The organism is Aeromonas sp. 5HA1, assembly GCF_029237245.1.
In the GTDB taxonomy this organism is placed as follows: domain Bacteria; phylum Pseudomonadota; class Gammaproteobacteria; order Enterobacterales; family Aeromonadaceae; genus Aeromonas; species Aeromonas salmonicida.
Genome location: NZ_JAACFW010000014.1, coordinates 54,286 through 110,871 on the forward strand (window position 1 = coordinate 54,286; position 56,586 = coordinate 110,871).

A 56,586-nucleotide genomic window follows, 5' to 3' on the forward strand; every position below is an offset into this window, starting at 1 on the left:
CGCGCGCAGACCATCCTCGAGCTGGGCCGTCAGCACAATATCCAGTTGCCAGCCTTTGAGCTGGAAGCACTGCGCCCCCACGTGCAGATCGTCGAGAATGAGCCGAGTCTGGTCGCCTTCCTGAAGAAACTGGACTGGGGCGTGGCCGTGCTGGCCGATTACGATGCCTGCCGCCGTGTTGCTTACGAGAACGTGGAGGATCTGCTGCGTGCCGGTATCGACTATGCCGAGCTGCGCTTCAGTCCCGCCTACATGGCCATGACCCACAAACTGCATCCACAAGGTGTGGTGGAAGCCATCATTGACGGCGTTGCAGCTGGCAGCCGCGACTTCGGCATCAAGACCAACCTCATCGGCATCATGAGCCGCACCTTCGGCACCGAACAGTGCCGCAAGGAGCTGGACGCCTGTCTGGCCCATCGCGACAAACTGGTTGCCGTCGATCTGGCCGGTGACGAACTGGGCTTCCCGGGCGAGCTGTTCACCGAGCATTTTCGCAAGGTCCGTGATGCGGGCATGCGCGTCACAGTACACGCAGGCGAAGCGGCGGGCCCCGAAAGCATGTGGCAAGCCATTCGCGATCTCGGCGCCGAGCGCATCGGCCACGGCGTCAAGGCGATTGCGGATCCTGCCCTGATGGCCTATCTGGCGGAGCACCGCATCGGCATCGAATCCTGCCTCACCTCCAACATACAGACCACCACGGTCGTGAACCTGACCGAGCACCCAATCCGCCAGTTCCTGGCTGCCGGTGTGCTGGCCTGTCTCAACACCGACGATCCTGCGGTCGAAGGGATAGACCTGCCCCACGAATATGACGTGGCTGCCCCGGCCGCCGGCATGACCGCCAGCGAGATCCGCACCGCCCAGCAAAACGGTTTGACCCTCGCCTTCCTGAGCGATGGCGAGAAAGCCGAGCTGAGCGCCCGCGCCGCCCGCCGCTAAACCTTGAACCGTTTGCTTACCCCATAAAAAAACCGCCGAAAATGAAGTGAACCCCATTTATTGGACACGTTAGCTGGCGGATGACATGGTCTGAGTTCGGTACTGTACCGGGCTCAGGCCGTTTAGTTTTACTTTGATCCGTTCATGGTTGTAGTAGTGGATGTATTCATCTACTGCATGCTTCAATTTCTCTGTATCTTCGTACTCTTCGTTAAACCAGCATTCGCTCTTCAGCAGCCCGAAAAAGTTCTCTACCACCGCATTGTCCAGGCAGTTCCCCTTGCGTGACATGCTTTGCTTCACGTCCCTTGACGATAGCCTCGCTTGATAGCTCGCCATCTGATATTGCCAACCTTGATCCGAGTGCAGCACCGGCGCATCTCCTGGCTGTAATGTCGCCAGGGCTTCATCCAGCATCTTGTCCACCAACAGCATTCCTTGGTGCGTTGCCATGTGCCAGGCGATGACCTCGCTGTTATACAAGTCCAACACGGGCGACAGATACAGCTTCTGCCCTTTGAGAGTGAACTCCGTCACATCGGTGACCCATTTCTGGTTAGGGGCATCGGCGTGAAAATCGCGCTGCAAGAGGTTCGGTGCGATATGGCCGTATGTCCCCTTGTACGAGCGATATCTCTTACGGCGCAGGTTGGAGGCAAGGTCCTGTTTTCGCATGAGCTTACGCACGGTTTTATGGTTGAGAGGGTACCCCTCATTGCGCAACGCCAGGGTGATCCGCCGATAACCATAGCGCCCCTTGTGGTGATGAAACAGCGCCTTGACCCGTTGCGCTTCATGCTCATAGGTCACTGTTCTGGTACCCGATTTCACCTGCCAATAGAAGGTGCTGCGTGGCAACCCTGCGATATGCAGCAGAATGGCCAGCTTATGGTCCTGCCTTAGCCCGGAAATGACGTTTGCTTTTTCTGCTGCTTTTCCCGAGCCAAGGCATGCAGTTTTTTTAGATAGGCGTTCTCCGCACGCAGGTATTCGAGTTCTTCCTCGGCACTGTGGAACGTGGGATAGGGGGCGGTGAGCGGTTTGCCGGGTGGCGTCTTCCCTGAAGTCATGGCGCGTTCTCTGCGTTTATCACGAAGGGCCATGATACCGCCTTCACGATAAAGACGCGCCCACCGGCTGACGGTGCAGGCCGCGGCGACCTTGAACGTTGCGGCTGCCTTGCGAGAAGAAGCGTTATTTTCCTTCATCCAAAGCAGCACCTTCAGTTTGAATGGTGCGCAATAGGCTTTGGTTGTGATGGTCAAGCCATGGTCGCCACTGGCTTTCCAGTGCTCGGTCCAGCGACGAACGGCGCCATGATCGACGCCAAACAGTGCTGCCGTTTTTTTGGCACCGTCATGGCCGTTGAGATAATGGAGAACAACCTGACGTTTAAAGTCGGTCGAGTATTTTTGCTTTCCCATATAAACGAAAACCCCTACTCGTTGGGTGTCCAACTTTCGGGGTTCACTTCAGAAAGGCGGTTTTTTTATCTTCAGTGCAGGGCTGCCTGTTCAGATCACCCGGGAGAACTGCTGCTGGCGCGCCTTGTTGCGCAGGTAGACATCGAAACACATGCAGATATTGCGAATGAGCAGCTGACCGGTGGAGACCACTTCCAGCCCATCGTCGGTCATGCGCACCAGACCGTCGTCGATAAAGGTCTGCAACAGCTTGAGATCATCGGCAAAATACGCCTTGAAGACCAGACCATAAGCCTGCTCGACGGCGGCGAAGTTCAGGCTGAAATCGCAGATGAGACGTTTGATCACCTCGCGGCGGATCAAGTCGTCCTGATTGAGGGAGCACCCCTTCCACTGGGCATGCCCCAGCTCTTCAACCTGGGCGTAGTAAGCTTTGAGCTCTTTTTGGTTCTGGGAATAGGCATCGCCAATCATGCTGATGGAGGAGACCCCCAATCCAAGCAGATCACAATCTCCCTGGGTGGTGTAGCCCTGGAAGTTGCGGTGCAACTTGCCTTCACGCTGCGCCACTGCCAGCTCGTCATCAGGTTTGGCGAAGTGATCCATGCCGATGAACTGGTAGCCCTGACCGGTGAGGAAGGCGATGGTGTCTTGCAACATGGCCAGCTTCTCCCTCGGGGCCGGCATGTCTTCCTCTTTCAGCTTGTGCTGGGCGGCAAAGCGGCTCGGCAGATGAGCGTAGTTGAATATGGAGAGGCGGGCCGGATCCGTCTTGAGCACTTCCTCCAGGGTGTGGTGGAAGCTCTCCCTGTTCTGGTGTGGCAGGCCGTAAATAAGATCGAGATTGGTGGAGCGAAAACCCAGTGCGCGGGCGCGCTCCAGCATGGCGCGGATGAAGTCGTTATCCTGCTCGCGGTTGACCGCAACCTGGACCGCCTTGTTGAAGTCCTGCACGCCGAGACTGATGCGGTTGAACCCCACCTCTCGCAGCACATCCAGCATGGTGAGTTCGATTTCACGCGGGTCCACCTCTATGCTGATTTCCCCTTCCTCCGCAAACTGGAAGTGCTCGCGCAACATGGCCATCAGGCGACGGGTCTGGGCTTCGTTCAGATAGGTAGGCGTACCACCACCCCAATGCAGCTGGGTCACCAGCCGATGCTTGAACAGAGGGGCCTGCGCCTTGATCTCCTGTTCGAGGTAGTCGAGGTATTGATCGGCCTTGTGCTGGTGACGTGTGATCACCTTGTTGCAGCCGCAGTAATAGCAGAGCTTGTGACAGAAGGGGATGTGTACGTAAAGCGACAGGTTGCGCGCCGGGTACTGGCCTGCGGCGCGGACCAGGTCCGGATAGCCGAAGCTTTCGTTGAACTCCAGCGCGGTGGGATAGGAAGTGTAGCGCGGGCCGCTGTAGTTATATTTTTCGATCAGGGCCTGATCCCACACAATCTGTTCTGCTTGCACGCTTGCTTCCTCTTTTTTGTTATCCAGGGCTCAGCGGCTTAACTGAAAATCCTTCAGTTGGGCCACATCCTTGAGGATCTGTGCCTCCAGCTCGGCCTCATAGCCACTGCGTTCGAGATCCATCTTCATCACTTCATTGCGCTTGAGGGCACGTCTCGCCTCATGAGTCGGCATCTCTTTCACCTTCTCATAGAGACTGTACAGACCCGGAAATTCGCTGGCAAAAACGCGCCCTTCCTTGATCTGCAAGGCATCCAGCAAATTGGTCAGCCGAATGGCACCTTCGGAATAGTCGCACTGACCATCCCGCACCGCATGGGCGATCACCCGTACGCTGTCGAGAATGCGTTCATTGCGCGCAGCTATGGCCTGCTGCTGCATATCGCGCTGGCGCTTGAGACGAGCCAGCAGGGTACCGGCATACACCGCCAGCCCCAGCAAAATCAGGCCGCCCAACGAGGCGGCCAGCATCCATCCACTCATCACTTTTTCTTCGGCTCTGGCTTGGGCTCAGGCTGATAGTCGACCTGAGTGAAACGATCCCACAGCTCCTCTTCGGAGGCGGGCTGGGTCGGTGCCTCATAACTGGCATCGTCGAATGAGCCGTCGTCTTCTTCGTCATCATCGTTGTCTATGATGCCAAGCTCATCCATCAATTCCTGATAACGATCGACACGCTGGTCAACCCAGGCCTGCTCGGTCGCTTCCAGGGTCTCGCCAGCATCGAGGCGATCCAGCAGGTCATTCAGGCGATCATCATTCTCGATGGCAGCCAGCTCCTGCTCCGGCGTCATCACCAGCTTCTTCTCTTTCGCAGGCTTGGGCGCAACTGGCTTGGCACCCTTCTCGTCTACGATCAAGGCGACCGGCTTGCGGGAACCGATACGCGGATCCTTGGCCTGCTTGCCATTGTTGTTCTTGCTGGATTGCTCTGCCTGCTGGCGGGAACCCGCCTTCAAGCCCTTACGCTTGGCAGCGCGTTTGCGCTCACGGCCGTCCAGGGCACTGGCATCTGATTCTTTGCGCTTACCGGTTGGCTTGCGATTGGGTTGTTTAGCCGACATGAATGACTGACTCCGACAAATAACTGGATTGAAGCCCGCACCCGGGATGAGAATCATCCGGGGAAGATACAGACACGGGGAACAGTGGATTAGAAACAAGAGTGGGATCCCGCACCAATCCGGCCATTGCAGGCCTCTGAACACCGCAGGATCGGTATCCTCTGGGCATGTTGCTGGTATTTTGACACAGAATGGCTAATCGGGTTAATGACCCAAAAGAAAAAAGGCAGCCGAAGCTGCCTTGATATGTTTATGCGAGTCCCATCCCTGGCTGCAAATCACCCTGTCCGTGGTGATACCTCTGCGCATCATATCTTTGTATGTGGTCATCCTGACCTTAATTGGTCGATCCTGAATGTGCGTGTGCTTGCTTTGACCCATGGGGACGACATCCGGTCATCACTCTGGGGTGGTTGCATCCCGCAGCCCGGCTCTTCCTGAGCAGTCACCATCCTGGTATTTCAATCCTTTGCCTGTCATTTGCGTGGTTCTGTGGCATCCCGCCAAATCGACATCCTGTCTTCACAACATCCCGGTCGTGAATGGCCCTGTGGGCCGCTCCATATATCCACTGTATCAACTTAATAAAGCGGCTCAATCCACCGATAACGTTTTCAAACGGAGATAAACCTATCACTCTTATTTAACATATTGAAATTAATGAATTATTAAACATAATTTGAAAAATGTTTAAGCCTTGGCCAGGCCGATGAATGGGGGATCTCTTACAGCAATGCGAGAAAAACTGGCCAAATGGAGTTAAAGGTCAAAAAGAAACGAGGAGCCAGTGGCTCCTCGTTCATATCAATGGGGTACATCATCAGACATGATCAGTGCAAACCGGCCACATATTTGGAAAGCGCTTCGATGTCCTGATCAGTCAGCTTCTTGGCAACATCCTGCATCATGCCATTCGGATCATTATCACGGGCAGCCGCACGAAAGGCGGTGAGCTGAGCCTTGATATAGGCAGGGTGCTGGCCGGACAGACTTGGATATTTCGCCTGTTCTATACCTGACCCACGCGGACCATGACAGGCAGTGCAGGCAGCCAGACCACGGCTCATGTCCCCCCCCATATAGAGCGCTTTACCCGCTGCTACAGCATCATCAGGCACCGCTATCGGTGTTACCTTCTGGCTGGAGAAGTAGGCAGCAAGGTCTTCCATGTCCTGTTCAGACAAGGGGAGAGCCATAGGCCCCATGATAGGTGCGACTCGACCAATTTGGCCAGAAGCTGCAGCCTTCAGTTCAACTAATTGCTTTTTGATATATGATGCGTGCTGACCAGCAATCTTGGGATACATATCAACAAGGCTGTTTCCGTCCGGTCCATGACAAGCCGCACACACGGCAGCCTTGGATTGTCCCGCAGCGGCATCGCCCTTGGCTTGTGCCATCCCCGTTACGCCAACCATCAGAGCAAGAGTAATGACTAGGTTCTTCATGGCGTTCCAACTTCTCGTTATTAGGCTTCCAGATCCCATGCCGCTGAAGGCATGTTAAAATAAACGCGTTTAAGCGACGTCATTTTACACGATTTCACAAAAAAGTAACTCTATAACCCTCTATCTCTATGGGGAATTTACGTTGGATACACAAACTCTGAATTTCAATAAGGTGCATTTTGTGACCAGCGCACCCGACATCCGCCACCTGCCAAATGATGGGGGTGTCGAGATTGCGTTTGCCGGCCGTTCCAATGCCGGTAAGTCATCTGCATTGAACACCTTAACGAAACACAAGAACCTGGCTCGCACCAGTAAAACACCGGGTCGCACCCAGTTGATCAACCTTTTTGAACTGGAGCCGGGCAAGCGTCTGGTCGATTTGCCAGGCTATGGTTATGCGCAAGTTCCGCTGGAAATGAAGCTCAAGTGGCAAAAGTCACTGGCAGAGTACCTGCAGTGCCGCGAGTCATTGAAAGGCCTGGTGATCCTGATGGACATCCGCCACCCGCTCAAAGATACCGACATGAACATGCTGGAGTGGAGCTCACACCGTGAATTGCCGGTCATGCTGCTGCTGACCAAGGCTGACAAGTTGAGCCCTGGTCCCCGCAACAATCAGGTCATCAAGGTACGCCAGGCCATTGCCGACCTAGGCCCGCAGATCCAGGTGGAAGCCTTCTCCTCCCTTAACAACATAGGGGTGGAAAAATTGGCCCAGACTCTGTCTGGCTGGTACTTGGCGGGTGCTGATGAAATTGCCGATAACGATGAGCAAGAGCAGGTTGAGGAATAATACATTCCTCCATCTTCCTGCTGCTTCTCTCTTGCAATTAGCGGAGCTGACCCTCCGCTGATTGAAAGACTTTCAGTTCAACTGCTTCCTGCCAACGCTCAATCCCCACCGATATGCCCTTCTAGCAATCCTAGTAAAATCATTATCAATCAATAGGATATGAAGTTAATTTCAATTAATAATTAACTTCATATCCACATGATAACGGTTTCATGTTTTTGCTATCAAACGGCAAACACATCACGCAAGAAGTACCAAAATGAAATTTAATTACACTTCGAGGTATGGAAGGGATAAAGAAGGGATAAAGAAGGGATAAAAATGAAGCCAGTACCACTGGTGCAGTACCGGCCTGAAACAATCAGTTCAAAAATTGGGAAGAAGCTAAATCTTGAGAACAAAGGCGACTGGTTTTCCTCAAGAAGCCCTTTCATTCTAGCAAATACTTGCCAAAACTAAAGCATTTACTCTAACCGTGGCGCATAAAAAAACACCCCGACGAATACTCATCGGGGCAGCTATTCAGCCACATTCAATTACGTGAAATAAAAGGTCTGAAAGATAGAACATCTTACCTCTGTACCCTACGTCGCTAACTGTATAGCAAAGCAGCAAAAAGTGAAAGTAATTTATGTAATTAAGTTTCACGAAAGAAGGCTTGGTAAAAATCACTTACTTTTCATGTAGATAAAAAAATCCCCAGTACGAATACCGGGGAGTTATAAAGGTGACTAGCTAGCACTTCCTCAACTATCTAGTTAGTCAGCGGTATTTCTCACAAGTTCCGCCGCTTTGAGAAAAAACTTGTAACGCTCAGAGGTAGATGGCTCCATCCTCTGCAAATTCTTGTTCTTCAATGAGTTTCTCAGCAATATCTTCAATGTCAAAACGAACGCTCTCGAAAGCACGCAGTATGTCCTCCTCCTTGACGAGGGAGAGTCCGGTCATTTTTTCCAGGCGCCGACGACTGATGTAACAATTGATCAATGCCCCCATCTGCTGGGCTGGAAAATGTATCCTCTGTTCGTCCGGCTGCCAGGCCGCCAGTTCGGGAAACAGGATGCCTTGATTCATAGAGTCCCCAGATTTCGTTTCAGCTCTCTCAATACCTGTTTAGTTCCTGGGCGGATTCCTCGCCACACTGTGAATGCCTCCGCCGCCTGTTCAACCAGCATACCCAGCCCATCCATGGCCTGACGGGCACCGTACTGTTTGGCCCAGCTGATAAAAGGGGTATCCATGGATCCATACATCATGTCGTAGATGGCAATATCCGCGTGGATCAGTGCAGGGGAGAGGGGCGGCAGATCCCCTTGCAGGCTGGCGGAGGTGGAGTTGATGATGAGATCAAACGTCCCCCCCAGTTGCTCGTAGGTCAGAGCCGTCACCACCCCCAGATCATGAAACTCGGCCGCCAGTTGCTCCGCCTTGGCGTGGGTGCGGTTGGCAATCACCAGTTCTGTCGGATGCTCGGCCAGCAGCGGAGCCAAAGCACCACGGGCGGCTCCCCCGGCACCCAGCAGCAAGATCCGGCTCCCGGCCAGAGTCACACCATGAGACTTCAGGTCCGCCACCAGACCAGCACCATCGGTATTGTCTCCCAGCAGTACACCGTCATCGGTCAGCTTGATGGTGTTGACGGCACCCGCCCGTTTGGCTCGGGGGCTCAAACTGTCAACCAACGCAAACGCCTGCTCCTTGAACGGCACAGTGACATTGCACCCCTTGCCTCCTTGCGCAAAGAAAGCCTGCAGGGTCATAGCAAACTCATCGACGGCAGGTTCAGCCAGACCATACTCCAGCTCTTGCTGAGTTTGTCTGGCAAACAGGGTATGAATGAAGGGGGACTTGCTGTGGCGCACCGGGTGGCCAAAAACCAGATAACGATCCATCAAAGAGTTCCATCAGAGGGCAATATTCCGATTTAACGGGTTTTCGCACTCAGGAACAAGCCGAATATCAGCCAATAAAGAGGGGCCGCCATGGCCCCCGGGTCACAGCCACTCTCGCGGCGTGAGGTAGTCAGTGTAGAGCAAGGCCTCCGTGCTGCCTGCTTCCGGCTGCCAGTCATACTCCCAGCGTGCCAGCGGTGGCATCGACATCAGGATCGACTCGGTGCGTCCGCCCGTCTGCAACCCGAACAGGGTGCCCCGGTCGTACACCAGATTGAACTCGACATAACGACCGCGGCGATAGAGCTGAAACTCCCGCTCCCGCTCACCATAGGGCTGCGCCTTGCGTCGCTCGATGATCGGCAGATAGGCATCAAGATAACCCCGGCCTACCGCCTGCATAAAGGCGAAGCAGTCAGCAAAGGGCCAACGATTCAGGTCGTCGAAGAAGAGGCCACCCACCCCCCGAGTCTCGTTGCGATGCTTGAGGAAGAAGTAGCGATCGCACCAGGATTTGAACTCGGGGTAAATATCTTCGCCAAAGGGTTGGCAGAGATCGCGTGACACTCGATGCCAGTGCTGCACATCCTCGGCAAAGGGATAAAACGGCGTCAAATCGAAACCACCACCGAACCACCAGATGGGCTCCTCGCCCTCTTTCTCGGCAATGAAAAAACGGACATTGGCATGGCTGGTCGGCACATAGGGATTGTGCGGATGGATCACCAGCGACACCCCCATGGCCTCAAACTTGCGACCGGCCAGCTCGGGCCTATGAGCCGTCGCCGAGGCTGGCATGGCATCACCATAGACATGGGAAAAGTTGACCCCACCCTGCTCAATCATGTCGCCGTGGCGCATTACGCGGGTTCGACCACCGCCACCGCCCTCACGGGCCCAGGCATCCTCAACAAAGCGCCCAACGCCGTCGGCCTGCTCCAGGCTTCGGCAGATTTCGTCCTGCAACTGCAACAGGAAGGCCTTGACCTGGGCCACATCCGGTTTGCTCATCTTGTCTCCAGTCAGGCAGGATCTTGAACGCCCTGTCCATTTTATTGTGATGTCACGCCATGAGCTCCACGCCCATCGGCATTACTGCAAAAAGAGTCTGTCCGCTCAGGAGGGACGAATGACGGCGCCGGTACGGGCGTCCTTGATCTCGGATGGGTTAGCTTGCCCACCCACTTCACCGGGCAGGATATAGGCAAGCTTGCTTGCCAGCAGCTCACCGATATCGGCGACCCGACGGGCGGGCTCTTCACCGGTCAGATTGGCACTGGTGGAAACCAGGGGCTTGCCGAAGGCGCGGCACAAGGCCTGCACCTGTGGGTGTGCGGTGACTCGCACAGCCAGCGTATCAAACTGGCCGGTTAGCCAGGTGGGTGTCGTGGCGCGAGCGGGCATGATCCAGGTAAAAGGACCGGGCCAGCTGGCTTCAACCCGAGCCAGTTGTTCACCGCTAAGCTGGCTCAGATCGATGTAATCCTGCAATTGCGCCACGTCGGCAGCAATCAGGATCAACCCCTTCTCTACCGGACGCTGTTTGATGGCCAACAATCGCTGCACCGCCACTTCGGAGTCGGGATCACAACCCAGACCAAACACGGCCTCGGTTGCATACGCGATCACCCCTTCGCCGTGAAGGGCGGCAACCGCTTGTTCAAATTCAGTAGACATAGGAAAAATGCGGCAGCCTGGCTGCCACCTCACTACTTGGTTGAGTTAAGCCTGCAAGGCGACAACCGCACCATATACAGCGGGCTGTCACCTCATCACTTACTTGAGTTGAGCCTGCAAGGCGGCATCCTTGGCCATCACCTCTTCGGCATTCTTTTGGCGTTCGGCCCGAACCTTGGCTGCCAGTTCATCATCAGCCACCGCCAGCATCTGGGCTGCCAGGTAACCTGCGTTCTTGGCACCGGCCTTGCCGATCGCCACGGTTGCCACCGGCACGCCACCCGGCATCTGCACGGTGGAGAGCAGTGCATCCAGTCCCTTGAGCGGACCACCATCGATGGGCACCCCAATCACGGGACGGGTGGTGATGCCGGCAACGGCACCCGCCAGGTGAGCCGCCAAACCGGCAGCACAGATAAAGACCTTGCAACCACGGGACTCGGCATCGGTCACATACTGATGGGTCGCAGCCGGAGTACGGTGCGCAGAGGTTACTTTCACTTCCACTGCGATATCAAACGACTTGAGGATCTCAAGGGTGGATTGCATCACGGGAAAATCAGAGTCAGAGCCCATCAATACGGCAACAAAAGGTTTATTCATGGTGGGAATTTCCTTACTCCAAGTGGGGGGTTGAAGTGCGCCGAAAACGTTTCAATTTGGTTACGGCGGCGGGATTATACCTGCTCACTGTGATGGCCGCATTTCTTTTGCGGACAGATCCACTTCAGATTTCCCCTCACTTTTTTCTCCACCATGATGCCCCAGCCACATTCGGGACAAGGCATGGGGATCGGCTTGTCATTCACCACATATTTACAATGGGGATACCCATCACAGGAGTAAAACTGCTTGCCGTAACGGGAGGTACGGCTCACCAGATGACCCTTGCCACACTCGGGGCAGAGGATCTGGGTATCATCGCTCTCCTGCAGAGACTCAATATGCTGACAGGCCGGATACTGGGTACACCCTACAAACAAGCCGTAACGACCCTTCTTGATTGCCAGCGGCTGGCCACAATCCGGGCAAGCTGACCCCTCAAGCACTTTCTCGATGTCACGACCGGACGGTGTCAGAGAACGGATGTAATCACAGGATGGGTAGGCGGAGCAGCCAAGAAAAGGGCCATGCTTGCCTTGGCGGATCACCAGCTCGGCACCACACTGCGGGCACGGCTCTCGCTCGAACCCATGCTCGTGAGCAGAAAAGAGATGATGATCGATTTTGGACATGTGCCGCGCCTTGAAATTCAGATGGCCTGAATTCTACCAGCGCGACACCAGACTGTCAGTGAATGACGCCATCGGACTCATCAAACACCAACTCTTCCATCTGCTGGTAGGCATTTTCACTGCCCGGCACATTGAACAGCACCATCATGACAACCCACTTCAGGTCATCCAGCTCGATATCCGGTTTATCCAGCTCGAGCAGTCGCTCGATACAGATTTCGCGGGTTTCGGCATTCAGCACCTGGGCTTGTTCCAGAAAGAGCAGGAAACCGCGGCACTCGGTACCAAGGCGGGCCAGCTCCTGCGGGGCATAGATACGCATCGAGCCTTGCGCGCTGGCGGCGACATACACCTCCCGCTCGCTATCATGCAGATTGGCCAGCCTTTCCAGCCAGTTGAGCGCCTTCTCGATCTCGTCCTTGTCGAAACCGGCCCGGCTCAGTTCGTCGGTGAGTTCATTTTGTTCGACCATCACATCTGCATCGCTGTGGATGTAGGTCTCGAAAAGGTACATCAGTACATCAAACATGATTCGCCCTCCTCGCTCTGACGTATCCACCGGCTACCGCTATCACTGCGCCTGCCAGTTCCAGCTCTACCAACCTGCCCAATACCACTTCGACAGGAAGCTGGGACCGTTCGGCGACGGTATCCACGCTCGTGGTCTCATAATCTACGTTATCCAACAAATCGGCATAAGGCAATTCGCTATTATGCTCTTGCTCAAGCAATCCAGCCTCTTTGCGCACCAGACTGACCAATCCGGGAAGCTCTTCCACTATATCGGCCGCACTCAACACAAGTTTGGCCCCCTGCTGGATTAATTTATTGCAACCCAGCGCCTGCCCATTTTGTGGCGCTCCCGGCACGGCAAACACTTCGCGCCCCTGTTCCAGTGCGTAACGCGCCGTGATGAGCGACCCGCTCTGCTCGGCAGCCTCCACCACCAGTGTACCCAGCGACAGGCCACTGATGATGCGGTTGCGACGGGGAAAATGTTCGGCCAGCGGCCCCTTGTCCGGCGCCAACTCTGAGATGAGCAAGCCGCCGCTCTCCAGGATCTGGCCAGCCAGCCCCTGATGACGCTTGGGATAGAGACAATCCAGGCCGGAGCCCAACACCGCAAGCGTGATACCGCCCGCAGCAAGCGCCCGCTGATGGCAGACACCATCTATGCCGAGCGCCAGCCCCGAGGTAATCGCCAGTCCACACCCTACCAGCTCGCTACACAAACGCGCGGCATTGTCCTTGCCGGCATAGGTGGGATGCCGCGTCCCTACCATAGCCAATTGCGGCAACGACAAGGCTGCGACATTTCCGCGACAATAGAGCAGCAAGGGGGCAGCAGGGATCTCTTTCAGCAGGTCGGGATAGGTGGGATCATCGGGACAAATCAGGTGATTGCCGGGCATAGCAGCCCAGTTCAGCCCCAGCTCTACCACCGGCAGCGGCCATCTGAGCTGCTGTATCTGGGACGAGTGCAGACCCAGCGCCCGCAAACCGCCATCATCGCACTCAAACAGGGCTTTTATGTCACCATCGAAGCGGGCAAGCAGGCGTGAGGCAGTGACCGGGCCTATGCCAGTAACGGCATCCAGCGTCAGCCACAGTGAAAGCCGCCCGGATGGAAATGGCACGTTAGAAGTTACTGACCTGATAGCCGGAGCTGACCATGCCCTGGCTCTGCATGATGAGGCCGTAGCTCAGCTTGTCGTACACCTTGAACAGCATGACGCGCGCCACCGCCTCCGACGGCAGGGAGGGCTTGCCGGCAGAATAGAACGCCTTGTCATAGACGGAAGAGTACTCTTTGTAAGATACCTTGCCGTTCTTGCTCACCAGCTGGGCGCCAGGTCGCCGCACCTCCAGTACATCGCCGGGGGAAACCTGATCGCGCAGCCCCTTATTGATGAGCACAACGTCAAACTTGCCGCCACCACGAGCCTTGCTCGGCAGATCTATGATGTAACCCGGCGAAATAACGGGCGCGGCTTTAGGAGTGAATACGGCGAAGAGACTCTCTTGCGGCGGGAAGGGCATCAGCTTGTCTCCCTGGTATACCTCCCGCTGGCTGTGGCTGAGCGTGACTCGGGTGCGATCATTCGCCAGCCGCTCCTCTGCTCTGGCAGTGCCGACAAACACAGCTTCCTGCCCCAGCAACTCACCTGTCTCCTTGTCCTTGTACAAGCTCCCCGGGTGGTAGATGCCGTAGTCCTGACCCGGGGTCAGCGATCCCTGTACATACAGGGTATCTCCCTCCAGCATGCCGATATGCGCCTCATCGTTGCCGAGCACATAAGGCAGCTGTTTCGCCTGCTGGCTGTCGGCCAGGATATGGTCGGTACGCAGGAAGGGACCTATCTCGCTGAGCGGCAACGTCGGGATCGGATTGGCCTTGTTCTCGTAACGGCTCTTGGGAGAGAGGTGAACCACCGGCTTGCCCCCCTGCATCGCTTTGCCGAGGCGAGGCTCGCCATTGACCCAGCTCAGATGCAGCACGTCACCGGGATAGATCCAGTGCGGGTTGGCAATCTGGGGATTGATGTTCCAGAGACGGGGCCAGAGCCAGGGTTGAGCCAGATACCGGCCTGAAATATCCCAGAGGGTGTCACCCTTTTGCACGACATAGCGCTCGGGATAACCCGCTTTCAGTGTCAACTGGTCGGCCATGGCAGCCTGGCTCAGAGTGGCCAGCAGGCAAGCGAGGATGGTTTGCTTCAGATACATAACACTCCCTGTTACTTCTGCGCGCAAAGTGTTGCTGTTTTTTGTCGGCGTAAATGACTAGAATTACGCCAATATTGACTGCATTTATACGAAACTAAAGAAAAAACTATGGCCATTCTAGATGTATTGCGTTTTCCCGATGAACGTCTGCGCACAGTTGCAGCCCCTGTCGAGACCTTTACACCCGAGTTACAACACATTGTAGATGATATGTTCGAAACCATGTACGCGGAGGAAGGCATAGGCCTGGCCGCCACTCAGGTCGACATTCATCAGCGCATCATAGTGATCGATGTCTCCGAGAACCGTGAAGATCCTCTGGTATTGATCAACCCCGAGATCCTCGAGCAAGCGGGCAGCACAGGCATCGAAGAGGGCTGCCTCTCGGTGCCCGACCACAGAGCTCTGGTGCCACGCGCCGAGTGGGTCAAGGTACGTGCGCTGGATCGCAACGGCCAGCCGTTCGAGCTGGAAGCGGACGATCTGCTCGCTATCTGCATACAGCATGAGATGGATCATCTGATCGGCAAGCTGTTTGTGGATTACTTGTCTCCGCTCAAGCGCCAGCGCATTCGCCAGAAGCTGGAAAAGATGGCCCGTGAAGATCGCAAAGCCCTCTGAGGATCTGCCCCATTGAATAAGCTGAAACTGATTTTTGCCGGTACTCCCGACTTCGCCGCCCGTCACCTGGCGGCGTTGTTGTCTTCCGACCACGAGGTCGTTGCCGTTTATACCCAGCCGGACAAGCCTGCTGGCCGTGGTCAGAAGCTCACCGCCAGCCCGGTCAAGGAGCTGGCTCTGACCCACAATCTGCCGGTTTACCAACCAGCTTCTCTGCGCAAGGAAGAGGCGCAAGCCGAGCTGGCGTCTCTGGACGCCGACTTGATGGTGGTAGTGGCCTACGGCTTGATCCTGCCCAAGGTGGTGCTCGATACCCCGCGTCTGGGCTGTATCAACGTGCATGGCTCTCTGCTGCCGCGCTGGCGCGGTGCAGCCCCGATCCAGCGCTCCATCTGGGCGGGTGATACCGAAACCGGCGTGACCATAATGCAGATGGATGTCGGGCTGGATACTGGCGCCATGATCAGAAAAGTGACCTGTCCCATCGCCGCCGACGAAACCTCCACCAGCCTGTATGACAAGCTGGCCGAGCTGGGCCCGCAGGCACTGGTCGAGACTCTCAATGCCATGGCCGCCGGTGAAACCGCAGCCGAGGCGCAAGACGATGCGCTGGCCAACTATGCCGAGAAGCTCTCCAAAGAGGAGGCCCGCATCGACTGGTCGATGGAAGCCGTCGCCATAGAGCGCTGCATCCGCGCCTTCAATCCCTGGCCCATCAGCTGGTTTGAGGTGGCGGGACAAACTATCAAGGTGTGGCAGGCCGAGGTCATCAGCAGCGACCATGGCCAACCTACCGGCACCCTGCTCAAGGCCGACAAGCAGGGGATCGACATCGCTACCGGCCTGGGTGTCCTGCGCCTGCTGACCCTGCAACCACCCGGCAAGAAGGCCATGTCCGTTTCGGATCTGCTCAACTCTCGCCGCGACTGGTTTAAACCCGGCACGCAATTGAATTGAAACAAGCGGGGCCCAGGCCCCGACTTGCGCATCTAAGGTAACACTATGAAAACACGTGCACAGGCCGCTCTCGTTATTCAACAGGTGCTGGATCAGGGTCAATCCCTTTCCGCTGTTCTGCCTGCTGCCCAGGAGAAGGTTGCGCCCCGCGATCGCGCCCTCCTGCAAGAACTCTGCTATGGCACCCTGCGCTGGCTGCCCCGCCTCGACGCTGCGGTGGGCGAGATGATGGACAAACCGCTCAAGAACAAGAGCCGCATCTTCCACTATCTGATCCTGGTCGGTCTCTATCAGCTCATCTATACACGCATTCCGGCTCACGCCGCTGTGGCCGAGACAGTCAACGCCGTCAAGCTGCTCAAGGGTACCTCCTTGCGCGGCCTCATCAACGGCGTGTTGCGCAACTTCCAGCGCAGCGCCGAAGTCATATTGCTGCGCATCGACCGTGTCCCCAGCATTCGCCTCGGTCACCCTGAGTGGCTCACCAAGCGCCTGCGTCAGGCCTATCCCGAAGATTGGGAATTCATCATGGAGGCCAATAATCAGCGCCCCCCCATGTGGATCCGCAACAATAGCCAGCGCCAGGGCCGCGAGCAGATGCTGGCTCGCATGGCCGAGGTCGGCATCAATGCGGTTGCCGGTCAGGAGGGCGAAGATTGCATTCTGCTGGAACGCCCCTGCGACGTGACCAAGCTGCCCGGTTTCGAGACAGGTGACTGCTCGGTGCAGGATGGCGCTGCCCAACAGGCCGCCCGACTGCTCGATCCGCAGCCGGGCGAGTGGGTGCTGGATGCCTGCGCCGCTCCCGGTGGCAAGACGGCTCACCTGCTTGAGCGTCAACCCGCACTGGCTGGTGTAGTGGCCGTGGATGCCGACGAGAACCGCCTCAAGCGGGTGCAGGAGAACCTGGATCGTATCGGCCTCCAGGCCCGGGTGATCCATGGCGATGCCAGCACCCCTGAGCTGTGGTGGCCAGAAGGCCAGTTCGACCGCATCCTGCTGGACGCCCCCTGCTCCGCCACCGGTGTCATCCGTCGTCACCCCGATATCAAGTGGTTGCGTCGGGATCAGGACATCCGCGAGCTGGCCGAGTTGCAGCGCCGTATTCTGATCGCCCTCTGGTCGAAACTGAAAAGCGGCGGTACTCTGCTCTACGCTACCTGCTCAGTGCTGCCGGAAGAGAACCGCGAACAGATCCGCGCCTTCCTGGCCGCCACGCCGGATGCAACCCTGGTGCCACTGCACGCGCAGGACACACCAGATTGTCCGGGCCGCCAGTTCCTGCCAGGGGAAGCCGAGATGGATGGCTTCTATTACGCCAAGCTGATCAAGCAATAGGCAGAGCAGTGGCCATGATCATGAGGGGGGCTGGTTGACAGCCCCCCATTACTGCGCAACATCGAGCACGTTTTCCCTATGAAGATCACCATGTTGATGACTGATCCCTGCCATATTGCCAGCGGTAACAACCCATCCTCGTCCCATGAGGGGTCCCTATGAAGATCATCATTCTGGGCGCAGGTCAGGTCGGTGGCACCCTGGCCGAGAACCTGGCCGGAGAGAACAACGACATCACCATAGTCGATACCGACAGCGACCGTCTGCGGGAGCTGCAGGACAAGTTCGACCTGCGGGTGGTGAATGGTCACGGCGCCCATCCCAGGGTACTGCGCGAGGCGGGTGCACAGGATGCGGACATGCTGGTGGCGGTCACCAACAGCGACGAAACCAACATGATCGCCTGCCAGGTGGCCTACTCCCTGTTCAATACCCCGAACAAGGTGGCGCGCATTCGCTCCCCGGCTTATCTGACCGAGCGGGACCGGCTGTTTTTACCGGAATCCGTGCCGGTGGATCACCTGATAGCGCCGGAACAGCTGGTCACCGACTATGTTCGCCGACTGATCGAATATCCCGGCGCCTTGCAAGTGGTGGACTTTGCCGGTGGCAAGGTGGGTCTGGTGGCAGTCAAGGCCTACTATGGTGGCCCCCTGGTGGGCAATGCTCTCTCCACTCTGCGGGATCACATGCCCAACATAGAGACACGGGTAGCGGCCATCTTCCGCCAGGGCCGCTCCATCCGTCCGCAAGGCACCACCATCATAGAAGCAGATGACGAAGTGTTCTTCGTCGCTGCCGCCGGTCATATCCGGGCCGTCATGTCCGAGCTGCAGCGGCTCGAGAGCCCCTATCGCCGCATCATGATTGTCGGGGGTGGCAACATAGGGGCCGGTCTCGCCCGTCAACTGGAGAAGCGCTACAGCGTCAAGCTCATAGAGCGCAACCAGAAGCGGGCCGAACAACTCTCGGAACAGCTGGAGAACACCATCGTCTTCTGTGGTGATGCAGCAGATCAGGAGTTGCTGGCCGAGGAACACATTGATCAGATCGATGTCTTCATCGCGGTCACCAACGAGGATGAGGCCAACATAATGTCGGCCCTGCTTGCCAAGAAGATGGGTGCCAAGAAGACAATGGTGCTTATCCAGCGCAGCGCCTACGTGGACCTGGTGCAAGGCGGCTCCATCGACATCGCCATCTCGCCACAGCAGGCCACCATTTCGGCCCTGCTGACCCACGTGCGTCGGGCCGATATCGCCAACGTATACAGCCTGCGCCGCGGGGCGGCCGAAGCCATTGAAGCCATCGCCCACGGTGACGAGAACACCTCCAAGGTGGTGGGCAAGACGGTGGGTGAGCTCAAGCTGCCGCCCGGCACCACCATAGGTGCCGTTGTTCGTGGTGATGAGGTGCTGATCGCCCACGATCGCACCCAGATCCAGCAGGATGACCATGTGGTGATGTTCCTGGTGGACAAGAAGTACATACCGGAAGTGGAACGGCTGTTCCAGCCAAGCCCTTTCTTCCTGTAACCGACCCATGCCTCAAGTCAGCACAACCCAGATCCGGCGTCGCCTCCCGAAGGGGATGTCCGGATCTCTCGTCACTCAACGATCAGGTTATTCTGCATGATCAAGCTGCGTCCTATCATCTTCACTCAAGGGCTGGTGCTCTCCAAGCTGGCTCTGTTCATGTGGTTGCCAACCCTGCTGGCCCTGTTCACCGGCTCGGAGGGATTTGTCGAGTTTCTTCAATCCGTGCTGATCACCCACGGCGCCGCTCTGCTCTGCCTCCACTACGGCCGCAAGGCAGAATTTCACCTCGGGGTGCGGGAGATGTTTCTGCTCACCACCTCTGTCTGGCTGGTTGCCTGCATCTTCGGGGCCCTGCCCTTCGTCTTCATCAATCACATCGGCTTTGTCGATGCCTATTTCGAGACAATGTCTGGGGTGACCACCACGGGATCCACAGTGCTCTCAGGGCTGGATGGCATGGCTCACAGCATACTGTTGTGGCGCTCCACCCTGCAGTGGCTGGGTGGCGTTGGCTTTATCGTGATGGCGGTGGCGGTACTGCCCTACCTCAACGTGGGCGGCATGAAATTGTTCCAGACCGAGAGCTCGGATTGGTCTGACAAGAGTGCCCCCCGCGCCAAGACAGTGGCCAACAACATAGTGGTGGTCTATCTGGTGCTCTCCATGTGCTGCTTCCTCGCCTACTGGGTGAGCGGCATGACACTGTTCGAGGCGGTCAACCACGCCATGACCACGCTCAGTACAGGCGGGTATTCCACCTCGGACCAATCCATGTCCCATTTCTCCAACTCGGCACACTGGATCGGTACCCTCTTCATGTTTCTGGGGGGGCTGCCCTTCCTGCTCTATGTACAGAGCCTGAGCCGACGTGACCACAGCCTGCTCAAGGATGCCCAGGTACAGGGCTTCTTCTGGCTGGTGGTCTGGATCACAGTCGTCGTCACCTTCTATCTGTGGATCAGAGACATTTACGGCTTCATGGATGCCCTGCGCATCAGCAGCTTCAATATCGTCTCCGTGATCACCACCACCGGCTATGGCCTCGGCGATTTCGGCACCTGGGGACCCCTCACCAGCGTGCTGTTTATCTTTATCATGCTGCTCGGTGCCTGCTCCGGCTCCACCTCCGGCGGCCTCAAGATCTTCCGGGTACAGGTGGCGTTCGCCCTGTTCAGAAAGCAGATGCGCCAGCTGATGCATCCCTCCGCCGTCTTCCCGCAGAAGTACAATGGCCGCCAGGTCAACGACGCCATCATTCGCTCCATGATCTCCTTCGTGCTGGCCTACTTCGCCATCATATTGCTGATCGCCGCCCTGCTCGCCACCATAGGTCTGGACCCCCTGACCGCCATCTCGGGCTCCATCACAGCGGTGGCCAACGTGGGCCCGGGCATGGGCCCCGTCATAGGCCCCAGTGCCAACTTTTCCACCCTGCCGGACTCGGCCAAGTGGATATTGTCGTTCGGCATGCTGCTGGGGCGCCTCGAGATCCTGACAGTGGCCGTGATCTTCTTCCCCTCGTTCTGGAAGCAGTAATTCCTGCCAGGATAGCGAGAACACAGAAAACAGAAGGGCAGCCCTGCGGCTGCCCTTCTCCATCTCATGACGCTGACAAGACTCGCCGCTATTCGGTCGGGTCTTCCCGTTCCAGCGCGCGGTTGACCAGCGCCTCGGGCAGAGGTTTGGTCACCTCCACCCCCAGCTCACGGAAACGCTCGACCTGGGCGATCAAGTTGCCACGGCCGTTGACCAGCCGCCCCATCGCCTTGTCATAGCTCTCCTGCGCCTTGTGAAGACTGCCCCCCATCTGCTGCATCTCTTCCACAAACAGCCGCAGCTTCTCGTAGAGGCGTCCGGCTCGCTCGGCAATCTGGCGGGCATTCTGGTTCTGCCGCTCGTAGCGCCACAGGTTCTCTATGGTCCGCAGCGCCACCATCAGGTTGGTGGGGCTCACCAGCAAGATGTTGTTGTCGAGCCCATAGCGTACCAGGGAAGGGTCGGCCTCCAGCGCGGTGAGGAAGGCAGGCTCCACCGCCACAAACATCAGCACATAGTCGAGGGTGCGCACCCCGGGCAGCTGCTGGTAATCCTTGCGGCCCAGCTCGCGGATATGGTTGCGCACCGAGGCGACGTGCTCCTTGAGGGCTACCGCTTTTTCCAGCGCGTCATCGGCGTTGTACCAGCGCTCGTAGGCGGTCAGCGATACCTTGGCGTCGATGATGATGTCTTTCTCTTGCGGCAGGTGGACGATCACGTCGGGCTGATAGCGCTTGCCCTTGTCCAGCTCGATATTGACCTGGGTGTGGTACTCGTGGCCCTCACGCAGACCGCATTCACTGAGGATACGGGCCAGCACCACCTCCCCCCAGTTACCCTGCTGCTTGCTGTCCCCCTTGAGGGCACGGGTCAGGGCAGCCGCCTCTTCGGTCATGCGGGCGTTGAGTTCGGCCAGACGCTCCAGTTCGAACTTGAGGCTGTGACGCTGGGCCGTCTCCTGGGCATGGGTTTCTCCCACCTGGCGACGGAAGCCTTCCAGCTGCTCTTTCAGCGGGGTCAGCAGCAGATCCAGACTGTTCTGGTTCAGGTCACGAAAGTTACCCGAGTTCTGCTCGAAAATACGATTGGCGAGGTTTTCAAACTGCTGGCTGAGACGCTGTTCCCCATCCCGCTGCAGTTGCAGCTTCTCGGCTGCGGCCAGTCGCTCGCTGCGCAGGGTAGCTTCGGCATCCTTGAGGCGGGCAGTGAGCTTGATGAGCAGGGTCTGCTGCTGATCCAGCTTCTGCTGACCCTGCATCCGCTCATCCTGCAATTCGTCGAAGCGATCCTGCAGCGCCTGATGGCGCTCCTGGGTCAGCAGCAACTCCTGCTCCTGGGCGCTGGCAAAGCGGCGCCCTGCCAACCAGCCGACACAGAGGGCGAGCAGGGCTGCCAGCAGCGCCGGCCCCCAGGTCGCCAGCGCGATCATTTGCGACTCCGCTGACGCAGGAAGAGCTCAAGGTAACGGTTGAGCAGCAACCAGAGCAGCACGTAGAGGAGGTAGGCGGCCAGCACAACCCACTTGTGACTGTTAACCCCGGTATCGAGCTCGGCGAATTCGATACCCTTGATGCGACAGTAAGCCCACATCAGCAGAGGGAAGATATACAACAGAGAAGCACGCCACAAAAATAACCACATGAGTTCATTCAATCCCGCAAAAAGACCCGCCTAGCTTACACAAGGGCAACCCGGCTTGCGATCCTGCCCGCCGCTATTCTCTGGCTTGCCAGCAGAAACTTGGATAAAATTAACCCCTAATAGGTATCAGGGGTGAGCATGACTCATTATTTCCTCCGTTGGCTGACGCAAGGTTGGCAAGCTTCTCGCCCCACCCCCGTGGTTTGCCATGAAGCTCGCCCGCCATGGGCCATCGAAGAGTCCCAGTACCTCTCCCTCTGCACCCGTTGCGGCGAGTGCCTCAAGGCCTGCCCCAACGGCCTGCTCAAACCGGCCAGTCAACCCGAATACGAGGGTACAGCCATCGCCGGCACCCCTGTGCTGGATCTCGCCTGCGGCCAGTGCAGCTATTGTGGCAGCTGTGCCAGAGCCTGCCCGACCGGCGCCCTCGATCTGCAATGGGGGCGCCAGGTGCAGACCCGGGTACAGATTGAGGCGAGTTGTCAGGCCAGGCAGGGCTTCTACTGCCTGCTGTGTGAAGATGCCTGTCCCCAGCAGGCGATCAAGGCCACCAGCGATGGGGTTAGCGTCAACATGGCGGCGTGCGATGGCTGCGGTGCCTGCGGTCTCGCCTGCCTGCACGGCGCCATCACCCTGATCCCCCAGCTTTGACGCCCCCAGGACCCGTCTTCAGCACTGAAGCCATATTCCACTGCTACCAGACGCCAGAAAGCACAAAGGGGCCCGTGGGCCCCTCATGGTCTGACGCTGGCTCTATGCCATGGCCAGAATGGAGTCGTGCTCAATGCCGAGCAGGTGGCAGAGACGAGTGGGATCCCGCACTGCATCGGCCAATGTGTATTCCCCCAGCACCTCGAGGAAGGCGTTCATGGCGCGGCGCAGAATACCCTGAATGCGACAGCCACCGGAGAGACGGCAGTTCTCGCGCTTGCAATCCACAGGGCAGAGCACGTGTTCCATGTCCATCACCACATCACGCAGGTTGATGGAGACGGCGGAGCGACCGAGGCGGATGCCGCCATGCTTGCCGCGTACCGTCTCTATGTACCCCTTGATGCCAAGCTGATGCACTATCTTGACCACGTGGTTGCGGGAGATGGCAAAGGTATCGGCCACCTCGGTGATGGTCGACAGGCGATCTCCCGGCTGAACCGCCAAAAAAGTCAGGGTACGCAGGGCATAGTCGGTAAATCGTGTCAGTTGCATGGTCGCACTTGCCTCTTACTACAAGCTGGAAATCAGGACGACAACCTAAAGCTAAGAGGCGGGACAGCTCTTGCGCCCGCGCAGAGTCCGCATCTTAATCCGAGTCGTGGAATGACAAGGTTAAGAGCAGCTCAGGCGGGTGTCGATGAAGATGCACATAAATCGACACTTTCTTTGATTGATCGCAAACTTGCAGGCTGGCTCCCGGGTTTGAGGGGTTTTGGGCGGCTAACTTCGCCGCGCCATCCCCAAGGCCGGCGCGGATCGGCGTGCACCACACGACTCCTGCTGTGTGGATTCAATGGGGCTGCTTGAGCCAGTTTTTCAGCGCTGTGGAGGGGATTGAGCTCTCGGAGGCAACCGCGAAGGCGCCCCAGTCAACCGCGCACTGCAAGGCATCCTGGATCGCCATGCCTCGCGCCAGTCCGTGGATCAGGCCACCGGCGAACGCATCCCCCGCTCCCGTGGTATCCACCACTGACACGGGCCGCGCCGCGACCCGGATCTGCTCCTCACCATGGATGGCCACGGCCCCCGCCTTGCCTTCGGTCAGCACCAGCCACTCCAGCTGCTCCCCGGCCAGTTGACGAGCATGCAGCCAGGGGTCGCTCACCTCGCCGAGATCGGAGCGGGAGGCCACCAGCACGTGACAGGGACGGCGAGCCTGCCCGCCCTTGGGATACTGTGCCACCACGAAACTCTTGCCGAGCATCTGGCGCATATAGCCTGTGATGGCGGTGCCGGGATAGTTCACGTAGAGACAGTCCACCCCCTCCACCGGCAAGTCGCCAGGCAGGTCGGGGCGACGCGGCCGCCTGAGGATGGTGCGCTCGCCGGTGGAATCCACCAGGATCAGCAGTTCCCCTGTTTCGCCCCCGAAGCGCTCCACATGAGAGCAGTCCAGCCCGTAACCCGCCGCCTGCTCCAGCAGCCAGTCGCCGGCCTCATCCAGCCCGATGCGGGAGGCGATGGTCACCTCGTGGCCCGCCCATACCAGCCCTATGCCGGTGTTGGCGGCGCCGCCCCCCAGCCTGCGGCCCTGATCCACGTATTGCAGACGGGCACCGGCCATCAGGGGTTCGGAGAGAGAGAGCACATGATCACAGTTGAGATTGGCAAGCAGCAGAATGCGGGACATGGAGAAGCCTCACTGACAAGGGACCCCAGTATATGAGAAAGGGCCCTGACGGCCCTCCCTGAAATCACGGGGTTTGTGAACCAGCTCGACGTTTGCCGGCAGGGTTCACACCGGCTGCGTCACGCCAGCACGGATTCGGCGCTGACGTACTCGTAGCCAAGCGCCTGGGCCACTGCCGCCTGGGTGACCTTGCCCTTGAACACGTTCAGACCGGCCCGCAGGTGTTTGTCATCCTTGAGCGCCTGGGCGTAACCCTTGTCTGCCAGCGCCAGTACGAACGGCAAGGTGGCATTAGTCAGCGCGAAGGTGGAGGTGCGTGCGACACCGCCCGGCATGTTGGCCACGCAGTAGTGAATGATGCCATCCACCACATAGGTCGGCTCTTCATGGGTAGTGGGGTGGGAGGTTTCAAAGCAGCCGCCCTGATCAATGGCCACGTCCACCAGCACTGAGCCCTTGCGCATCAGCTTGAGCATGTCGCGGGTCAGCAGCCTGGGCGCCGCCGCTCCCGGGATCAGCACGGCGCCGATCACCAGATCCGCCTGGGCGATGCAGGCTTCGATATTGGTGCGGGTGGAGTAAAGCGTCTTGAGGGCCGGGCCATAGAGGCTGTCCAGCTCCCGCAGGCGCGGCAGGGATCGATCCAGAATGGTGACATCAGCTCCCAGTCCCAGCGCCATGCGCGCCGAGTTGACGCCCACCACGCCGCCCCCCAGCACCACTACCTTGGCAGGGGCCACCGCAGGCACACCACCTAGCAGGGTGCCATTGCCCCCCTGCGCCTTCTCCAGACTGTGGGCGCCGGCCTGGATCGCCATCCGCCCCGCCACCTCAGACATGGGCGCCAGCAGCGGCAGACCGCCGCGCTCGTCGGTCACCGTCTCGTAGGCGATGGCCACCGCCCCCGAGTGGACCAGGAGCTGGGTCTGCACCGGATCCGGCGCCAGGTGCAGATAGGTAAAGAGCAGCTGACCGGGGCGCAGCAGTTCACACTCCTCCGGCTGGGGCTCCTTCACCTTCACTATCATCTCGGCCCGGGCGAATATCTCAGCCGCACTCGCCACCAGCTCAGCACCGGCAGCCTGGTACTCGGCATCGGACAGCCCGATCGCCTCGCCTCCCTGCTGTTGCACCAGTACCTTGTGTCCCCGGGCCGCCAGCTCCTGCACTCCGGCGGGAGTCATGCCGACCCGGTATTCATGGTTTTTGATTTCCTTGGGTACGCCAATAATCATGCTCGCTCTCCTGCTGTGATCCCGCCGGTCGCCCTTTCGCTACCGGGCAGGATGCCCAAAAATTGTAACAACCACTGCATCATGGTGGCCGAATCCACCTCCCCCTCCAGTGAGGAGAGGCTGCTCTGATAACGATCATCGGACAAGAAGTCCCGCCGCCGCTCGATCAGCGCCCGGTTGTACTCCACCGAAAACTCCGGATGCCCCTGAATGGCGACTATGTGGTCCCCCTGCAAGAACATGAAGTTGGGACAAAAATCGTTGCCCGCCAGCCGTGTTGCACCGGGTGGCAACAGGGCTACCTGATCCTGATGGCTGGCCAGGATCCGGATCTGATCCAGCACGGGCTGCATCCAGGATCCGGTCGCCAGCATGGGGTGAACCGAGACCCCCAGCCCCCACCCCTTGGTGGATTTGACCACCTCGCCCCCCAACGCCTGCGCAATCACCTGATGGCCGAAGCAGACCCCGGCCAGCTTGACGTCGGCATCGTGGGCCAGCCGGATCCAGGCGCGCAGTGCCTGGATCCAGGGCAGATCGCTGTAGGCATCGTGCCGCGAACCCGTGATGAGCCAAGCATCACACTCTTGCAGATCGTCCGGCAGCTCGCCATCGAGCGCCGACCAGATCCTGAACTCCAGCTCGGGGGCCAACGCCCGAAAGCCCTTGATAAACATCTCGGAGTAAACGGGGCCAAAATGATCCGCCAAATCGGGATCCAGCCGGTCACAATCGAGAATTCCCAGTCGCATCTGTTACTCCTTCAACAGGGATAGCGGGGCACTCCGGCAGCGTTTCACCACCGGGCCATGCCTGGACTAGCTGCTGCATGGTTGCTTACTTCATGGTCGGCATGGAGAACTCGGCACCGGCCCGCAGGCTCTGTGGCCAGCGCGCCGTTACCGTCTTCATCCGGGTATAGAAGCGCACCCCATCCGGCCCGTGCATGTTGAGCGGCCCGAAGATGGACCGTTTCCAACCCCCAAAGCTGTGAAACGCCATGGGCACGGGAATGGGGACGTTCACCCCTACCATACCGACCTGAACCCTGGCAGTGAAGTCCCGCGCAGTATCGCCGTCGCAAGTAAAGATGGCAGTACCATTGCCATACTCGTGCTGGTTGATTAGCCCGAGCGCCGTCTCGTAATCCGGGGCCCGCACTATGGCGAGCACGGGGCCGAAAATCTCCTCCCGGTAGATACGCATCCCGGGGGTTACCTCGTCAAACAAGCTGCCACCGATAAAGTAGCCTTCCCCGTGACTCACGCCGCGACCATCCACTCGCAGCAGGGCGCCCTCGGCCACCCCCTGATCCACATAACCTCGCACCTTGGCCAGATGCTCACGGCTGATGAGAGGCCCCATCTCGTTCTCCGGTACCTGACCCAGGCCAGGCCCGACCCGTAGCGCTTCCACCAGCGGCGCCAGCTTGGCCACCAGTGCATCGGCGGTCTCATCACCCACCACCACAGCGACCGAAATGGCCATACAGCGCTCGCCCGCCGCCCCATAAGCCGCCCCCATCAGGGCGGAGACCGCCTGATCGAGATCCGCATCCGGCATCACCAGCATGTGGTTCTTGGCGCCGCCCAACGCCTGCACCCGCTTGCCGTGGGCCGAGGCGGTGGCATAGATATATTCGGCGATGGGAGTGGAGCCCACAAAAGAAACGGCACCGACCCGCGGATCGGTCAGCAGCACATCCACCACCTCCTTGTCGCCGTTGACCACGCTGAGCACACCATCTGGCAAACCTGCCTGCTTGAGCAGCTCGGCCATGCGCAGGGAGAGGGATGGATCCTTCTCGGAGGGCTTGAGGATAAAGGTATTGCCGCAGGCGATGGCCACCGGGAACATCCAGAGCGGTACCATGGCCGGAAAGTTGAACGGCGTGATACCGGCGCACACCCCCACCGGCTGCATCATTGAATGGCTGTCTACCCCCCGGCCCACATTGAGGGAGTGCTCCCCCTTGAGCAGATGAGGAATGCCGCAGGCAAACTCCACCACTTCCAGCCCCCGGGTCAGCTCACCCTGGGCATCGGAGAAGACCTTGCCATGCTCGCGGCTGATGAGCTCCGCCAGCTCATCCCTGTGCCGCTCCATCAGCTCCTTGAAGCGAAACAGTACTCGCGCGCGCACCAGCGGCGGTGTCTGGGACCAGTCGGCGAAAGCACGCTCCGCCACGGCGATGGCCTCGCCACATTCGGCGGCGGTGGCGAGTGCCACACTCCCCTGCTGCTGGCCGGTGGCCGGGTTGAAGATGGCACCAAACCGCTCGCTGTGACTCTGTTGCAGCTGGCCGTCGATAAAGTTGCTGACCCTGTATGTCATATATCCTCCATGATGAGTAATCCGCATTCCCCTGCGGGCCTACGGGCCGGGCACAGGGAGATGGCGCCCGACAAGCCGCGGGCGCCATGAAACAAGGTGAAAAAGGTCAGTCCTGGGTCTGCAACACATCCTGCAACAGGGTGAAGAGGTCGTCGATCTGGCTGCGCTCGATAATGAGCGGCGGCGACAGGGCTATGATGTCCCCTGTCACGCGAACCAGGACCCCCTTCTCGAAACAGCGCACGAACACCTCATAGGCACGCTTGCCAGGGGCATCAGGCATGGATTCCAGCTCGATACCCGCCACCAGACCGTAGTTGCGCACATCCTTCACATGCTTGCAGCCCTTGAGGGAGTGGGCCGCCTCCTCCCAGTAGCCCGCCAGATCGGCGGCGCGGGTGAGCAGGTTCTCGTTGCGATAGATGTCGAGGGTCGCCAGCGCGGCGGCGGCGGCCACCGGATGACCCGAGTAGGTGTAGCCGTGGAACAGCTCGATGGCGCCCTTGCCGGCGGCCATCATGTCGTCATAGATGTGCTTCTGCACCAGCACGGCTCCCATGGGGATGGCGCCATTGGTGAGCCCCTTGGCACAGGTGATCATGTCGGGGATGACATCGAACTCCTGCGCCGCAAAGGGGGAACCGAGGCGACCGAAGCCGGTGATCACCTCGTCGAAGATCAGCAGAATGCCGTGTTTGGTGCAGATCTCCCGCAGACGCTTGAGGTAACCCTTGGGTGGCATGATGACACCGGTACTGCCGGCTATGGGTTCGACGATGACAGCCGCTATGTTGCTGGCATCGTGCAGGAAGACGATCTTCTCCAGCTCGTCGGCCAGGGTCACGTCTTCGTCGGGCAATCCCCTGGTGAAAGCATGCTTGGCAATATTGAGGGTGTGGGGCAGATGATCCACTCCGGTCAGCAGGGAGCCGAACCACTTGCGGTTGCCGGGGATCCCCCCCACAGAGATGCCGCCAAAGCCGACTCCATGGTAGCCCCGTTCACGACCAATCAGCCGGGTGCGGGTGCCCTGTCCCCGCGCCCGCTGCCAGGCCAGCGCTATTTTCAGCGCCGTATCCACAGATTCAGAACCCGAGTTGGTATAGAAGACGTGACCGAACCCTTTGGGGGCTATCTCCACCAGCTGGTTGGCCAGCTCGAACGGCAAGGGGTGCCCCATCTGGAACGTAGGAGCAAAATCGAGGTGGGAAATCTGCTGGGAAACCGCCTCGGCGATCTCGCGGCGACCATGGCCCGCGTTGCAACACCAGAGCCCGGCAGTGCCATCCAGTATCTTGCGGCCATCCTCTGAGTGATAATACATCCCCTCTGCCGACTTCAGGATGCGCGGCGCCGCCTTGAATTGCTGGTTGGCGGTGAACGGCATCCAGAAGGCGGACATATCGGAGGGCGTATTGATGTCGCTGATCGGTTTCATGGTCACCTCATCCTTAAGGTGTTTAGTAACTATCGGCTTATGCCTATTAAATTAAACACCTGAATCCATAAAAAAGGGCTCAATGTTGCCCTGCTTGGTGTCACCCCGACCGGGGTGGTATAAGATATTTAACACAATTTTAATAATAGTAAACAGTCAAGGAGTGTCTATTGATGGATATCGGTCACCGCCTCAAGGCGGTTCGCACCAAGGCGGCCCTCTCCCAGCGCGAGCTGGCCAAACGCTCCGGTGTGACCAACGGTTTTATCTCCCAGATCGAGAAAAATCAGGTGAGCCCCTCAGTGTCCTCGCTGCGCAAGGTACTCGAAGGCATTCCCATGTCCCTGGCCAGCTTCTTCACCGAAGAGACAGAGATGGGGACAGAGGTGATCTTCCGCGCCAGCGACATGCCGGATCTTGGCACCCATCCCATCAGCTACCGACTGGTGGGCCACAGCCGCGCCAACCGTGCCATCGGCATGATGCAGGAGATACTGCCGCCAGGCGCAGACACGGGTGACGACATGCTGAGCCACGAAGGGGAAGAGTGCGGCATCGTCATTCAGGGGACGGTCGAGGTGACCATTGGCGAGCAGATCCACCAGCTGGCACCGGGTGATGGCTACTACTTCGACAGCCGCACGCCGCACCGTTTTCGCAACGTGGGCGAGCAGGAGTGCGTGCTGATCTCTGCCAACACGCCGGCCAGTTTCTAAGTCGCCATTTGGCAGAATTCGGGCTGCTCTCGAACAGATCACATCAGCCACACAGAGTCGCAAGGCAGCATCATTGAACAGTGTTCGAGCTGCTCTCAGGCAAAGTATCCCGGCCAATTTCTGACGGGAACAGCCTCAGCTGTTTAATAAAATGTTACATAGTGGATTTACAAGCGGCGGTATGTTTAGCATATTGATACGCGGATACCAATTCTTTGCCGGTTCAAGGAGTGAACATGAGTGACCTGACTCTGGCCCAGTGGCAACACAAGGCCGCCCATCTGACCCTGCCCTCCCAAGCCTTCATCGACGGCAGCTACCGGGATGCCATCAATGGCGCCACCTTCGACTGCATCAACCCGGCCAACGGCAAGCTGCTGACCAAGGTCGCCGCCTGCGATGCCGCCGATGCCGAGCTGGCGGTGCAGGCCGCCCGCGCCGCCTTCGATGACAAACGCTGGAGCGGGCTGGCCCCGAAACAGCGCAAGCTGATCATGCAGCGCTTCGCCGACCTGATGCGTCTCAACAAGGTGGAGCTGGCACTGCTTGAGTCGCTGGACATGGGCAAGCCCATCGGCGATGCCATGGGGTATGACGCTCCCGCCGCCGCCAACTGCATCGCCTGGAACGCCGAAGCCATCGACAAGATCTACGATCAGGTCGCGCCGGTGGAAGAGTCCGCCCTGGCGCTGGTGACCCGCGAGGCCCTCGGCGTGGTCGCCGCCATTGTCCCCTGGAACTTCCCGCTGGTGATGGCCTGCTGGAAGCTGGGCCCGGCGCTGGCCACCGGCAACTCGGTCATCCTCAAGCCCTCCGAGAAATCCCCTCTCACCGCCCTGCGCATCGCAGGTATCGCGAAAGAGGCGGGCATTCCGGATGGGGTCTTCAACGTGCTGCCGGGCTTTGGCCATACAGTGGGCGAGGCACTGGCCATGCACATGGACGTGGATTGCATCACCTTCACCGGCTCCACCAAGATCGGCAAACATCTGGTGGAGTGCTCCGGCAAGTCCAACCTCAAGCGCGCCTTTATGGAGTGTGGTGGCAAGAGCCCCAACATCATACTGGCGGATGCGCCGGATCTGGACGCCGCCGCCAAGAGTGCCGCCGGCGCCATCTTCTACAACCAGGGTGAAGTGTGTACCGCCGCCTCTCGCCTGCTGGTGCAAAACAGCATCAAGCCGCAATTTATGGAACGGTTGCTGGCCCATGCCCGCGAGTGGATTGCGGCCAACCCGATCGATCCCGCCACCCGCATCGGCGCCATGGTGGATAACATCCAGATGGAGCAGGTGCTGCGCTACATCGATATCGGCCAGCAGGAAGGAGCCAAGCTGCTGCTGGGGGGCAAGCGCACCAATATGGAGAGCGGTGGCTTCTACATCGAACCCACCATCTTCGACGAGGTGACGCCCGAGATGCGGATCTTCCGCGAGGAGATCTTCGGCCCTGTGCTGGCGGTGACCGGCTTCGATACCTTGGAAGAGGCGATAGCACTCGGCAACGACACCGACTACGGCCTGGCGGCGGCTATCTGGACCGCTGACCTCAACAAGGCGATCAAGGGCTCCCGCGCCCTGCGTGCCGGCACCGTCTTCGTCAACAACTGGGATGGCGGCGACATGACGATGCCGTTCGGCGGCTTCAAGCAATCCGGCAATGGCCGCGACAAGTCACTGCACGCCCTAGAGAAGTACACCGAGCTGAAAAGCACCTGGATCCAGCTCGAATAGCATCAGAAATGACGCTCATTCGTGAAATCGGGGGAGAAATCCTCCTTTTTCATTTTTGCCCTTTCATCGCACGCCTCAATCGATATAATCGTCAAATAGACAAGCCCTTAAATATAAAGATAAAAATGCTATTTTTTCTGGGAAGTGTACTGTTTCTGGTGATAGGACTGCCCCTGCTGTTCTACCTCTTGGGGCAGGGTGAGGCCTATGTGACCTGGGGTCCGTGGATCTCCGCCATCGCACTCATGCTGTGGTTGCTGATGGACGTCGAGAAGATCCGTCGTGGCGGGGGCCGCTGAGCAGAGAAACGTACCGCTAAAATCCGCCGATCACCATTTATTCACTTCTTTCCCTCCAAAAGGATCGCTACACTGATTTTTTGCGATGTTTTCCAACGTCCGACTCTCCAGTGAAGGTTATCCGCATGCAGCAACAAGCTCAGCGTCAGGGCATCATCTATGCCTTGTGCGCCTATACCCTTTGGGGTCTCGCCCCCATCTATTTCAAAACCCTCTCCGCCGTACCGGCTGCCGAAATCCTGACCCACCGCATGATTTGGTCCTGCGTTCTGCTGATGGTGCTGACCCTGCTCGGGCGCCAGTGGCACAAGGTGCAGGCCGTGCTGCGCCAGCCAAAAGTGCTGCTCACCCTGGCCTTCACTTCGGTCACCGTCGGCGGCAACTGGCTGCTCTTCATCTGGGCCATCAACAACGGCCACATGCTGGATGCGAGCCTCGGCTACTACATCAATCCGCTGTTCAACGTGCTGCTCGGCATGCTGTTTCTGAGCGAACAGCTGCGTCGCCTGCAGTGGTGGGCCGTGGGACTGGCGGTGATCGGTGTCGCCGTCCAGCTCATCGCCTTCGGCTCCCTGCCCTGGATAGCCCTGGTACTGGCCTCGAGCTTTGCCATCTACGGCCTCATTCGCAAGAAGCTGGCCCTCGATGCCCTCACCGGCCTGCTGATCGAAACCATGATCATGCTGCCGCCGGCCGCCATCTACCTGTGGGGATTTGCCGACAGCACCACCAGCCATATGACGGAGAACGACTGGCACCTCAATCTGCTGCTGATCGCCGCCGGAGCCGTTACCACGGCGCCCCTGCTCTGCTTCACCGCAGCCGCCACCCGTCTCAAACTCTCCACCCTGGGTTTCTTCCAGTACATAGGCCCCAGCCTGATGTTCATACTGGCGGTGACCTTGTACGGGGAAGCGCTGACACCGGACAAGCTGATCACCTTCGGCTGCATCTGGAGTGCGCTTGTGCTGTTCAGCCTGGACGGACTGCGCAGCAGCAAGCGGCGCCGGGCTGCCAGTCAGGGTTGACGGCATGGCCGCGTCGACACTGCAATAATCTACAAGCCAATATTCAGGTTTCAGGTTATCAATAGCCGATGAGCGCTCCCCAATCCCGCATCCACTACTGGCAATCCCGGCTGCTGCCGGGGGTTGAACTCTCCCACTCCCACCACAGGGAGTTCAGCTATGGCCGCCACGTTCACCTGGACTATCACATAGGTCTGGTGCAGCAGGGCGGCCAGAAATTCATCCACAAGGGCAGCAGCCACAATCTGGTGCGCGGCGAGCTCTCCACCGTCAACCCGGACGAGATGCACGACGGCCTCAGCCTGCTGCCGGAAGGGTACGAGGTGCGGGTGTTTGCCATCGCACCCGAACAGCTGGCGCGCTGGCTGCCGGACAGCCCCGAGCCCTTCTTCGACAAGGGCTTGCAGAGCCGTCCCGACCTCTATCAGGGCTTCGCCCGGCTGCACATGTACCTGGACACGCCCCAGGCGGACGGCCTGCTGGCGGAGAGCCAGCTGCTGGCCCTGCTCGGCGAGCTGCTGCACATAGCGCCGGAGCGCCACGCCCTGGCGGATCCCCAACTAAGATACCTGCGCGACTATCTGCTGGCCCGACTGGATGAGCGCCACAGCCTGGAGGATCTGGCCGCCCTGTTCGGGCTGGATCGCTTCGCCTTCCTGCGTCAGTTCAAGAAAAAGACAGGCATGACCCCCTATGCCTGGCTCAAGCGACTGAGACTGGAGCAGGGCAAGCGCCTGCTCGGCAGCGGCCTGCCGGTGAGCGAGGTGGCGCTGGCAGTCGGCTTCTTCGATCAGAGCCACTTCCACCACGGTTTCCGGCAGGCATTCGGGCTGACCCCCGCCGATTACCGCCAGCAGATGCAGTCTTTTACGGGCCAGCCCGGCTAGCCAGGGCCATGACAGCCCAGCCCGGTCGATGACCGGCAGCAGATGCAATCTTTTACAATCGCCTCCCCGCCCTGATCCCCCATGCTGTCACCTCATACAGTTATCGAGGTTTCACCATGTTCACCAGCCTGTTTCTGACCATAGGTCTCATCCATCTGATCGCCCTGGCGAGCCCTGGGCCGGACTTCGCGCTGATCTTGCGTACCAGCCTGCACAGGCCAACGGCACTGGGGGCGGCGCTCGGCATAGCACTCGCCATCTTGCTGCACGCCACCCTAAGCCTGACCGGCATCAGCCTGCTGATCGCCGAACATCCCTGGCTCTTCATGGCGGTGAAGGTGGTCGGCGCCCTCTATCTGGGCTGGCTCGGGTGGGGGGCGCTCAAGGCCGCCTGGCACAGCTCGGCAACACTGGCCCTAAAGGCTGGCGGAGAGCAGCAGGGCTGGCGCAAGGGGATAGGGAGCGGGCTTGCCACCAATCTGCTCAATCCCAAGGCACTGCTGTTCTTCATGGGACTGCTGGCGGCCATGGTGACGCCGCAGGTGGATGGGCTGACGCGCGGCCTGCTGGTGCTGGAGCTGTTCCTGCTCTCTCTGGTCTGGTTCGGCGTGCTGGCCTGGAGCCTCTCCACCCCGCGGGCCCAACGCCTGCTTGGCCGGATCCAGCGTCCACTCAATCTGGTCACGGGCCTGCTGTTCGGCGCCGTCAGCCTCTCCATCCTGACCGGTATGGCCGGCGAAGCCTATGCCCTGGTCCCGCACTGACCTCCTCCCGCCCCCATGAAAAAGAGGGATGGCCTGAGCCATCCCTCTTTGCGTTCACACGGATAAAAATCCGCATGGCAGTCTGGTTCACACCGGGCACCACTGACGCTGGTGCTTGATGGCCAGGCTTATCCCGTCAGAACCACTGACAGTAGCGCTTGATGTAGATGGTCTTGATCGCCTGGGTCAGCCCCATGTAGGCCAGCATGGTGATCACCAGCCACATGAAGTACTTGGGCGCTTCCAATGTGATGAAGCCGAAGTGCTCCGCCAGCGGCGAGAACGGCAGGTAGCAGCCGATGGCGATGGCGATGGAGGTCGACAACAGCACCGGCAGGGTAGCCGTACTCTGCAGGAAGGGGATCTTGCGGGTTCGCAGCATGTGCACCACCAGGGTCTGGGAGACCAGCCCCTCGATGAACCAGCCAGAGTTCATGATGGCCTGACCGTTGACCAGGGGATCCATGCTGCCGTTGGCGGTGGCATACATGGCGCCGGCACCGAACACGAACCACATCAGGCAGAAGGTGCTGATGTCGAACACCGAGGAGGTCGGGCCGAGCCAGAGCATGAAGCGCTTGATGTTGCTCGCTTCCCACTTGCGCGGACGCTTGAGGAACTCGGGATCCATCTTGTCCCAGGGCAGCAGCATCTGGGAGACGTCATACACCAGGTTCTGGATCAGCATCTGCATCGCCAGCATGGGCGCCCAGGGCAACCAGGCGGAGGCGACCAGCACCGAGAAAACATTGCCGAAGTTGGAACTGGCAGTCATGTTGAGGTACTTGAGGATGTTGCCAAAGGTCTCGCGTCCCTTGACCACCCCCTCTTCCAGCACCATCAGGCTCTTCTCCAGCAAGATGATGTCGGCCGTCTCCTTGGCGATGTCGGCACCGCTGTCCACCGAGATCCCCACGTCCGCATCCCGCAACGCCGGAGCGTCATTGATGCCGTCACCGAGGAAACCGACCGTGTTGCCGTTGGCCTGCAACGCCTTCACCACCCGCGACTTCTGCAGCGGAGTGAGCTTGGCGAAGATGGTAGTGTGCTTGACGACTGTGCACAGGGCCACGTCGTCCATCACCTCTATGTCCTTGCCGAGCAACGGCACCCCCGGGTTCAGCCCCACATCGCGACACACCTTGCTGGTGATGATGGGATTGTCGCCGGTCAGCACCTTGACCGCCACGCCGTAGTCATTCAGCGCGCGGATGGCCGGGGCGGCTGAATCCTTGGGTGGATCGAAGAAAGTGAGGAAGCCGCGCACCACCAGTCCGGCCTCGTCACGGGTCTGATAGCTCTGCTTGCACTCGGCAGCCGGGATATCCCGGGTCGCCACTATCAGCACCCGATACCCCTCGGCGTTGAACTCCTCGCTCTGGCGCAGCAGGGCACGGCGATCGGCGTCGGTCAGCTCCCGCACCTCCTGGCCATCCGCAATGTGGCTGGAGACGGCCAGCATCTCTTCCACCGCCCCCTTGGAGACCATCAACTGCTGGCCCAGATCGTCCTGCACTATTACCGACAGGCGACGACGCACGAAGTCGAACGGCAGCTCATCCACCTTGCTGTAGTTGTCCGGCTTGCAGCTGTCACCCAGCACATCGGCGTGCTCGATCACCGCGATGTCCATCAGGTTCTTCATGCCGCTCTGATGATAACTGTTGAGCCAGGCCAGCTGCAGGATCCTGTCGTCACGGTTGCCACGTACGTTGTAATGGTGCTCCAGGATGATCTTGTCCTGGGTCAGGGTGCCGGTCTTGTCGGTGCAGAGCACGTCCATGGCGCCAAAGTTCTGCACCGAGTTGAGCCGCTTGACCACCACCTTGCGCTTGGCCATGGCCACGGCGCCCCGTGCCAGGTTGGCGGAGACTATCATGGGCAGCATCTCCGGGGTCAGCCCCACCGCCACCGCCAGCGCGAAGGTCAGCGCCGACATCCAGTCACCGCTGCTGACGCCGCTCAGCATGAAGACCACGGGCACCATCACCAGCATGAAGCGGATCAGCAGCCTGGTGACGCTGTTCACGCCGCGATCGAAGCTGGTTTCGATGCGCTTGTGGCTCACCACGTTGCGGGCCAGCGAACCGAAATAGGTGTCACTGCCGGTCGCCACCACCACCGCCTTGGCGGTGCCGCTCACCACGTTGGTGCCCATGAAGCAGATGTTGGGCAGGTCGAGCAGGCCCACCTCCCCCGTGCTGCTGCCGTCCGCCGACTTCTCGGCCACGGCTCCCAGTGTGTCGTACTTCTCCACCGGCAGGGCCTCGCCGGTCAGCACCGCCTGGCTGATGAAGAGATCGCGGGATTCGATCAGCTTGATGTCGGCCGGGATCATGTCCCCCGCCTGCAGGTGCACTATGTCACCGGCCACCAGCTCGACCATCGCCACCTCCTTGCGCTGGGAAGGGGCTCCCGGCGAAGGGCGGCGCAGCACGGTGGCGGTGTTGCGCACCAGCGACTTGAGGGTTTCGGCCGCCTTGGCCGAGCGGTACTCCTGCCAGAAGCGGAGCAGGCCGCTCAGGCTGACCATGACGCCGAGGATGATCACCTTGACCCAATCCTCGTCACCCGGCTCGGCCATCAGCACGTCCATCACGTAGCTGACCAGTCCGAGCACGATCAGCACCATCACAAAGGGGTTCTTGAACGCCTGCATCAGCTGGATCAGCGGATGGGGCGGCTTGTCGTGGGTCACCTCGTTGGGGCCGAACTGGACCAGACGGTTGGCCGCCTCGGTCGAGGTCAGGCCGTCGATATTGCCGCGCACGGCAGTGAGGGTGTACTCGAGGGACTTGTCGGCCTCGTCGAGCACCCGGGAGGAGAGCTTCTCCCTGGCACTGGTCGGGGCAACGAACCCCTGCTGCTTGTGCCGGCTGGCGGTATGTTGTTGTTTCATGACTCTTTATCCTGATTTCTACGCGCAAGCGGGCCCTGTCGCGGGCCGGGCCTAGCGTCAGTACTGATGTGAGACAGGCAATGGGCCCCCGGTTGGCGCAGGCGCAGCATGGCGCCGCCAGACGGCATGTCTGTCGGGCACGCTTGCCAGCAAGTAGGGGCTATCAGGGATCAGGACTCCGCATCCTGTTACCCGCAGGGGGATCAGGCGTGGGGAGGCGTGGACCCCGAGGGTCGAGGCTTGGGCTCTTCGGTCATACGATATCCTCCGAGTGGGGTGGAGAGAGGGCCGGGCGCGGCCACTGACAGCCAGATACGCTGTCGTTGGCGAGCATGACCCAACGGGTCTGTATTATCGGCGGACGAGTCCGGTGATCCCGCCACCAGAGCGGCATACACCCATAAAGGAAATAAGGATAACGACAGCTTGAAATAACTGGACACCGATCATGGAATAATGTCAGTGATGCCGGGCGGGTGAATATAACGGAGAAAACCGCGCCCCATGGAAATATTACGGCGCAACCTTTGCCACGACCGTAATATATTGAGCAATCACGTCAATTATTTTATTTCGCAACCTGTCCTATCGAAAACTAATCTGTTTTCAATATGGTATTGTCCATCTTGTTATTTTACGCTCGATCACTTCCCGGCCACGGTACGGATGCACGGTTCCGACGCTGTTGCGGCCCTGACGGGCAGCACCCGGGGCGCATGATGAAGCGTTCAATTGCAGGGTCGCGAGGCGGCATGACTCGCAGGTGAGCGGAACAATCCAGATTTACAACGACAATCCCTGATGAAGGCTGGGATTAAGCGGTTGTGAGAGTCGAAGGTGACTCATATAGATGCTGCACTCTATGCTGCACTCTGAGCAATCAGAGTGAGGGGGAAGAAAGGATATCAACCTCAGCTCTGGCAAGCCCACATCGCGATTTGCAATCGGCTACAACTGTCGCTTTCCATAATATCCTTCCATCTGTTGATAACACGCCGAGATTCTACCCAAAAGCATTCGAGGGCGCAAAATTTAAATTCATCTTTTTCCATTTAATTAGTTTCACACTCGTCACACCATTATTTCCCGCCCCTGAAATAGATTCATACTCATTTCGCCATGGGCCCTTGCCAGGAATTGATCTGGATAGGGTTTTGCTTTCATTTTCCGCCACAGGTACGGATCCGCGCTGGAATCGGACTCAATGTGGGAATAGGATGCACGGTTTCCACTCACACATGACGCACAGGAAACAACAAGATGAATCGAAAATGGTCGCTCCCCATCGTGGCAATCGCGGGGGGAGCGTTACTCTGGCTCGGCAACACCTTTGGTATGAAATGGGCCCTGATGGCCCTGTTAGGATTCGGCTTCGGCTTCACCCTCTCCTTCAGCCGCTTCGGCATCGTCTTCGGTTGGCGCGAAATGCTGACCAAGCGCAACAGCTACTATGTGCGGGTTCACCTGCTCACCATCGCCATCGAAATTCTGCTGTTCACCTGCTTCCTCTCCTTTAGCCACGCCCTGTTTGGCGACGCCATGGTGGGCAACGTGATGGCCATCGGCATTCCCTTCATCGTCGGCGCCTTCCTGTTCGGCATCGGCATGCAGCTGGCTGGCGTCTGCGCCACCGGCACCCTCTACTGCTGTGGCGAGGGGCAACCCCGCTTCTGGCTGGTGCTGATTTGCTACGGTATCGGCACCCTGATCAGCAACCAGTTCCGCCCCGAGCTGGAGGCTACCTTCTCCAGTCATGTGGTGCTGGCCCGCGATCTGACCGGCAATCTCTGGAGCGGCATGCTGCTCAACCTGGCGCTGGTCGCCGTGCTCTTCCTGCTGTTTCGCAACAGCGAACTAAAACGCACCGGCGAGCTCAAGCCCCTCTTCAGCGGTGGCAACCTGTTCTGGCGCGACGGCCGCTTCACCGTGCTGACCGGCGGCATCCTCATCGCCCTGCTCAACTCCTCCGTGGTCGCCCTGCACGGCTCGGCCTGGACCATCACGGGTGCCGTCTATGACATGGCGCTGCGCGGCGCCTCCCTGTTCGGCCTGTTCGAGGGGAACCCGAAACTGGCCCAGCCGCTCTTCATCAACCCCATGGTCGGCATGTTCTGGCTGGGGATCCTGGGGGCCATGCTGGCGCGCTGCATCAGCGGTGGCGGCAACTTCGCCCCGATGCGGCTCGGCAACAGCCTGGCATCCATCCTGGGCGGCCTGCTGATGGGGATGGGCGCCATGTACAGCGCCTGCAACCTGGGGGGCTTCTTCGACGGTACGGCGTCGGGCAGCCTGCACGGCTGGGTCTGGATGCTGATGGCCCTGGCCGGCAGCCTGATCGGCATTCGCCTGCGGCCGCTGTTCAAGCTCTAATGAAGTAACGGGATGGCGCACAAGTGCGCCATCCCGTTGAAATACCTTTCCTTATGTCCCGGCCTGATGGCTGCGGAGCGGGCCTCATCCCGCCCGGACTCTCCTTTTACCTCAGCCCAGCGCCCTGATCAGCAGCAGGATTGCGAAGCCGGTGAACATCACGGCCGACAAGCGGTTGATACCTCTGGCGAAACGCTCGCCATACCCCTGCATGCCTACCCAGCGAAACACCAGACAGTAGCCGCCGTGCACCACCAGCACAACGGCGCTGAAGGTCAGCGCCAGCAGCATGCACTGGCCCAGCGCCCCCTGACGAAAATCGATGAACTGGGGAAACAGGCTGGTGAAGAAGATGATCGCCTTGGGATTGAGCAGGCTGATGAGCGCTCCCTTGGCGAAACTGCGGCCGCAATCCCGATCGGTCGAGGCCCCGACGACCGGGCCGACCGCGCGCTGACGCCAGGAGTTCACCCCCAGATAGAGCAGATAGAGGGCGCCCCCCAGAGTCAGGATCTGCTGCCCATCGGCCAGCCAGTGGGTAAACCAGAGCACTGCCAGAGAGGCCAGGGTCGCGACCAGCAGGATCCCCACTGCCACTCCGACAAAACCGGCGATGGCGTGGCGGGTCCCCCGGGTCAGGGTGTTGCCTATGGTGTAGATCACCGCAGGCCCGGGGCTGAGCACAGTCCCCACGGCGAGCAGCAGGTAGAGGGCGTAATATTCGAGACTCATCACAGGGCATTCCATGGTCGGTGTGGTGCCGCCCAGTATATTGACAGTCGCTTCGCCAGCCAGACATAGTGGCGCTCGGCTTTATAAACTAGGAGTTTAGAGTGGACCGTCTGACCGCCATCGAGATCTTCGTCGAGGTCGCCCGCGCGGGCAGCTTCAGTGCCGTCGCGGAGAGGTTCGAGATGACGCCGGCCATGATAGGCAAATACATCAAGTGGCTGGAGGCCAGGGTCGGATCCCGTCTGCTCAATCGCAACACCCGCCGCCAGAGCCTGACCGAGGCGGGCATAGAGTACCTCTGCGGTTGCCAGAACCTGTTGCAGCACTATCGGGAACTGGAGCAGAACACCCGGGCCCACACAGGTCAGGCGGCGGGCAAGATCCGCATCAATGCCCCCATCACCTTCGGCAGCTATCGGCTGACCCCCTTGCTGTGCCGCTTCATGGCGCAGTATCCACAGATCCGCATCGAGCTGGATCTCTGCGATCGGCTGGTCGATGTGATTGGCGACGGTTTTGACCTCATCTTTCGGGTCGGCACCCCCAAGGATGCCGCCTACATCGCCCGCCCACTGACCAGATCAACCTCTGTGTTCTGCGCCTCGCCGCGCTATTTGCAACGCCACGGCACCCCCATGGCACTGGCTGACCTGGCCCGCCATCAGTGCCTGGGTTTCACCCCCTGGCTGACACAATCGAGCCTGGCAGAGGAGTTTCCCCTCGAACACCTGCACCTGTGGGACAGCCAGTTCATCAGCAACCATGGCAGCGCCCTCAAGGTAGCCGCGATCAACCATGCGGGCATAGTGCTGCAACCCAGGGCCCTGCTGACTCAGGAGCTGGAAAGCGGCGTCCTGCTGGAAATACTGCCGGATGCTCTGCCCGCCCCTCGCCCTGTCAACATGCTCTATCCCGCCAGAGAACCCATGCCGCTGCGCTTGCGGCTGCTGATCGACTACCTCAGCGAGCAGCGTCATGAACTGGATCAGCCCGCTCAAGAGGGAGACCAGGCCGGCTACTCCCCGCGCTGCTTCACCTTGCGCAGATAGACATAACCCTCACCCGGGCTGCCCCAGCGCTGATGGGCCTCGTTGTCGTAGGCGCGATCCAGCAATCTGACGCTGTCGGGGCCGACCCAGAGATATTGCACCAGTGTGCTGGCACCGCCGAAGTTGGTGGCGCAGCTGCCGACCTTGCTGTGGCCTGCATACTCCCCCGAGGGTTGACGGCTCAGCCAGACCTCGCAGCCCTGGCGCAGAGAGAGCTGTTGCGGGGTAAGGGAGTCAAGCAGTCCGGGGTCACGCCAGGCACCGGCAAAGTCGACGGCTCTGGGCATGGTCAGTTCGGCCATCAGGATGCGGCCGTCGGGCACGGGAGAAAAACGGTAGATACGCTGACGGAACGGGCGCACCGAGCGCTCGGTCAGGAACTGCTCGGCATAGACCCAGCGAAAGCCTTGATGACCGGGCCAAATCTCCACCAGCCGCAGCTCGGCGCTGGTGAAACGAGTGTCATAGCCGGCCTGCTCGCGACTGGAAAACTCGCCGGTAAACCAGGAGAGCAGCGGCTCCATGCCGGCCCGGGTCGTTGTCGCACTGGCCGCTGACGGGCCGGTCGGAATGGCGACAAAAGGTGTGGGTGCCGCCCATACCAGACTGGTGCAGAGCAGCCCGAACAGGGCCGCCATCAGCGTGACCATCGAATCCATCCGAATCATTTTCATGGCGGCGATTATATGAGCGAATGGCCGCAATAACCTCAACCTTGATCAAATCCTTACCAATCCACTGAAAAATCACAGTGTTAGCGAAAGAAGCTGACGGCGGATACGCAACAAAGATGAGAGCGGCAACCAGTGAGCCGGATCGAGGAATAGACGATCTCCTGCATCTGCCGGGTCGAGGTAGTCGCCGTCAGAAAAGCAGAGTCACAGGTTTGCCATAACCAGAGCGCAGCAAAGCTGCGACAGCAGCAGGCGAGGCGTCAGCAGAAACAGTGGCCAGAGGACGCAAACAAGTCAGATACCCCCCCGGCATGGGCAGGGCCAGCTCGGCAAAGGTGTGTCCCTGAAGCAAACCTCCCCAGACCAGGAGATCATTCTCTGTGAGCATTGACCACCAGGAGGCGTACGGGAACAGAGGAAAGGAGATCGTAAACAACAGGCCGCTGAGCAACGCCAGTAATATCCGCAACCATAGCCATCGCAGTATGAACGTCCATCACGACATCAGTTACTCCCCTCAAGTGATGGAGCAGCATGCGAAGAGAGTGGCCACTTTTGAAGCCCTTTGGCCCCACCTGATTTGAACGATTTCCAGCAAAATACTTTATACGAGGCCACTCATTTGGTTTATCCAAGAAAAACAAACGCTACGCTCAGGAAGTATCTTGCCACTCCCCTACGGCCTGACGTCGGTGACGGAAGCAGGAAAGGCGTACTGGATCGCGGGTCAAACAAGGGGGAGCTCTTTTCCACAGACCCGGACTGATGTAGTGCTGTGGTGTGTATCTATTCGACCTGTCGCTGAACCGCGCCGGCCTTGATGGGATATGTCAGTGAAGCGCGCAGCCACCGGGGTGTGCGGCCAGATGAGAGAATCATCATCCCAGCTTTCGCGGGGATGATGATTTTATGCCTGATTTTCGCAGCTGGGCCAAATTGGCCCAAAAACGTAAAACGCAGTGCTTACTTGAATTTCGACTGGGCTTCGGCCAGACCAGTCTTCAAGTCGCTCCACATCTTGTCAGCGGTCAACTTGACCTGCTCCCAGGATTCACCGCTTGCCTTGCCGAGCTCATCCATCTTGTCGGAGGCAGCGTGCTGTTTGGCACGCAAAGCCTGGATCTCCTTCGCCCGTTTGACTTTCAGGTCGGCCGAGATATTTTCCATTTTGGCTTCCAGCAGATTGATCTGACTGCTCCACTCATTGAGCTGAGCATTCAACTTTTCCTTGTATGCCTTTTGCACTTCCATAGTGTTCTCCTTGGGTGCTGATGAGCGATGGCGTTATTGGACAGCCGTGACAACGAGCTGGTTAACGACACCCTTGACGCCGCTGATGGCCATCGCACGGGCACTGGCCTTGTCGCTGTTGATTCGCGAATCGACAGTACCGGTCAGAGTGACCATACCCTGGACAGTGTTGACACTGATGTCCATTGACTTCAAACCAGGCTCGCTGAGGAACTCGGCTTTGACCTTGGCCGTCACTTCGGTGTCATTCCAGGACTGGGCACTTTTGGCAGTTTGCTCAGTCATCTTGTCTTCATACTTGTCGACGGTTGCATCGACTTTCTCGCCAGTCTCGCTGGCAGCGTCATCAATTTTCTTGCCGGCCTGTTCGGCCGACCCTGGCTGGTCGCATCCGCTCACCCCGAGTGTGAGGAGCAGCGAGATGGCGATGAGGATAGCTTTGCTTTGTATCATGTGGTGGTTTCTCCGGTGCTAGGTTGCCTAGATCTTGCCGAGCAAGACTAGGATGAGCAGTATGGTCAGCACCAGTCCAATGGCGCCGCTTGGGCCGTAACCCCAGCCTCGGCTGTGCGGCCAGCTTGGAATGACGCCGATCAACAACAAGACAAGAACGATCAGCAGAATGGTTCCCATGGTCATTTCTTTCTCCTAAATGTTGCATATTGGATGACATAAACGACCCATGCCGTGGTGATGGTGCTCCGGATACGGGGTCTGGTCTGTTCTCCAACGCACAGACAACCCCTTCGATATGGCGGAGCGAGAGCGGTTCGCTGATGAAATCGACCGCCTGGATGCGGCACTGCCAGCCCGACATCTGACGTTCGTCGGCCATGATCCTGCGGGCTCAGCTGACAATCCGTCTTCTTGGTCAGTGCATTGGCCCCCCTGCAGCCCGCGTCACGGCTGCATCAGCAAGGTTATTGACCCGGTGCAACACCAAGCAGCCGGAGGCGACGGGCTCATTCTGCAAGGGGGTCTGCAAACGCATTTCCTTGATGGACCATACCGCTTCTGTCACCCACAACATCTTCTGCATCCGCCCACACTCACAGCGTCAAACCATGACACTGCACAGGACAGGGAGCCGAGCCGGGCTGGGTGATGGATGCCCGCGAAAGCCCGGACAGCACCCACAAGGATGAGCCCATCACCACCGAGGAGATGGAGAAGATGATCGACCAGTGGGCTCCCAGCCACGCCAAACAGCTGGCGGACAATATTGGTAGATAACAGCGGCAAATAAGCATCCGAAAACAGGTGCTGACAAGAGCGAGAGAGGGAGCCAACGGCTCCCTCTTTTTTGCCTTTGGCATGGCTGCACAGCCCTTGCTGGACGAGCGCGCGACACGTAGCCGAGTCCGCCGTCTCGCCATCAGTAGTGAAACCGGCTGCCGATTTCTACTTTTCTCCCCCGCATTCTGGCAGTTAGGATGACCCTCCCGTGACTGCATCCTCATAGAAAAGGAACCACTATGAATCGCCACCCCTGCATCAAACACTGGCGCGAGCTGCAAGAGCAGACGCCGCGCTACTACTCCGGCAGTCAGGAGCCGCTTTCCCGCGGCTGCGCCCTCGGCAAGCACTTTGGCTTTAGCCGGATCGGCATTCACCACGAGATCGTCGAGCCCGGCCACCGCACCAGTTGGCCCCACGCCGAAAAGACCGAGGACGAGTTCGTCCACGTATTGGAAGGGACGCCGGATGTCTGGCTCGACGGCGTGCTCCATCGGCTGCAACCGGGCGACTCGGTGGGCTTCAAGGCCGGTGACGGGCTGTCCCACGCCTTTATCAACAACACCGAAGAGACTGTTCGGCTGCTCTGCATCGGCGACACGGATCGGGAGGACAACCGTATCCACTACGCCGTTCACCCCGAGCGCAACATCACCCTCGGCAAGTTGCACTGGGATGACGTCCCCGAGCGCGAGCTGGGTGATCATGACGGCCTGCCGGACAAGCTGCGCGACAGTAACGGCCCTTTCTGATCCGGCGCTCATACCGGAATGACCCAGCACTGGCGGCTATCCTTGATGCGGATCTCAATCAGGAGGAGTTGATCATGACGACGGGAACAGTACGACTGCACAGGGTGCTCAAGGCTCCGCCGATGCGGGTCTATCGGGCCTTTATCGAGGCGGATGCGCTGGCCAAGTGGCTGCCGCCCCACGGCTTTACCTGCCAGGTAGCGCAGCTGGAGGCTCGAGTTGGCGGCTCGTTTCGGATGTCATTCTGCAATTTTGCCAGCGGGCATGCCCACGCCTTCGGTGGCGAGTACCTCGAGCTCGAACCCGGCAAGCGCATCCGCTACACCGACAGCTTCGACGACCCCAACCTGCCAGGGGTGATGCAGGTGACCATCAGCCTGACCGGAGTGCTTTGCGGCACCGAGCTTGCCATCGAGCAGGCCGGGATCCCCGAAATCATACCGGTGGAGATGTGCTATCTCGGCTGGCAGGAATCCCTGACCCAGCTGGCCGCCCTGGTCGAACCCGAGATCCCGCCGGGCTGAGTGGTGCCCACGCAAGAGCCTGCCAGCTGGCAGGCTTTTTTATTGCTAGCGGCCTAGGTGCGCCCGGCCGCCATCCGGGCTCAGCGGCCGAGAGCGTTGTCCAGCGGGAAGGCGAAGAGATCGCGGCGATAGGTCTCGACCACCAGGCTGAACGGTACGCCATCACCCCGTGAGAGGATGGCGCTATGCTGCAGCACCCGCTCGGGGATCGCCAGCGGCTGGTCACTGCTGGTGAGGGTGGGCATCTGCATCTCCCAACCGGCCGGCAGGGGCGCCCACAGCAGGGTGGAAGAGAGGGTACGGCGGCTGAAGTTCAGCGCCTTGACGGCCAGGCCAAACGGGGTATCGCTGGTGTCGAGGAGCCGGTTCATCTCCGGTGTGAGGCGGCTTTGCACGTACCAGTTGTCCGCTTCGGAGAAGACATGATCGCCGCAGGCGAGCTGTACCCGGCGATAGCCGACGGGCTCATCGGCCGCGATCTTGAGCTGCTCGCGGACGGCAGCATCGGCCGGTTTGCGGGTACGCTGATCACGCAGGGCGCGGATACGCGGCTCACCGGCCATCTGGTGGTCGGCGCACCAGTTTTGCAGGGTGACGGTGGCGCTCGGGTTGCTGAGCAGGGTGGCATTGAGGGTCTGCAGCAGCGCCTGCGCCTTGAGACGGGTGACGGGGGTGTCGGGCCAGCTGGCAGCAACGCTTTCCTGCGCCTGCACGGCGCCATGGCACAGCAAGGCCGCCAACATAATTACTCGAATCTTCATGTTTTTATTACCCTTTCTACTTTGACGCTGGATTGTAACCCCGCGCGAGTCGAAGACCACGCCTTTATGCCCAGAGCCGTCGCCAGCGGCCATGCCGACAGATCTGTCTTCCCCCCGTTTGCGGATAAAAAAAGTCTGCCAGCGGGCAGACTGTTTCGTACCTGAGTGCGGCTTATTGCAGCTTGATGGCGCCCAGGTAATCCCCCTTGCCGAGATCGACCCCGGCCCGGCGCAGCAGGGCATAGGTCATGGTGAGGTGGAAATAGAAGTTGGGGATGGCGTACTCATGCACGCAGGTATGACCGTCCATCCCCTTGCCGCCCGCCCAGTGGGGGACGTAGCGACCGCTCTCGAACTGGCTGAAATCGGCATCCAGCTTGCTCTGCAAAAAGGCGATGGTCTTGCCGATATGGGCGCGCAGATCCGCCATTGTCCTGGGCTCATCCCCCATCACGGGCTGCTCGCCGTGACTGGCGGTGGCGACACAGGCCCGAGCCGAATCGCAGCAGATCAGCACCTGCTTGCTGAGTGGCAGCATGTCGACGATCAGCCGATCGCCGAAGAAGTTCTCCACATTGAACTGCTTCGCCTCGGCATGGGCGGCGGCCTTGGCCAGGCACAGGTCGAGGTTGGTCAGCATCTTGATAAACTGGGCAGCAATATCACGGTTCATGGTGCGTTCTCGGTTGGTTGAAGGCAGTTAAACGAGCGGCACCACTATAGCGCATCCCCTCGCAGTATCACCCCCACCCCACAACCGCCGCGACAAGGTATGCCCATCGACAGGAAGCTGCATATTGGGACACCCATCTTTTACCTATCACCAACCTGGCTAAGGCTTGCTTAGAAATATGGGTGTCCCAGATTTACTTGAGGCTGCCGGCACCCTGAGTCCTTCTTTGGCTCTTTTTTGATCTGTAACATGCATCACGCTTTTTCAGGGGCGTAGGCTGATCCCGCAGCCCGGGCATCCAACCGGGTACAACACAAGAAAAGGAGAGTGCCATGAAAATCTATGACCGAAACCGCAATGCGCTGAAGCTGGGTCAGCGCGTCATGATTGCCGCCACCGGCGCCGTCGACGTTCTGAAAGAGGCCCACACCGACAACATGACCCCCTATCAGGCGGAGCATGAGAAGTGCGTGCGGCTGGCAAACACTCAAGAGCGTTACGCGCCCATCGAGTTGATTAGACTAGGCTGATCCCTTTCCCTGTCACCCTACTCTTTACAATTCACCCGGCCACTGCGCCCCGTCTGGCGGCCGGGTTTCTACGCTCTACATCCGTCTCCACGCCGCGTCATGGGAACATGCACGCTATCGGCACGGGAGATCACCATGAATAGGGGGTGGCTCAACCCCTTCCACTACATCAACTCACCTGTACGGACTACCCTCATCGGAGTGCCACATAACAAGGAGAGTGAATCATGTACGGGAAAATCCTTCTGATCGTCTGTCTGTTATTACAGGGTTGTACCAATACCCCTCAACGCCGGCTTGCCTCGGCAGAAAAGCAATTGAGTACGGATGGTGAAACCACCATGCTGTATCACTCTGTTCTTTATTATCCGGATGAACTGAGTTTGCGTTTTGATGGTTATCTGATTGGCGTGGAAAAAAGCCCGCGTGATCTGGTCTCTACACCGCAAAGCGTGAAGGTCAGAACACCATCAGATAAGACCTTAAAGACATCAACAGACGCATTATTGAACCAGCCCAAGTTGTTGTATATCTCGCATATTCTGCAAGAACAGGCTCAACCCCAATCTGCCGAAAACCATACCTGTGCCTTGTATAACCTTTATCAACGACTGGACCCCGCACAATCCCAGCTGGTTGAACCCTGCGCCGAGCAGAATATGCTACCGATGGCCACCACGCATCGGCGTTGCCAGGATAAAGAGGTCTGCGGTTATGACGACAGTTGGGATGCGCTGAAGCTGTTAAAACAGAGCATGATTCAGCGCCTGATGACCCAGGCCAATACAGGCAAGCCCTACAGCGACATTGTGGTCATTGTCATGGGCTGGAATACGGTGCAAGAAGAAGCCATTCGCAACTTCAACTCCATCATGCTCAATGTGAAACGCAGTGCCCCTGCCGATTTCAATCCCCTGGTTATCGGTGTCACCTGGCCTAGCCAATGGAGCAGCAGTTGGATTGAACCGATTTATCGACTCACCAGCTTCCCCACCAAGGCCGGCGACGCCGACGAACTCGGCCTGAGCTGGCTGGGAGTGCTGATACAGCAGACACTGCCGGAAGTAAAAGCCGCATTGCCTCAAGCCCAGCAAGCGCAACTCACGACCTCGCTGATTGGCCATAGCTTTGGCAGCCGCGCTTCCAATGTGGCTGCCTGCTTTGGTCCGGCCATTTATCAGGATCACTACCAGCCCCCCACTGCGGGCATTGATAACCTGATCAACCTGCAAGGAGCCTTTAAACTGACCCAGCTGACCGATAACGCCACATCGACCTCAGCGACGGTATTTTGCCCTCTGGTCAAGCAGGTAGCGCTGACGGCATCGATCAATGACCAAGCCATGAGCAAGGCGCCCGGGGGAGGCTATGCCGGCGATGCCAGGAGCTATGCAGATATTTGCTCCAATACCAACACCCTTATTCGCTGCGCCTTCGCCGATCATCACGGTAACCTGTTCGGTGTCAGCGGCTCAGCCCGCAGCAACATCACCTATATCGATGCGAGCAGTCTCATCAGTGAGAACGCCTATCTAAGTGGTGGTGGCGCGCACAGTGACATCTATCGCAAAGAACATGGCCGTCTGATTTATCAGCTGATGCGACAGGGAAAAACTCCTCCTCTTGATTGAGAGAGCAGCGCAGCATTCACACTGGATCCGTCTGTCTGCTGTGCCATATCGTTCCGGCGGGTGATCACAACACCTCACCCGCCACCATCAACGACCTCAAGAGACTGGCGCGATGGCGCTGGCCGGTATCCAGCCTGATTGCCCTGCTTCGTTATGTACCCAAAGCCAGCCTGCCAGCTCGCGCTCCACCCGTACCCGTTCCCCCACCACCACATCCAGCTCGCGGGCGGTGTAATCCTGCTGTGCCAGCGCCTCCCCTTCTGCGGCAAGGGTCAGCAGTGACAGGGGCGCCCATCCCTCGTTGCCGTCTGTGGTCAAGGTGCGCACCCAGCCCGGAAATTCGTCATCCTCGTGACCGATGCGCACCCGTTCCCCGGCTCGAAAGGCGATGGGATTGGGATAATCGGTGTGGTGAGCCGTGGTGATCAATGCCTGCATTGTCTCTCTCCAGAAAAGTCATCCTCTCGCCACTATCGCAGCAACTGGCCAGCCCGAGGAGAGACGTTGCATATCGGCCTCGATTAATTCCCGGAAAAGAGAAGCGGGTCACGGCTTGAACGGCAATGGGCAATTGCCAGCCAACCAAGCCCCATGCGAACCTTTAAACCCCATTAACCCACTAAAAACAAAAACTATGTTCAGGCAAATAATGATGGGTGCCGCCCTGCTGTCGGCGGCGCTGCTTTCCGGTTGTGCTTCCGTACCCATGGCTGATGCCACCGCAGACGTGCAGGCCAAGCAGTTTGTGGCGCCCAAGGATGCGGCCAACCTCTATATCTATCGCAACGAGACCTTCGGTGCCGCCGTCAAAATGCCGCTGCTGGTGGATGGTATGGCGGTCGGTGATACCGTGGCCCACACCTACATCCTCAAGCAGGTGACACCGGGCAGCCACACCATCACCTCCAAGTCGGAGAACGATGCCACCCTGACTCTCAGCACCGAGGCGGGTAAAAACTACTACGTCTGGCAGGAGGTCAAGATGGGCCTGCTGATGGCCCGTTCCAAGCTGAGTCAGGTCAGCGAAGAAGAGGGCAAGCAAGGGGTGATGGAGAGCAAGTTGGTCAAGTGATCAGATACCTTCGCCAAACAAACAGGGCGTAGCGTTACCAGCTACGCCCTGCTCAGGAAGGTGGATGACCTAGGATATCTTCTGCTCTAACGTTGATGTTGATATTGCTTCAACTTTTCGTAGAACTGACTTAACTCATCGCTAGTTAACTCACTCAATTCCTTCCTGCAAAGATCTATGGCTTCTTGATCTTGATTTATTAATGTTAGGTAAATAGCTTTGTAACGAATAAAGCTCCCGTAAGTTTGCGATTTAGGGGAATCAGTTTGCTCCAACCTTTCGATGGCATATTTTAACTTTTCAAGATTTTTATATTGAATTGACAAGTCACATAAAGTCAAAACAGGATACTTAATGTCTGGGAAGTCCAAAATTCCTTGTTCTATAACAGAAAAGGCTTCGTCAATTTTATTATCTATCTTTGCAAGAGCCTTAGCTTTAGCCGAACAGTATATTTCCTGTGAACGTTGGGCTGGATTTGATTTTAGTTTTTCTAGGATTTCCTCAACAACACTTACATCTATATTTGCTATATCCTTATAGATTAGGCAATTGAAATAGTTGTTTGCATGGATAGGATTGTTTTTTTGTTTTTCATAAACATCTTTTGCAAGCCCGAGCGCAAGATTATATTCTTCATTTTGTAAATAAAGCAGTACTAGCTCACTTTTCGCTTTGTTATCGTTGGGGCGCTTTGCTAACACTCGCTTGTAGGATTCAATAGCCCGAGTTCTTTGACGCGTGATTCTGAAATAGAAGCCATGAAGAAATGAACTATCTGGCTCTTTAATATGCCTTACCACATTAAAAAACTCTTTGTCATGTAGCCTAGCTAATGACTGACACTTCATGAACATGATATGGTAAATAATACCCTCATGCATATACTGAGAGTTATCGAGTACTCTGTTTGCTAATCTTATGGCCTCTTTATAATTCGCTGAACCGCCTTTCTCATACAATGCTTTTATTGTTTTCACAAAGTACGAAGGCACTAGAATTCGGTTATCTATTTCTTGTCCTGATTTGATCGCTTCTTGTATTGAAAATATGTACTCTGACAAATCTCTATTATCATCTGTATATTCTGCAATGAATTCCTTAATATGCTCCTTGAGAACTTTATCATACTCCAAAGATGTCCCAAACTTACTTCTAGATATATAGTCCTGTATGACCTGATTCACTCTGATGTAATCGTTATTAACTCCAAGATGCTCGCAAATCGACAGATTAATAAAGGTTTGAGTTAGGGGGTAAAATGCATTTTCATCAACCAATGAAAATAAAAACTCATAGCTTATAAACTCGAATTTTGAAAGAAAGTATAGGAAGCTTAGTTTTTCCTCATCATCATGGAAGCTTTCTATTATTACTTTTGCTTTATCATTGGCATATTCTCTTATCGCATGTGCATCTTTCTTAGCCGCATAAAGGCTACTATCACATATGGTGTCAACAGCAAAAAGCACTTGCTCTGGATATCCTGATAACAAGTCTGAGAAAAATTTCAGGTCATCCCGTTCTAGTTCTAAACCTCTGAATTGAGCATAACGCTTTAGTAATCCCCTTCGCTCATTAACATTTAACTCAGGAATTTCTTCGAAATAATATTCTGGATTCCTATTGGTGAAAGATTTATTGCCACGAAACATTGAGGCTATGCAAAATGTTAAATGTCCATGTGACTTAATGCGATCAATTATATTTATGAACCAACTTATAATGCTACTATCTGGCTGAATTATAGCGCCTTTGTCTTCAATGAGAATACGCTCTTTTTCGTCGATTATTCCTTCGACGAGTTGTACAGCAATATTTATCTTATCATCAATGGGGGTGGTCATTAAATCTCGGATTTCACCTATATCAGAAAGACCAAGGTCATCAATTTTTAATATAAAATCCTCAATGCTGTCTGTTTGCTCCATTTGAATTATGGGGAACTCGTATGACTCTCTTACTATGGTGGATTTAGTGAGCGCATTTTTAATGAACGATTTTCGCCCAATAGAGTTTAACCCTGATGCAACAAACACTATTGGTGTGGGTTTGTCAAAATCATCAAAGCGTTGTTCCACATTGGTTGTTTTATCATTTCTTCCGACATAAATTTGTTGGCGTTCTTTTAATGTTGGGTGTGTTTTAAAGGCAATCTCTCTCAATCTTGCATTTATTTTTCTGATCGCTACTTTGGTCTTTTTTATTGGTTGAATATTGAAGCCATTCTTCATCCATAATGGAATTCGAGCATCAGTATAATCAATTTTATTGTCAATTATTATAGGGTAAATACGTTGAATATGACCAGTATCTACTTTGGTCTTTGCTAGTTGAATTTCATGTTTAACCCATTCTGACTCAAGGGCTGCATCAGATAAAAACAAAACAAATAATGATGTATCATCCAAACCATTAATTATCTCCTCAGCCGGAGACATCCCTTTTTCAAAAGTTTGCTCATCAAATATTCTTGTTTCTCTACGGAGTCCAGATGCGACTTCTCGGACATATTCTTTGTCTTTGGAGCTATGAGATAGAAAACACTTTATCATACAGGGATCTCTATATAAGATTAAAAATGAAATAACATCAACAGTTTACGTGAGCTGAGAGCTTATTTGGAAGAAAAGTATCTGAACTAAGTCACATAATTGATATGTTTTCAGCTCATAGGTTCGAATAGCGAAGCGTATTCGGACGATCGCGTCATTAAAGCTGTCGCTATGAACAATAGATAAAACCAACCCGGCCTAAGCCGGGTTGATCGCATCAAAAGGCGAGAAAAATCAAAGCGCTTCCAATCTGGCATAGGCCGTCACCAGCCACTTGGCGCCGACGTCGTCGAACTGGATCTGCACCCGGCTCTGCTGGCCGACCCCTTCGAAGTTGAGCACTATACCCTCCCCGAATTTCGGGTGGAGCACCCGCTGGCCGAGCGTGATGCCGCTGGCATCGAAGCTCTGCTGCACCTCGTTCTGGCTGAAGCGGCCGTACTGGGTGGGTCTGCTCACCTGAGTGCGCAGCCGGATCTCTTCCAGGCATTCGGCAGGCATCTCGCGGATAAAGCGGCTCGGCTTGTGGAACATCTCGCGGCCATAGATGCGGCGGCTCTCGGCATAACAGATGTAGAGCTTCTCCATGGCGCGGGTCATGCCGACGTAACAGAGGCGCCGCTCCTCTTCCAAGCGGCCCGACTCCTCGGTCGATTGCTGGCTGGGGAACATGCCCTCTTCCACGCCCACCAGCAGCACCAGCGGGAACTCCAGCCCCTTGGCGCTGTGCAAGGTCATCAGCTGCACAGCGTCGGCATATTCGTCTGCCTGATTCTCGCCGGATTCCAGCGCCGCGTGGGCGAGGAAAGCGGAGAGATCGCTCATCTCTTCCAGCTCGTCCGGGCGCTGGTATTGACGGCAGGCGGTGACCAGTTCCTCCAGGTTCTCTACCCGTGCCTGGGACTTCTCGCCTTTTTCCGCCAGATACATGGCCTTGAGGCCGGAATTCTGGATGGCGATATCCGCCTGCTGGTGCAGTGGCAGCATGCCGACCTGTTCTTCCAGCGCGTCGATCAGATCGACAAAGCCGCGCACAGCGTTACCGGCGCGACCGGTCAGCACCTTGTCATTGAGCAGCCCCTTGGCCGATTGCCAGAGGTTCTGTCCCTGATCCCGGGCGTTGGTGCGCAGTATCTCGAGGGTGCGATCACCGATGCCGCGGGTCGGGGTGTTGACCACCCGCTCGAAGCTGGCGTCGTCGCCACGGTTGTTGATCAGCCGCAGGTAGGCCATGGCGTCCTTGATCTCTTGCCGTTCGAAGAAGCGCAGGCCGCCGTAGATGCGGTAGGGCATGGCGTCTTGCATCAGCGCCTCTTCCAGCACCCGCGACTGGGCGTTGGAGCGATACAGAATGGCGCAGTCGGCGAGCAGGCCGCCCTTCTCTTTCCAATCCTTGAGGCGGCCGACCACGAAGCGGGCTTCGTCCACCTCGTTGAAGGCGGCATAGAGGGAAATAGGGTCGCCCTCGGCCCCCTCGGTCCACAGCTCCTTGCCGAGCCGCTCCGAGTTGTTGGCAATGACGCAGTTGGCGGCTTTGAGGATATTGGCGGTGGAGCGGTAGTTCTGCTCGAGGCGAATGGTTTCGGCCCCCTGATAGTCGGTCAGGAAGCGCTGGATGTTCTCTATCTTGGCGCCGCGCCAGCCGTAGATGGACTGGTCATCGTCGCCGACGATCATCACCTTGCCGCTGTCGCCTGCGAGCATCCGCAGCCAGGCGTACTGGATGCCGTTGGTATCCTGAAACTCGTCCACCAGTATGTTCTGGAAGCGATCCCGGTAGTGCTCGAGGATGTGGGGCTTGTTGAGCCATAGCTCGTGGGCGCGCAGCAGCAGCTCGGCAAAATCCACCAGCCCGGAGCGATCGCAGGTCTCCTGATAGGTCTTGTAGATCTGCTGATAGGTGCGGGTGACGGGGTCGCCGTAGAGGTCGATGTCGCCGGGGCGCAAGCCCTCGTCCTTCTTGCCGTTGATATAGCTCATCACGGCGCGCGGGGCCCAGTGCTTCTCGTCCAGGTTGAGCGCCTTGATGACGCGGCGGATCAGCCGGTACTGGTCGTCGGAGTCGAGGATCTGGAAATCCTGCGGCAGGCCCGCGTCCAGATGATGGGCCCGCAGCAAGCGGTGGGCGATACCGTGGAAGGTGCCGATCCACATGCCGCGCTGCATGCTGCCCAACACCTTCTCGACCCGGCCGCGCATCTCGGCCGCCGCCTTGTTGGTAAAGGTCACGGCTATGATGGAGAAGGGTGAGCAACGCTCCACCTGCATCAGCCAGGCAATACGGTGCACCAGCACCCGGGTCTTGCCCGAGCCGGCGCCCGCCAGCACCAGCAGATTGCTGCGAGGGGCCGCCACCGCGTCTCTTTGCTTGTCGTTGAGCCCGTCGAGCAGGGTTGAAACGTCCATCACCACTCCTGTTTATTTATACAGGCGGGGATTATACGACCTGTGGCGCCACAGACCAAATCCGAGTGAATGACGAGCCGCTGCGCTTGTATAGGGGCGGCTTGGTGGCGGGCCGGGACCGGGAAAATCATGAACCGGCACCAATAGAAACCGCGTCTCCTCCGTCCAGACGAAAACGCTTGCTTATAACCATATGAATGTAAACACAAATGTCGTTTGAAGCCTGGGCTTCACAGAATTTAAATCTAAAAAAAGACATTAAAACAAACACTTATAAATTGATCTGCTTATATTTCAAACCGTTACCGCAAACGTTTTTCCTTTATGATCTCCTTGACCCGCTCCATGGCTCACTTACAGTTAGCCAGCGTGCTTTATGCCTGCTCCGGC

54 protein-coding genes and 1 pseudogene (1 of these 55 only partly in view) are annotated in these 56,586 nt (G+C 58.0%); 22 read left to right on the forward strand and 33 right to left on the reverse strand.

Translation table 11 applies throughout. The features are described 5' to 3' along the window. Positions 1-945 carry the 3' portion of an adenosine deaminase gene (gene add, locus GWQ27_RS13720; RefSeq protein ID WP_275907570.1) on the forward strand. 57 nt of this gene lie to the left of the window's left edge, so the window shows 945 of its 1,002 coding nt (coding positions 58-1,002); its start codon lies beyond the left edge, outside the window; it ends in the stop codon at positions 943-945. Positions 946-1,014: 69 nt separating this feature from the next. Here the strand turns inward: add and GWQ27_RS13725 are convergent. The 5 genes from GWQ27_RS13725 to GWQ27_RS13745 all read right to left on the reverse strand — a co-directional run bounded on the left by GWQ27_RS13725 (position 1,015) and on the right by GWQ27_RS13745 (position 6,345). Then, a protein-coding gene (locus GWQ27_RS13725; protein ID WP_275907571.1) for an IS3 family transposase occupies positions 1,015-2,369 on the reverse strand; the annotation gives its coding sequence in 2 pieces (ribosomal slippage) (positions 1,015-1,901 and positions 1,901-2,369; 1,356 coding nt in all). A gap of 90 nt (positions 2,370-2,459) precedes the next feature. Continuing rightward, a complete protein-coding gene (gene hemN / locus GWQ27_RS13730) occupies positions 2,460-3,833 on the reverse strand; it encodes an oxygen-independent coproporphyrinogen III oxidase (protein ID WP_087756724.1) in 1,374 nt (457 codons plus the stop codon). Positions 3,834-3,863: 30 nt separating this feature from the next. Continuing rightward, positions 3,864-4,304: a DUF2489 domain-containing protein gene (locus GWQ27_RS13735; protein ID WP_034523570.1), complete on the reverse strand. Its 441-nt coding sequence runs from the start codon at positions 4,302-4,304 to the stop codon at positions 3,864-3,866. An 11-nt stretch (positions 4,305-4,315) separates the two neighbouring features. Beyond that, positions 4,316-4,897, reverse strand: a complete 582-nt coding sequence (gene yihI, locus GWQ27_RS13740) for a Der GTPase-activating protein YihI (RefSeq protein ID WP_005319890.1) — start codon at positions 4,895-4,897, stop codon at positions 4,316-4,318. Positions 4,898-5,727: 830 nt separating this feature from the next. Further along, on the reverse strand, positions 5,728-6,345 hold the full coding sequence (locus tag GWQ27_RS13745; RefSeq protein ID WP_021138654.1) for a c-type cytochrome: 618 nt from the start codon (positions 6,343-6,345) through the stop codon (positions 5,728-5,730). Positions 6,346-6,487: 142 nt separating this feature from the next. On the opposite strand from GWQ27_RS13745, the gene yihA reads away from it, so the two are divergent. After that, a complete protein-coding gene (yihA, locus tag GWQ27_RS13750) occupies positions 6,488-7,141 on the forward strand; it encodes a ribosome biogenesis GTP-binding protein YihA/YsxC (protein ID WP_275907572.1) in 654 nt (217 codons plus the stop codon). Positions 7,142-7,954: 813 nt separating this feature from the next. Here yihA and GWQ27_RS13755 read toward each other — a convergent pair. The 9 genes from GWQ27_RS13755 to GWQ27_RS13795 all read right to left on the reverse strand — a co-directional run bounded on the left by GWQ27_RS13755 (position 7,955) and on the right by GWQ27_RS13795 (position 14,672). Further along, entirely contained in the window at positions 7,955-8,215 is a 261-nt protein-coding gene (locus GWQ27_RS13755) for a DUF1488 domain-containing protein (protein WP_125600862.1), read from the reverse strand. After that, positions 8,212-9,033: a shikimate dehydrogenase gene (aroE, locus tag GWQ27_RS13760; protein WP_275907573.1), complete on the reverse strand. Its 822-nt coding sequence runs from the start codon at positions 9,031-9,033 to the stop codon at positions 8,212-8,214. Before aroE ends, GWQ27_RS13755 begins: the two co-directional genes overlap by 4 nt. A gap of 102 nt (positions 9,034-9,135) precedes the next feature. Continuing rightward, positions 9,136-10,044: an oxygen-dependent coproporphyrinogen oxidase gene (gene hemF / locus GWQ27_RS13765; protein WP_275907574.1), complete on the reverse strand. Its 909-nt coding sequence runs from the start codon at positions 10,042-10,044 to the stop codon at positions 9,136-9,138. 105 nt (positions 10,045-10,149) lie between these two features. Beyond that, the gene (locus tag GWQ27_RS13770) at positions 10,150-10,710 is read right to left on the reverse strand and encodes a Sua5/YciO/YrdC/YwlC family protein (RefSeq protein ID WP_125609068.1); all 561 of its coding nucleotides are present in this window, start codon (positions 10,708-10,710) and stop codon (positions 10,150-10,152) included. 99 nt (positions 10,711-10,809) lie between these two features. Beyond that, positions 10,810-11,313: a 5-(carboxyamino)imidazole ribonucleotide mutase gene (gene purE / locus GWQ27_RS13775; protein WP_005319907.1), complete on the reverse strand. Its 504-nt coding sequence runs from the start codon at positions 11,311-11,313 to the stop codon at positions 10,810-10,812. Positions 11,314-11,387: 74 nt separating this feature from the next. Continuing rightward, entirely contained in the window at positions 11,388-11,945 is a 558-nt protein-coding gene (locus tag GWQ27_RS13780; RefSeq protein ID WP_275907575.1) for a topoisomerase DNA-binding C4 zinc finger domain-containing protein, read from the reverse strand. A gap of 55 nt (positions 11,946-12,000) precedes the next feature. Then, a complete protein-coding gene (locus GWQ27_RS13785; RefSeq protein ID WP_005319913.1) occupies positions 12,001-12,474 on the reverse strand; it encodes a DUF494 family protein in 474 nt (157 codons plus the stop codon). Then, a complete protein-coding gene (gene dprA / locus GWQ27_RS13790; protein WP_275907576.1) occupies positions 12,467-13,582 on the reverse strand; it encodes a DNA-processing protein DprA in 1,116 nt (371 codons plus the stop codon). The genes GWQ27_RS13785 and dprA overlap by 8 nt, the downstream gene beginning before the upstream one ends. Before the next feature lies 1 nt (position 13,583). Continuing rightward, the gene (locus GWQ27_RS13795) at positions 13,584-14,672 is read right to left on the reverse strand and encodes a LysM peptidoglycan-binding domain-containing protein (protein WP_265422401.1); all 1,089 of its coding nucleotides are present in this window, start codon (positions 14,670-14,672) and stop codon (positions 13,584-13,586) included. A gap of 108 nt (positions 14,673-14,780) precedes the next feature. Here GWQ27_RS13795 and def point away from each other — a divergent pair, with 108 nt between their 5' ends. The 5 genes from def to GWQ27_RS13820 all read left to right on the forward strand — a co-directional run bounded on the left by def (position 14,781) and on the right by GWQ27_RS13820 (position 20,662). Beyond that, on the forward strand, positions 14,781-15,293 hold the full coding sequence (gene def, locus GWQ27_RS13800; protein ID WP_005319924.1) for a peptide deformylase: 513 nt from the start codon (positions 14,781-14,783) through the stop codon (positions 15,291-15,293). Positions 15,294-15,305: 12 nt separating this feature from the next. Continuing rightward, positions 15,306-16,250, forward strand: coding sequence for a methionyl-tRNA formyltransferase (fmt, locus tag GWQ27_RS13805; protein WP_275907577.1), 945 nt, complete (start codon positions 15,306-15,308; stop codon positions 16,248-16,250). Between the two features lie 45 nt (positions 16,251-16,295). Beyond that, the gene (gene rsmB / locus GWQ27_RS13810) at positions 16,296-17,588 is read left to right on the forward strand and encodes a 16S rRNA (cytosine(967)-C(5))-methyltransferase RsmB (protein WP_275907578.1); all 1,293 of its coding nucleotides are present in this window, start codon (positions 16,296-16,298) and stop codon (positions 17,586-17,588) included. A gap of 158 nt (positions 17,589-17,746) precedes the next feature. Further along, positions 17,747-19,123, forward strand: a complete 1,377-nt coding sequence (gene trkA, locus GWQ27_RS13815; RefSeq protein WP_005319933.1) for a Trk system potassium transporter TrkA — start codon at positions 17,747-17,749, stop codon at positions 19,121-19,123. Between the two features lie 96 nt (positions 19,124-19,219). Further along, positions 19,220-20,662, forward strand: coding sequence for a TrkH family potassium uptake protein (locus GWQ27_RS13820; RefSeq protein ID WP_021138664.1), 1,443 nt, complete (start codon positions 19,220-19,222; stop codon positions 20,660-20,662). An 88-nt stretch (positions 20,663-20,750) separates the two neighbouring features. Here the strand turns inward: GWQ27_RS13820 and rmuC are convergent, their stop codons facing one another. Both rmuC and GWQ27_RS13830 read right to left on the reverse strand, forming a co-directional pair. Continuing rightward, positions 20,751-22,091: a DNA recombination protein RmuC gene (gene rmuC / locus GWQ27_RS13825; RefSeq protein WP_169047201.1), complete on the reverse strand. Its 1,341-nt coding sequence runs from the start codon at positions 22,089-22,091 to the stop codon at positions 20,751-20,753. Beyond that, the gene (locus tag GWQ27_RS13830; protein WP_005319942.1) at positions 22,088-22,303 is read right to left on the reverse strand and encodes a hypothetical protein; all 216 of its coding nucleotides are present in this window, start codon (positions 22,301-22,303) and stop codon (positions 22,088-22,090) included. Before GWQ27_RS13830 ends, rmuC begins: the two co-directional genes overlap by 4 nt. Before the next feature lie 138 nt (positions 22,304-22,441). Between GWQ27_RS13830 and GWQ27_RS13835 the strand changes: the two genes are divergently transcribed. Beyond that, a complete protein-coding gene (locus tag GWQ27_RS13835) occupies positions 22,442-22,954 on the forward strand; it encodes a ferredoxin-type protein NapF (RefSeq protein WP_275907579.1) in 513 nt (170 codons plus the stop codon). Between the two features lie 102 nt (positions 22,955-23,056). Here the strand turns inward: GWQ27_RS13835 and GWQ27_RS13840 are convergent, their stop codons facing one another. The 6 genes from GWQ27_RS13840 to GWQ27_RS13865 all read right to left on the reverse strand — a co-directional run bounded on the left by GWQ27_RS13840 (position 23,057) and on the right by GWQ27_RS13865 (position 29,654). Continuing rightward, the gene (locus GWQ27_RS13840; RefSeq protein WP_005319948.1) at positions 23,057-23,509 is read right to left on the reverse strand and encodes an Rrf2 family transcriptional regulator; all 453 of its coding nucleotides are present in this window, start codon (positions 23,507-23,509) and stop codon (positions 23,057-23,059) included. Between the two features lie 298 nt (positions 23,510-23,807). Continuing rightward, positions 23,808-24,647: a PfkB family carbohydrate kinase gene (locus GWQ27_RS13845; protein WP_275907580.1), complete on the reverse strand. Its 840-nt coding sequence runs from the start codon at positions 24,645-24,647 to the stop codon at positions 23,808-23,810. 119 nt (positions 24,648-24,766) lie between these two features. Beyond that, the gene (gene ald / locus GWQ27_RS13850; protein ID WP_058395608.1) at positions 24,767-25,882 is read right to left on the reverse strand and encodes an alanine dehydrogenase; all 1,116 of its coding nucleotides are present in this window, start codon (positions 25,880-25,882) and stop codon (positions 24,767-24,769) included. Next, a complete protein-coding gene (locus GWQ27_RS13855; RefSeq protein WP_265461556.1) occupies positions 25,879-26,634 on the reverse strand; it encodes a glutamine amidotransferase in 756 nt (251 codons plus the stop codon). The genes ald and GWQ27_RS13855 overlap by 4 nt, the downstream gene beginning before the upstream one ends. An 85-nt stretch (positions 26,635-26,719) precedes the next feature. Then, positions 26,720-28,216 carry a CoA-acylating methylmalonate-semialdehyde dehydrogenase gene (locus tag GWQ27_RS13860; RefSeq protein WP_275907581.1) on the reverse strand — a complete coding sequence of 499 codons (1,497 nt, stop codon included), beginning with the start codon at positions 28,214-28,216 and terminating at the stop codon, positions 26,720-26,722. Between the two features lie 106 nt (positions 28,217-28,322). After that, positions 28,323-29,654, reverse strand: a complete 1,332-nt coding sequence (locus GWQ27_RS13865) for an aspartate aminotransferase family protein (RefSeq protein ID WP_275907582.1) — start codon at positions 29,652-29,654, stop codon at positions 28,323-28,325. A gap of 173 nt (positions 29,655-29,827) precedes the next feature. On the opposite strand from GWQ27_RS13865, the gene GWQ27_RS13870 reads away from it, so the two are divergent. The 6 genes from GWQ27_RS13870 (at position 29,828) to GWQ27_RS13895 (ending at position 35,081) form a co-directional block, all read left to right on the forward strand. Beyond that, the gene (locus GWQ27_RS13870; RefSeq protein WP_005319966.1) at positions 29,828-30,370 is read left to right on the forward strand and encodes a cupin domain-containing protein; all 543 of its coding nucleotides are present in this window, start codon (positions 29,828-29,830) and stop codon (positions 30,368-30,370) included. A gap of 236 nt (positions 30,371-30,606) precedes the next feature. Further along, on the forward strand, positions 30,607-32,103 hold the full coding sequence (locus GWQ27_RS13875) for an aldehyde dehydrogenase (protein ID WP_021138671.1): 1,497 nt from the start codon (positions 30,607-30,609) through the stop codon (positions 32,101-32,103). Positions 32,104-32,228: 125 nt separating this feature from the next. Next, positions 32,229-32,402: a hypothetical protein gene (locus GWQ27_RS13880; RefSeq protein ID WP_181455359.1), complete on the forward strand. Its 174-nt coding sequence runs from the start codon at positions 32,229-32,231 to the stop codon at positions 32,400-32,402. Positions 32,403-32,527: 125 nt separating this feature from the next. Then, on the forward strand, positions 32,528-33,430 hold the full coding sequence (rarD, locus tag GWQ27_RS13885) for an EamA family transporter RarD (RefSeq protein WP_275907583.1): 903 nt from the start codon (positions 32,528-32,530) through the stop codon (positions 33,428-33,430). 68 nt (positions 33,431-33,498) lie between these two features. Next, positions 33,499-34,317, forward strand: coding sequence for an AraC family transcriptional regulator (locus GWQ27_RS13890; RefSeq protein ID WP_005319978.1), 819 nt, complete (start codon positions 33,499-33,501; stop codon positions 34,315-34,317). A 116-nt stretch (positions 34,318-34,433) separates the two neighbouring features. Then, entirely contained in the window at positions 34,434-35,081 is a 648-nt protein-coding gene (locus tag GWQ27_RS13895; protein WP_005319980.1) for a LysE family transporter, read from the forward strand. A gap of 136 nt (positions 35,082-35,217) precedes the next feature. On the opposite strand, the gene mgtA is transcribed toward GWQ27_RS13895, so the two are convergent. Next, positions 35,218-37,980 carry a magnesium-translocating P-type ATPase gene (gene mgtA / locus GWQ27_RS13900; RefSeq protein ID WP_275907584.1) on the reverse strand — a complete coding sequence of 921 codons (2,763 nt, stop codon included), beginning with the start codon at positions 37,978-37,980 and terminating at the stop codon, positions 35,218-35,220. 1,335 nt (positions 37,981-39,315) lie between these two features. Between mgtA and GWQ27_RS13905 the strand changes: the two genes are divergently transcribed. Next, complete coding sequence (locus tag GWQ27_RS13905) at positions 39,316-40,350, forward strand: YeeE/YedE thiosulfate transporter family protein (RefSeq protein ID WP_234591690.1); 1,035 nt, start codon at positions 39,316-39,318, stop codon at positions 40,348-40,350. Between the two features lie 111 nt (positions 40,351-40,461). Here GWQ27_RS13905 and GWQ27_RS13910 read toward each other — a convergent pair whose 3' ends face one another. Beyond that, entirely contained in the window at positions 40,462-41,082 is a 621-nt protein-coding gene (locus GWQ27_RS13910) for a LysE family translocator (RefSeq protein WP_275907585.1), read from the reverse strand. Positions 41,083-41,183: 101 nt separating this feature from the next. Between GWQ27_RS13910 and GWQ27_RS13915 the strand changes: the two genes are divergently transcribed. Continuing rightward, positions 41,184-42,131, forward strand: a complete 948-nt coding sequence (locus tag GWQ27_RS13915; RefSeq protein WP_275907586.1) for a LysR family transcriptional regulator — start codon at positions 41,184-41,186, stop codon at positions 42,129-42,131. Here GWQ27_RS13915 and GWQ27_RS13920 read toward each other — a convergent pair. The 4 genes from GWQ27_RS13920 to GWQ27_RS13935 all read right to left on the reverse strand — a co-directional run bounded on the left by GWQ27_RS13920 (position 42,098) and on the right by GWQ27_RS13935 (position 44,689). After that, positions 42,098-42,781, reverse strand: coding sequence for a chromophore lyase CpcT/CpeT (locus tag GWQ27_RS13920; RefSeq protein ID WP_275907597.1), 684 nt, complete (start codon positions 42,779-42,781; stop codon positions 42,098-42,100). The genes GWQ27_RS13915 and GWQ27_RS13920 overlap by 34 nt on opposite strands. Positions 42,782-43,768: 987 nt before the next feature. After that, complete coding sequence (locus GWQ27_RS13925; RefSeq protein WP_005320000.1) at positions 43,769-44,056, reverse strand: hypothetical protein; 288 nt, start codon at positions 44,054-44,056, stop codon at positions 43,769-43,771. Between the two features lie 33 nt (positions 44,057-44,089). After that, a complete protein-coding gene (locus GWQ27_RS13930; protein ID WP_005320002.1) occupies positions 44,090-44,509 on the reverse strand; it encodes a BON domain-containing protein in 420 nt (139 codons plus the stop codon). Between the two features lie 27 nt (positions 44,510-44,536). Beyond that, complete coding sequence (locus GWQ27_RS13935; RefSeq protein ID WP_196764779.1) at positions 44,537-44,689, reverse strand: DUF3309 family protein; 153 nt, start codon at positions 44,687-44,689, stop codon at positions 44,537-44,539. Positions 44,690-45,157: 468 nt separating this feature from the next. Here GWQ27_RS13935 and GWQ27_RS13940 point away from each other — a divergent pair. The 3 genes and pseudogenes from GWQ27_RS13940 to GWQ27_RS13950 form a co-directional block, all read left to right on the forward strand. Continuing rightward, positions 45,158-45,289: pseudogene (locus GWQ27_RS13940) on the forward strand (DUF3313 domain-containing protein); the annotation flags it as partial. 242 nt (positions 45,290-45,531) lie between these two features. Beyond that, positions 45,532-46,044: a cupin domain-containing protein gene (locus tag GWQ27_RS13945; RefSeq protein ID WP_058395622.1), complete on the forward strand. Its 513-nt coding sequence runs from the start codon at positions 45,532-45,534 to the stop codon at positions 46,042-46,044. Between the two features lie 74 nt (positions 46,045-46,118). Further along, positions 46,119-46,568, forward strand: coding sequence for an SRPBCC family protein (locus GWQ27_RS13950; protein ID WP_111589597.1), 450 nt, complete (start codon positions 46,119-46,121; stop codon positions 46,566-46,568). Positions 46,569-46,648: 80 nt separating this feature from the next. On the opposite strand, the gene GWQ27_RS13955 is transcribed toward GWQ27_RS13950, so the two are convergent. Together GWQ27_RS13955 and GWQ27_RS13960 are read right to left on the reverse strand one after the other, a co-directional pair. Next, a complete protein-coding gene (locus tag GWQ27_RS13955; protein ID WP_169047657.1) occupies positions 46,649-47,314 on the reverse strand; it encodes a hypothetical protein in 666 nt (221 codons plus the stop codon). Between the two features lie 187 nt (positions 47,315-47,501). Further along, positions 47,502-48,002, reverse strand: coding sequence for a DUF1993 domain-containing protein (locus GWQ27_RS13960; protein WP_169047191.1), 501 nt, complete (start codon positions 48,000-48,002; stop codon positions 47,502-47,504). A 332-nt stretch (positions 48,003-48,334) separates the two neighbouring features. On the opposite strand from GWQ27_RS13960, the gene ydfZ reads away from it, so the two are divergent. Both ydfZ and GWQ27_RS13970 read left to right on the forward strand, forming a co-directional pair. Beyond that, positions 48,335-48,532 carry a putative selenium delivery protein YdfZ gene (gene ydfZ / locus GWQ27_RS13965; protein ID WP_275907587.1) on the forward strand — a complete coding sequence of 66 codons (198 nt, stop codon included), beginning with the start codon at positions 48,335-48,337 and terminating at the stop codon, positions 48,530-48,532. Positions 48,533-48,759: 227 nt separating this feature from the next. Then, on the forward strand, positions 48,760-50,163 hold the full coding sequence (locus tag GWQ27_RS13970; protein WP_265422385.1) for a hypothetical protein: 1,404 nt from the start codon (positions 48,760-48,762) through the stop codon (positions 50,161-50,163). 96 nt (positions 50,164-50,259) lie between these two features. Here GWQ27_RS13970 and GWQ27_RS13975 read toward each other — a convergent pair whose 3' ends face one another. Further along, positions 50,260-50,601 (reverse strand): ligand-binding protein SH3, encoded by a 342-nt coding sequence (locus GWQ27_RS13975; RefSeq protein WP_169047188.1) that lies wholly within the window; start codon positions 50,599-50,601, stop codon positions 50,260-50,262. Positions 50,602-50,797: 196 nt separating this feature from the next. On the opposite strand from GWQ27_RS13975, the gene GWQ27_RS13980 reads away from it, so the two are divergent. After that, positions 50,798-51,235, forward strand: coding sequence for a DUF2846 domain-containing protein (locus tag GWQ27_RS13980; protein ID WP_275907588.1), 438 nt, complete (start codon positions 50,798-50,800; stop codon positions 51,233-51,235). Positions 51,236-51,321: 86 nt separating this feature from the next. Here the strand turns inward: GWQ27_RS13980 and GWQ27_RS13985 are convergent, their stop codons facing one another. Then, a complete protein-coding gene (locus GWQ27_RS13985) occupies positions 51,322-53,790 on the reverse strand; it encodes a toll/interleukin-1 receptor domain-containing protein (RefSeq protein WP_275907589.1) in 2,469 nt (822 codons plus the stop codon). 234 nt (positions 53,791-54,024) lie between these two features. Beyond that, a complete protein-coding gene (gene uvrD / locus GWQ27_RS13990; protein ID WP_265452712.1) occupies positions 54,025-56,196 on the reverse strand; it encodes a DNA helicase II in 2,172 nt (723 codons plus the stop codon). Positions 56,197-56,586: the final 390 nt, after the last annotated feature.

Bases quoted from the DNA above. Each gene is read 5' to 3' on its own strand.
- GWQ27_RS13735 (WP_034523570.1), bottom strand. From the start codon at position 4,304: ATGCTGGCCGCCTCGTTGGGCGGCCTGATTTTGCTGGGGCTGGCGGTG.
- yihI (WP_005319890.1), bottom strand. From the start codon at position 4,897: ATGTCGGCTAAACAACCCAATCGCAAGCCAACCGGTAAGCGCAAAGAA.
- GWQ27_RS13745 (WP_021138654.1), bottom strand. From the start codon at position 6,345: ATGAAGAACCTAGTCATTACTCTTGCTCTGATGGTTGGCGTAACGGGG.
- GWQ27_RS13755 (WP_125600862.1), bottom strand. From the start codon at position 8,215: ATGAATCAAGGCATCCTGTTTCCCGAACTGGCGGCCTGGCAGCCGGAC.
- aroE (WP_275907573.1), bottom strand. From the start codon at position 9,033: ATGGATCGTTATCTGGTTTTTGGCCACCCGGTGCGCCACAGCAAGTCC.
- hemF (WP_275907574.1), bottom strand. From the start codon at position 10,044: ATGAGCAAACCGGATGTGGCCCAGGTCAAGGCCTTCCTGTTGCAGTTG.
- GWQ27_RS13770 (WP_125609068.1), bottom strand. From the start codon at position 10,710: ATGTCTACTGAATTTGAACAAGCGGTTGCCGCCCTTCACGGCGAAGGG.
- purE (WP_005319907.1), bottom strand. From the start codon at position 11,313: ATGAATAAACCTTTTGTTGCCGTATTGATGGGCTCTGACTCTGATTTT.
- GWQ27_RS13780 (WP_275907575.1), bottom strand. From the start codon at position 11,945: ATGTCCAAAATCGATCATCATCTCTTTTCTGCTCACGAGCATGGGTTC.
- GWQ27_RS13785 (WP_005319913.1), bottom strand. From the start codon at position 12,474: ATGTTTGATGTACTGATGTACCTTTTCGAGACCTACATCCACAGCGAT.
- GWQ27_RS13795 (WP_265422401.1), bottom strand. From the start codon at position 14,672: ATGTATCTGAAGCAAACCATCCTCGCTTGCCTGCTGGCCACTCTGAGC.
- def (WP_005319924.1), top strand. From the start codon at position 14,781: ATGGCCATTCTAGATGTATTGCGTTTTCCCGATGAACGTCTGCGCACA.
- rsmB (WP_275907578.1), top strand. From the start codon at position 16,296: ATGAAAACACGTGCACAGGCCGCTCTCGTTATTCAACAGGTGCTGGAT.
- trkA (WP_005319933.1), top strand. From the start codon at position 17,747: ATGAAGATCATCATTCTGGGCGCAGGTCAGGTCGGTGGCACCCTGGCC.
- GWQ27_RS13820 (WP_021138664.1), top strand. From the start codon at position 19,220: ATGATCAAGCTGCGTCCTATCATCTTCACTCAAGGGCTGGTGCTCTCC.
- rmuC (WP_169047201.1), bottom strand. From the start codon at position 22,091: ATGATCGCGCTGGCGACCTGGGGGCCGGCGCTGCTGGCAGCCCTGCTC.
- GWQ27_RS13830 (WP_005319942.1), bottom strand. From the start codon at position 22,303: ATGTGGTTATTTTTGTGGCGTGCTTCTCTGTTGTATATCTTCCCTCTG.
- GWQ27_RS13835 (WP_275907579.1), top strand. From the start codon at position 22,442: ATGACTCATTATTTCCTCCGTTGGCTGACGCAAGGTTGGCAAGCTTCT.
- GWQ27_RS13840 (WP_005319948.1), bottom strand. From the start codon at position 23,509: ATGCAACTGACACGATTTACCGACTATGCCCTGCGTACCCTGACTTTT.
- GWQ27_RS13845 (WP_275907580.1), bottom strand. From the start codon at position 24,647: ATGTCCCGCATTCTGCTGCTTGCCAATCTCAACTGTGATCATGTGCTC.
- ald (WP_058395608.1), bottom strand. From the start codon at position 25,882: ATGATTATTGGCGTACCCAAGGAAATCAAAAACCATGAATACCGGGTC.
- GWQ27_RS13855 (WP_265461556.1), bottom strand. From the start codon at position 26,634: ATGCGACTGGGAATTCTCGATTGTGACCGGCTGGATCCCGATTTGGCG.
- GWQ27_RS13860 (WP_275907581.1), bottom strand. From the start codon at position 28,216: ATGACATACAGGGTCAGCAACTTTATCGACGGCCAGCTGCAACAGAGT.
- GWQ27_RS13865 (WP_275907582.1), bottom strand. From the start codon at position 29,654: ATGAAACCGATCAGCGACATCAATACGCCCTCCGATATGTCCGCCTTC.
- GWQ27_RS13870 (WP_005319966.1), top strand. From the start codon at position 29,828: ATGGATATCGGTCACCGCCTCAAGGCGGTTCGCACCAAGGCGGCCCTC.
- GWQ27_RS13875 (WP_021138671.1), top strand. From the start codon at position 30,607: ATGAGTGACCTGACTCTGGCCCAGTGGCAACACAAGGCCGCCCATCTG.
- GWQ27_RS13880 (WP_181455359.1), top strand. From the start codon at position 32,229: ATGCTATTTTTTCTGGGAAGTGTACTGTTTCTGGTGATAGGACTGCCC.
- rarD (WP_275907583.1), top strand. From the start codon at position 32,528: ATGCAGCAACAAGCTCAGCGTCAGGGCATCATCTATGCCTTGTGCGCC.
- GWQ27_RS13890 (WP_005319978.1), top strand. From the start codon at position 33,499: ATGAGCGCTCCCCAATCCCGCATCCACTACTGGCAATCCCGGCTGCTG.
- GWQ27_RS13895 (WP_005319980.1), top strand. From the start codon at position 34,434: ATGTTCACCAGCCTGTTTCTGACCATAGGTCTCATCCATCTGATCGCC.
- mgtA (WP_275907584.1), bottom strand. From the start codon at position 37,980: ATGAAACAACAACATACCGCCAGCCGGCACAAGCAGCAGGGGTTCGTT.
- GWQ27_RS13905 (WP_234591690.1), top strand. From the start codon at position 39,316: ATGAAATGGGCCCTGATGGCCCTGTTAGGATTCGGCTTCGGCTTCACC.
- GWQ27_RS13910 (WP_275907585.1), bottom strand. From the start codon at position 41,082: ATGAGTCTCGAATATTACGCCCTCTACCTGCTGCTCGCCGTGGGGACT.
- GWQ27_RS13920 (WP_275907597.1), bottom strand. From the start codon at position 42,781: ATGGTCACGCTGATGGCGGCCCTGTTCGGGCTGCTCTGCACCAGTCTG.
- GWQ27_RS13925 (WP_005320000.1), bottom strand. From the start codon at position 44,056: ATGGAAGTGCAAAAGGCATACAAGGAAAAGTTGAATGCTCAGCTCAAT.
- GWQ27_RS13930 (WP_005320002.1), bottom strand. From the start codon at position 44,509: ATGATACAAAGCAAAGCTATCCTCATCGCCATCTCGCTGCTCCTCACA.
- GWQ27_RS13935 (WP_196764779.1), bottom strand. From the start codon at position 44,689: ATGGGAACCATTCTGCTGATCGTTCTTGTCTTGTTGTTGATCGGCGTC.
- GWQ27_RS13945 (WP_058395622.1), top strand. From the start codon at position 45,532: ATGAATCGCCACCCCTGCATCAAACACTGGCGCGAGCTGCAAGAGCAG.
- GWQ27_RS13950 (WP_111589597.1), top strand. From the start codon at position 46,119: ATGACGACGGGAACAGTACGACTGCACAGGGTGCTCAAGGCTCCGCCG.
- GWQ27_RS13960 (WP_169047191.1), bottom strand. From the start codon at position 48,002: ATGAACCGTGATATTGCTGCCCAGTTTATCAAGATGCTGACCAACCTC.
- ydfZ (WP_275907587.1), top strand. From the start codon at position 48,335: ATGAAAATCTATGACCGAAACCGCAATGCGCTGAAGCTGGGTCAGCGC.
- GWQ27_RS13970 (WP_265422385.1), top strand. From the start codon at position 48,760: ATGTACGGGAAAATCCTTCTGATCGTCTGTCTGTTATTACAGGGTTGT.
- GWQ27_RS13975 (WP_169047188.1), bottom strand. From the start codon at position 50,601: ATGCAGGCATTGATCACCACGGCTCACCACACCGATTATCCCAATCCC.
- GWQ27_RS13980 (WP_275907588.1), top strand. From the start codon at position 50,798: ATGTTCAGGCAAATAATGATGGGTGCCGCCCTGCTGTCGGCGGCGCTG.
- GWQ27_RS13985 (WP_275907589.1), bottom strand. From the start codon at position 53,790: ATGATAAAGTGTTTTCTATCTCATAGCTCCAAAGACAAAGAATATGTC.
- uvrD (WP_265452712.1), bottom strand. From the start codon at position 56,196: ATGGACGTTTCAACCCTGCTCGACGGGCTCAACGACAAGCAAAGAGAC.